This window comes from Rhizobium rosettiformans W3 (assembly GCF_004912135.1).
Classification (GTDB): domain Bacteria; phylum Pseudomonadota; class Alphaproteobacteria; order Rhizobiales; family Rhizobiaceae; genus Allorhizobium; species Allorhizobium rosettiformans.
Map to the genome: position 1 here is coordinate 112,193 of NZ_STGU01000006.1, position 56,678 is coordinate 168,870.

At 62.9% G+C, this 56,678-nt stretch carries 53 protein-coding genes (2 of these 53 running past the window's edge); 21 read left to right on the plus strand and 32 right to left on the minus strand.

Features of this window, described 5'->3' with window-relative positions:
- The 7 genes from petA to FAA86_RS12705 form a co-directional block, all read right to left on the minus strand.
- Positions 1–297, minus strand: the 5' portion of a protein-coding gene (petA, locus tag FAA86_RS12675; protein WP_136541081.1) for a ubiquinol-cytochrome c reductase iron-sulfur subunit. 282 nt of this gene lie to the left of the window's left edge; only the first 297 of its 579 coding nucleotides appear in the window; the start codon lies at positions 295–297; its stop codon lies off the left edge, out of view.
- 272 nt (positions 298–569) lie between these two features.
- Complete coding sequence (locus FAA86_RS12680; protein ID WP_136541082.1) at positions 570–2,441, minus strand: ABC transporter ATP-binding protein; 1,872 nt, start codon at positions 2,439–2,441, stop codon at positions 570–572.
- Between the two features lie 127 nt (positions 2,442–2,568).
- Entirely contained in the window at positions 2,569–2,991 is a 423-nt protein-coding gene (locus FAA86_RS12685) for a DMT family transporter (protein ID WP_136541084.1), read from the minus strand.
- 1 nt (position 2,992) lies between these two features.
- Positions 2,993–3,457 carry a DMT family transporter gene (locus tag FAA86_RS12690; protein WP_113458720.1) on the minus strand — a complete coding sequence of 155 codons (465 nt, stop codon included), beginning with the start codon at positions 3,455–3,457 and terminating at the stop codon, positions 2,993–2,995.
- Positions 3,458–3,656: 199 nt separating this feature from the next.
- Positions 3,657–5,579: a methyl-accepting chemotaxis protein gene (locus tag FAA86_RS12695; RefSeq protein WP_136541086.1), complete on the minus strand. Its 1,923-nt coding sequence runs from the start codon at positions 5,577–5,579 to the stop codon at positions 3,657–3,659.
- A gap of 190 nt (positions 5,580–5,769) precedes the next feature.
- A complete protein-coding gene (locus FAA86_RS12700; protein WP_136541088.1) occupies positions 5,770–7,692 on the minus strand; it encodes a HAMP domain-containing methyl-accepting chemotaxis protein in 1,923 nt (640 codons plus the stop codon).
- 200 nt (positions 7,693–7,892) lie between these two features.
- Positions 7,893–9,809: an ABC transporter ATP-binding protein gene (locus tag FAA86_RS12705; RefSeq protein ID WP_136541090.1), complete on the minus strand. Its 1,917-nt coding sequence runs from the start codon at positions 9,807–9,809 to the stop codon at positions 7,893–7,895.
- A 366-nt stretch (positions 9,810–10,175) separates the two neighbouring features.
- On the opposite strand from FAA86_RS12705, the gene FAA86_RS12710 reads away from it, so the two are divergent.
- Both FAA86_RS12710 and FAA86_RS12715 read left to right on the plus strand, forming a co-directional pair.
- Positions 10,176–10,634 (plus strand): tRNA (cytidine(34)-2'-O)-methyltransferase, encoded by a 459-nt coding sequence (locus FAA86_RS12710; RefSeq protein ID WP_136541092.1) that lies wholly within the window; start codon positions 10,176–10,178, stop codon positions 10,632–10,634.
- A 149-nt stretch (positions 10,635–10,783) separates the two neighbouring features.
- Positions 10,784–12,094, plus strand: a complete 1,311-nt coding sequence (locus FAA86_RS12715; RefSeq protein ID WP_136541094.1) for a cell envelope biogenesis protein OmpA — start codon at positions 10,784–10,786, stop codon at positions 12,092–12,094.
- A gap of 68 nt (positions 12,095–12,162) precedes the next feature.
- Here the strand turns inward: FAA86_RS12715 and FAA86_RS12720 are convergent, their stop codons facing one another.
- The gene (locus tag FAA86_RS12720; RefSeq protein WP_136541096.1) at positions 12,163–13,110 is read right to left on the minus strand and encodes a flagellin N-terminal helical domain-containing protein; all 948 of its coding nucleotides are present in this window, start codon (positions 13,108–13,110) and stop codon (positions 12,163–12,165) included.
- 161 nt (positions 13,111–13,271) lie between these two features.
- Positions 13,272–13,532, minus strand: a complete 261-nt coding sequence (locus FAA86_RS12725; protein WP_113458714.1) for a hypothetical protein — start codon at positions 13,530–13,532, stop codon at positions 13,272–13,274.
- Between the two features lie 152 nt (positions 13,533–13,684).
- On the opposite strand from FAA86_RS12725, the gene hemF reads away from it, so the two are divergent.
- From hemF to FAA86_RS12740, 3 genes are all read left to right on the plus strand, one after another.
- Positions 13,685–14,599: an oxygen-dependent coproporphyrinogen oxidase gene (gene hemF / locus FAA86_RS12730; protein WP_113458713.1), complete on the plus strand. Its 915-nt coding sequence runs from the start codon at positions 13,685–13,687 to the stop codon at positions 14,597–14,599.
- A 173-nt stretch (positions 14,600–14,772) separates the two neighbouring features.
- Positions 14,773–15,048 (plus strand): hypothetical protein, encoded by a 276-nt coding sequence (locus tag FAA86_RS12735; protein WP_113458712.1) that lies wholly within the window; start codon positions 14,773–14,775, stop codon positions 15,046–15,048.
- Between the two features lie 131 nt (positions 15,049–15,179).
- Complete coding sequence (locus tag FAA86_RS12740; RefSeq protein ID WP_113458711.1) at positions 15,180–15,368, plus strand: DUF1059 domain-containing protein; 189 nt, start codon at positions 15,180–15,182, stop codon at positions 15,366–15,368.
- A gap of 49 nt (positions 15,369–15,417) precedes the next feature.
- Here FAA86_RS12740 and FAA86_RS12745 read toward each other — a convergent pair whose 3' ends face one another.
- The 4 genes from FAA86_RS12745 to FAA86_RS12760 all read right to left on the minus strand — a co-directional run bounded on the left by FAA86_RS12745 (position 15,418) and on the right by FAA86_RS12760 (position 18,586).
- Positions 15,418–15,906 carry a fasciclin domain-containing protein gene (locus tag FAA86_RS12745; protein WP_136541098.1) on the minus strand — a complete coding sequence of 163 codons (489 nt, stop codon included), beginning with the start codon at positions 15,904–15,906 and terminating at the stop codon, positions 15,418–15,420.
- Between the two features lie 174 nt (positions 15,907–16,080).
- The gene (locus FAA86_RS12750; protein ID WP_136541100.1) at positions 16,081–17,337 is read right to left on the minus strand and encodes a CCA tRNA nucleotidyltransferase; all 1,257 of its coding nucleotides are present in this window, start codon (positions 17,335–17,337) and stop codon (positions 16,081–16,083) included.
- Positions 17,334–17,966, minus strand: coding sequence for a CoA pyrophosphatase (locus tag FAA86_RS12755; RefSeq protein WP_136541102.1), 633 nt, complete (start codon positions 17,964–17,966; stop codon positions 17,334–17,336). The genes FAA86_RS12750 and FAA86_RS12755 overlap by 4 nt, the downstream gene beginning before the upstream one ends.
- The gene (locus FAA86_RS12760) at positions 17,963–18,586 is read right to left on the minus strand and encodes a DUF1285 domain-containing protein (RefSeq protein WP_136541104.1); all 624 of its coding nucleotides are present in this window, start codon (positions 18,584–18,586) and stop codon (positions 17,963–17,965) included. The genes FAA86_RS12755 and FAA86_RS12760 overlap by 4 nt, the downstream gene beginning before the upstream one ends.
- A 160-nt stretch (positions 18,587–18,746) precedes the next feature.
- On the opposite strand from FAA86_RS12760, the gene FAA86_RS12765 reads away from it, so the two are divergent.
- From FAA86_RS12765 to FAA86_RS12780, 4 genes are read left to right on the plus strand one after another with little or no spacing between them, the layout of a single operon-like run.
- Positions 18,747–19,760: an AAA family ATPase gene (locus FAA86_RS12765; protein ID WP_136541106.1), complete on the plus strand. Its 1,014-nt coding sequence runs from the start codon at positions 18,747–18,749 to the stop codon at positions 19,758–19,760.
- 16 nt (positions 19,761–19,776) lie between these two features.
- Positions 19,777–20,694, plus strand: a complete 918-nt coding sequence (locus FAA86_RS12770; RefSeq protein ID WP_136541108.1) for a DUF58 domain-containing protein — start codon at positions 19,777–19,779, stop codon at positions 20,692–20,694.
- Positions 20,694–23,516, plus strand: coding sequence for a DUF4159 domain-containing protein (locus FAA86_RS12775; protein WP_136541110.1), 2,823 nt, complete (start codon positions 20,694–20,696; stop codon positions 23,514–23,516). Before FAA86_RS12770 ends, FAA86_RS12775 begins: the two co-directional genes overlap by 1 nt.
- A gap of 4 nt (positions 23,517–23,520) precedes the next feature.
- A complete protein-coding gene (locus FAA86_RS12780) occupies positions 23,521–25,590 on the plus strand; it encodes a hypothetical protein (RefSeq protein WP_136541112.1) in 2,070 nt (689 codons plus the stop codon).
- A 47-nt stretch (positions 25,591–25,637) separates the two neighbouring features.
- On the opposite strand, the gene FAA86_RS12785 is transcribed toward FAA86_RS12780, so the two are convergent.
- From FAA86_RS12785 to FAA86_RS12795, 3 genes are all read right to left on the minus strand, one after another.
- Positions 25,638–26,135 (minus strand): GNAT family N-acetyltransferase, encoded by a 498-nt coding sequence (locus FAA86_RS12785; protein ID WP_136541114.1) that lies wholly within the window; start codon positions 26,133–26,135, stop codon positions 25,638–25,640.
- Positions 26,136–26,220: 85 nt separating this feature from the next.
- A complete protein-coding gene (locus tag FAA86_RS12790; RefSeq protein WP_136541116.1) occupies positions 26,221–26,751 on the minus strand; it encodes a hypothetical protein in 531 nt (176 codons plus the stop codon).
- Positions 26,752–26,765: 14 nt separating this feature from the next.
- The gene (locus FAA86_RS12795) at positions 26,766–27,941 is read right to left on the minus strand and encodes a zinc-dependent alcohol dehydrogenase (protein WP_136541118.1); all 1,176 of its coding nucleotides are present in this window, start codon (positions 27,939–27,941) and stop codon (positions 26,766–26,768) included.
- 125 nt (positions 27,942–28,066) lie between these two features.
- Here FAA86_RS12795 and FAA86_RS12800 point away from each other — a divergent pair, with 125 nt between their 5' ends.
- Together FAA86_RS12800 and FAA86_RS12805 are read left to right on the plus strand one after the other, a co-directional pair.
- Entirely contained in the window at positions 28,067–28,486 is a 420-nt protein-coding gene (locus FAA86_RS12800) for a GNAT family N-acetyltransferase (protein ID WP_136541120.1), read from the plus strand.
- A 151-nt stretch (positions 28,487–28,637) separates the two neighbouring features.
- Positions 28,638–29,762, plus strand: coding sequence for an AI-2E family transporter (locus FAA86_RS12805; RefSeq protein ID WP_205910034.1), 1,125 nt, complete (start codon positions 28,638–28,640; stop codon positions 29,760–29,762).
- Between the two features lie 10 nt (positions 29,763–29,772).
- Here FAA86_RS12805 and FAA86_RS25115 read toward each other — a convergent pair whose 3' ends face one another.
- Positions 29,773–29,901: a small membrane protein YohP gene (locus FAA86_RS25115; protein ID WP_281281747.1), complete on the minus strand. Its 129-nt coding sequence runs from the start codon at positions 29,899–29,901 to the stop codon at positions 29,773–29,775.
- A 91-nt stretch (positions 29,902–29,992) separates the two neighbouring features.
- Positions 29,993–30,556 (minus strand): GNAT family N-acetyltransferase, encoded by a 564-nt coding sequence (locus tag FAA86_RS12815; RefSeq protein ID WP_136541122.1) that lies wholly within the window; start codon positions 30,554–30,556, stop codon positions 29,993–29,995.
- A gap of 249 nt (positions 30,557–30,805) precedes the next feature.
- Here FAA86_RS12815 and FAA86_RS12820 point away from each other — a divergent pair, with 249 nt between their 5' ends.
- Positions 30,806–31,789, plus strand: coding sequence for a glutathione S-transferase family protein (locus FAA86_RS12820; protein ID WP_136541124.1), 984 nt, complete (start codon positions 30,806–30,808; stop codon positions 31,787–31,789).
- Between the two features lie 3 nt (positions 31,790–31,792).
- Here the strand turns inward: FAA86_RS12820 and FAA86_RS12825 are convergent, their stop codons facing one another.
- On the minus strand, positions 31,793–32,191 hold the full coding sequence (locus tag FAA86_RS12825) for an NUDIX domain-containing protein (protein WP_246035071.1): 399 nt from the start codon (positions 32,189–32,191) through the stop codon (positions 31,793–31,795).
- A gap of 149 nt (positions 32,192–32,340) precedes the next feature.
- On the opposite strand from FAA86_RS12825, the gene FAA86_RS12830 reads away from it, so the two are divergent.
- The gene (locus tag FAA86_RS12830) at positions 32,341–33,267 is read left to right on the plus strand and encodes a metallophosphoesterase family protein (RefSeq protein ID WP_136541128.1); all 927 of its coding nucleotides are present in this window, start codon (positions 32,341–32,343) and stop codon (positions 33,265–33,267) included.
- On the opposite strand, the gene FAA86_RS12835 is transcribed toward FAA86_RS12830, so the two are convergent.
- The 7 genes from FAA86_RS12835 to FAA86_RS12865 form a co-directional block, all read right to left on the minus strand.
- Positions 33,255–34,031: an alpha/beta fold hydrolase gene (locus FAA86_RS12835; RefSeq protein WP_136541130.1), complete on the minus strand. Its 777-nt coding sequence runs from the start codon at positions 34,029–34,031 to the stop codon at positions 33,255–33,257. The two genes, FAA86_RS12830 and FAA86_RS12835, sit on opposite strands and share 13 nt — an antisense overlap.
- 4 nt (positions 34,032–34,035) lie before the next feature.
- The gene (gene leuA, locus FAA86_RS12840; protein WP_136541132.1) at positions 34,036–35,751 is read right to left on the minus strand and encodes a 2-isopropylmalate synthase; all 1,716 of its coding nucleotides are present in this window, start codon (positions 35,749–35,751) and stop codon (positions 34,036–34,038) included.
- Between the two features lie 327 nt (positions 35,752–36,078).
- A complete protein-coding gene (brnA, locus tag FAA86_RS12845) occupies positions 36,079–36,327 on the minus strand; it encodes a type II toxin-antitoxin system BrnA family antitoxin (RefSeq protein WP_136541134.1) in 249 nt (82 codons plus the stop codon).
- The gene (locus tag FAA86_RS12850; protein WP_136541136.1) at positions 36,308–36,577 is read right to left on the minus strand and encodes a BrnT family toxin; all 270 of its coding nucleotides are present in this window, start codon (positions 36,575–36,577) and stop codon (positions 36,308–36,310) included. Before FAA86_RS12850 ends, brnA begins: the two co-directional genes overlap by 20 nt.
- Before the next feature lie 52 nt (positions 36,578–36,629).
- The gene (locus tag FAA86_RS12855; protein ID WP_136541139.1) at positions 36,630–36,851 is read right to left on the minus strand and encodes a hypothetical protein; all 222 of its coding nucleotides are present in this window, start codon (positions 36,849–36,851) and stop codon (positions 36,630–36,632) included.
- Positions 36,851–38,032 carry a benzoate/H(+) symporter BenE family transporter gene (locus tag FAA86_RS12860; RefSeq protein WP_183954664.1) on the minus strand — a complete coding sequence of 394 codons (1,182 nt, stop codon included), beginning with the start codon at positions 38,030–38,032 and terminating at the stop codon, positions 36,851–36,853. The genes FAA86_RS12855 and FAA86_RS12860 overlap by 1 nt, the downstream gene beginning before the upstream one ends.
- A gap of 95 nt (positions 38,033–38,127) precedes the next feature.
- On the minus strand, positions 38,128–39,465 hold the full coding sequence (locus FAA86_RS12865; protein ID WP_167494967.1) for a GGDEF domain-containing protein: 1,338 nt from the start codon (positions 39,463–39,465) through the stop codon (positions 38,128–38,130).
- A gap of 151 nt (positions 39,466–39,616) precedes the next feature.
- On the opposite strand from FAA86_RS12865, the gene FAA86_RS12870 reads away from it, so the two are divergent.
- From FAA86_RS12870 to FAA86_RS12880, 3 genes are all read left to right on the plus strand, one after another.
- The gene (locus FAA86_RS12870) at positions 39,617–40,714 is read left to right on the plus strand and encodes a carboxynorspermidine decarboxylase (RefSeq protein WP_136541143.1); all 1,098 of its coding nucleotides are present in this window, start codon (positions 39,617–39,619) and stop codon (positions 40,712–40,714) included.
- 50 nt (positions 40,715–40,764) lie between these two features.
- Positions 40,765–42,003, plus strand: coding sequence for a saccharopine dehydrogenase family protein (locus tag FAA86_RS12875; RefSeq protein ID WP_113458685.1), 1,239 nt, complete (start codon positions 40,765–40,767; stop codon positions 42,001–42,003).
- Positions 42,004–42,265: 262 nt separating this feature from the next.
- A complete protein-coding gene (locus FAA86_RS12880; RefSeq protein WP_136541145.1) occupies positions 42,266–42,871 on the plus strand; it encodes a cysteine hydrolase family protein in 606 nt (201 codons plus the stop codon).
- 95 nt (positions 42,872–42,966) lie between these two features.
- Here the strand turns inward: FAA86_RS12880 and FAA86_RS12885 are convergent, their stop codons facing one another.
- Positions 42,967–46,275: an autotransporter outer membrane beta-barrel domain-containing protein gene (locus tag FAA86_RS12885; RefSeq protein ID WP_167494968.1), complete on the minus strand. Its 3,309-nt coding sequence runs from the start codon at positions 46,273–46,275 to the stop codon at positions 42,967–42,969.
- A gap of 3 nt (positions 46,276–46,278) precedes the next feature.
- Here FAA86_RS12885 and FAA86_RS24610 point away from each other — a divergent pair, with 3 nt between their 5' ends.
- A complete protein-coding gene (locus tag FAA86_RS24610) occupies positions 46,279–46,782 on the plus strand; it encodes a hypothetical protein (RefSeq protein WP_167494969.1) in 504 nt (167 codons plus the stop codon).
- An 83-nt stretch (positions 46,783–46,865) separates the two neighbouring features.
- Positions 46,866–47,198, plus strand: coding sequence for a hypothetical protein (locus FAA86_RS12890; RefSeq protein WP_246035064.1), 333 nt, complete (start codon positions 46,866–46,868; stop codon positions 47,196–47,198).
- Between the two features lie 77 nt (positions 47,199–47,275).
- On the opposite strand, the gene FAA86_RS12895 is transcribed toward FAA86_RS12890, so the two are convergent.
- Complete coding sequence (locus tag FAA86_RS12895) at positions 47,276–47,860, minus strand: ATP-dependent Clp protease proteolytic subunit (protein WP_113458061.1); 585 nt, start codon at positions 47,858–47,860, stop codon at positions 47,276–47,278.
- A gap of 184 nt (positions 47,861–48,044) precedes the next feature.
- On the opposite strand from FAA86_RS12895, the gene FAA86_RS12900 reads away from it, so the two are divergent.
- The gene (locus tag FAA86_RS12900) at positions 48,045–49,388 is read left to right on the plus strand and encodes an HD-GYP domain-containing protein (protein WP_136541149.1); all 1,344 of its coding nucleotides are present in this window, start codon (positions 48,045–48,047) and stop codon (positions 49,386–49,388) included.
- Positions 49,389–49,399: 11 nt separating this feature from the next.
- Here the strand turns inward: FAA86_RS12900 and FAA86_RS12905 are convergent, their stop codons facing one another.
- Both FAA86_RS12905 and FAA86_RS12910 read right to left on the minus strand, forming a co-directional pair.
- Entirely contained in the window at positions 49,400–49,900 is a 501-nt protein-coding gene (locus tag FAA86_RS12905) for an avidin/streptavidin family protein (RefSeq protein ID WP_113458059.1), read from the minus strand.
- 80 nt (positions 49,901–49,980) lie between these two features.
- Positions 49,981–50,412 (minus strand): Lrp/AsnC family transcriptional regulator, encoded by a 432-nt coding sequence (locus FAA86_RS12910; protein WP_136541151.1) that lies wholly within the window; start codon positions 50,410–50,412, stop codon positions 49,981–49,983.
- A gap of 149 nt (positions 50,413–50,561) precedes the next feature.
- Here FAA86_RS12910 and FAA86_RS12915 point away from each other — a divergent pair, with 149 nt between their 5' ends.
- Both FAA86_RS12915 and FAA86_RS12920 read left to right on the plus strand, forming a co-directional pair.
- Positions 50,562–51,665, plus strand: a complete 1,104-nt coding sequence (locus tag FAA86_RS12915) for a saccharopine dehydrogenase family protein (RefSeq protein WP_136541153.1) — start codon at positions 50,562–50,564, stop codon at positions 51,663–51,665.
- 271 nt (positions 51,666–51,936) lie between these two features.
- On the plus strand, positions 51,937–53,271 hold the full coding sequence (locus FAA86_RS12920) for a putative bifunctional diguanylate cyclase/phosphodiesterase (protein ID WP_167494970.1): 1,335 nt from the start codon (positions 51,937–51,939) through the stop codon (positions 53,269–53,271).
- 19 nt (positions 53,272–53,290) lie between these two features.
- Here FAA86_RS12920 and FAA86_RS12925 read toward each other — a convergent pair whose 3' ends face one another.
- Both FAA86_RS12925 and FAA86_RS12930 read right to left on the minus strand, forming a co-directional pair.
- Positions 53,291–54,730 (minus strand): coniferyl aldehyde dehydrogenase, encoded by a 1,440-nt coding sequence (locus tag FAA86_RS12925; protein WP_246035065.1) that lies wholly within the window; start codon positions 54,728–54,730, stop codon positions 53,291–53,293.
- A 649-nt stretch (positions 54,731–55,379) separates the two neighbouring features.
- Positions 55,380–56,678, minus strand: partial view of a GcvT family protein gene (locus tag FAA86_RS12930; RefSeq protein ID WP_136541157.1) — the 3' portion only. 1,263 nt of this gene lie beyond the right edge of the window; the window shows 1,299 of its 2,562 coding nt (coding positions 1,264–2,562); the start codon falls outside the window, past its right edge; its stop codon occupies positions 55,380–55,382.

A 56,678-nucleotide genomic window follows, 5' to 3' on the forward strand; every position in this document is an offset into this window, starting at 1 on the left:
CTTCAATTCAGCAAGGGCAACCGCCTTGGCCTCTTCGACTTCCTGCTCCGTACGGTTACGGATAAACACCGGCTTGCCGCGCCACTTGACGGTGAGCGACATGCCAGGCTCGAGCGCCGAGACGTCCACTTCGATCGAAGCGAGCGCGAGCGTCGATGCATCCGGACGCATCTGGTCGATGAACGGCCAAGCGAACGAAGCCGCACCAACCGCACCGGCCATACCGGTCACCATGTAGAGAAAGTCGCGGCGCGTAGGCTCGGCCGCATGTTCTGTCGTTGTCTCGTGTTCGCTCACGGTCACTTTTTCCTCTCGCAATCCTGCGACATACCGCATTTGCCCCCGCAGCGGGAATCACAGTTCGGCCACTGTCCAGCCACAGATTCCCCGCCAGATTGGCGCGTTCTAAGCCCGATAATCTATTCTGTCCAGTCTCCCGCAGGCAACGAGCCACGTTGTCGCGGATTTCCTGGATACCATCCCCAATTGCTTGATTTAACGCAAGTGTGAGAGGCAGTTCATCAAGCAATGCAGCCAGTTAAAAAGTCGTGGCGTCTGTGTCACGCGCCTCAGGCCGGAGCGAGTTCACTTCTCGTATCGAGGAAACCGCCCGACTGGCGGGCCCAGAGCTCCGAATAGAGCCCGCCCAGATCGACAAGCTCCTGATGCGTGCCCTGCTCGATGATGCGGCCCTTGTCCATGACCACGAGACGGTCGAGAGCAGCGATCGTCGAGAGCCGGTGCGCGATCGCCAGAACCGTCTTGCCCTGCATCAGGCGATCCAGATTGGACTGGATTGCCGCCTCGACTTCCGAGTCGAGCGCCGAGGTTGCTTCGTCCAGCACCAGGATCGGCGCATCCTTCAGCATGACGCGAGCAATCGCAATGCGCTGCCGCTGGCCGCCGGAAAGCTTGACCCCGCGCTCGCCGACATGCGCATCGAAACCCTTGCGGCCCCGCTGATCCTCGAGCCGCTGGATGAAGTCGAGCGCTTCCGCCCGTTCGGCGGCCTTCAGCAGCATGTCCTCGCTCGCGTCTTCGCGGCCAAAAAGGATGTTGTCCCGGATCGATCGGTGAAGAAGGGCCGTGTCCTGCGTGACCATGCCGATCTGCGAGCGCAGGCTTTCCTGCGTCACCGTCGAGATGTCCTGGCCGTCGATCAGGATCTTGCCCCCCTCCAAGTCGTAGAAACGTAGCATCAGGTTGACGAGCGTCGACTTGCCCGCTCCGGAACGCCCGACGATCCCGACTTTCTCGCCCGGCTCGACGGTCAGCGAAAGATGATCGATCGCCCCGCTCTTGCGGCCATAATGGAAGGTGACGTTTTCGAACCGGATCTCGGGTGACTTCACCTGCAGCTTGGCGGCATCGGGTTTGTCGGTGAGCCCGATCGGCTTTGCCACCAGCTCCGCCGAATTCTGGATCGTGCCGATATTGCGCATGATGCCGTTGAGCTGCGTCATCATCCGCCCGAGCAGCATGTTGAGGCGTAGCACGAGGCCGAGCGTGAAGGCCACGCCACCGGCCGTCACGGCGCCGGCGAACCACAGATCGACCGAGAGCAGCGCCACCATCAGGATCATGAAGCCGGACAGGATGGCAAGCGAGGAGCGCACGCCCGTCAGAAGACGCGCGAAAGGCCGAAGCGTATCCTGGAAGCGATCGAAACCGGCCCGGATGTAGTGATCGTTCTGGCGCTCGCGGGCAAAGAGCTTCAAGGTCTGGATATTGGAATAGCTGTCGACCAGACGGCCGTTCAGCATCGAAGCCGCCTCCGCCGTCTCCTTCGCGTGGTGACGGATCTTCGGCACGAAATAGCGTGCGAGCATCAGGAAGATTGCGACCCAAGCCCCGATGATCGCGGCCAGCCGCCAGTCGAGCTGGGCCACAAGCGCCATGGTCGAAACGGTGTAGATGACCATGAACCAGACGACCTGCAGAAGCGAGGTCAGGAGATCGCCGGTGGATTGCCCAGCCGACCAGACCTTCGTGACGATGCGGCCGGCGAAATCATTCTGGAAAAAGGAGAGCGATTGACGCGCCACATGCGCATGCGCCTGCCAGCGCACGAGATTGAAGAAGTTCAGGACGATCACCTGTTCTTCGACCAGCGCACCGATCGTCACGACGATGAAGCGCCCGATCAGCACGATCAGCGCCATGGCAAGCAGTTCGAGCCCATGGGCGGCGATCAGCCCGTCCCACCCGGCCTCCTTCGGCACCGTATCGAGAAGATCGACCAGCCGTCCAACGAACCAGAAGAGCCCCGCCTCCAGCATCGCGACAGCTCCCCCGAAGACGGCCATGAGCAAGAAGGCGAACTTGGCCTGGCTGACATAGAACCAGACGAAGGCCCAGGTCTTCTGCGGCGGACGCAGATTGTCCGTGCGGGCGAAGGGATCGAGCCAGTTTTCGAAGAGGCGGGCGACAGCTTGAAACATGGCAAGCGATATAGGCCGATTGCCGCAGACGGCAAAGCCTGAAACGCGGCGCGCGGGATTACAATTTGGTCAGGTCGCGCGGCCGAACCGCAGCCGCGTCACCTTCCGCAACGCCGCAACGGGTCCATTACCGCGTATAGCGGGTCAGGTAGATGCCCGTGAGGATCAAGGCCACGCCCGCCAGCTGACCGGGATGAAACTGCGCCGTCCCGCGTGCCAGATCGATCAGCAGGCCGGTGATCATCTGGCCGCCGATGATCAGAAGCCCCGAGCGGGCCGCTCCGATGCGCGGAAAGACATAGGAGCTGATCACCACGAAGCAGGCCCCGATGACCCCGCCGACAAAAAAGAAGAACGGCACGTCGGAAAGCAGGGGCAGACCAACCCGGTGGAAGAGCAGCACATAGACCGTCAGCAGCAGAAAGCCGATCCAGTGGTTCCAGGCGGAGGCCGTGAAGGCCCCGCGATCCATGGTGAGCCGCCCATTGATCGAGCGGCTCATGCCGACGGCGGCCCCGCCGATCAGGGCGATGAAGACGGCACCCAGCATCTTACGCCCCCTTCGAGAAGATCAGCAGCGCGCTGCCGCCGATCACGCAAAGCGTCGCCAGCAGATCGAAGCGGTTCAGGCTTCGCTTCGGCGTGCCGAACAGGCCGAACTGGTCCGAGACCAGGCCGAAAAGGATCTGTCCGACGAGAAGAAGCGACAGGCCGCCGGCGAGCGCCAGCTCGGAATTGACCGCAATCGAGCTCAACGCCACCGCAAAGGCACCCGGCGCGCCGCCGAGATAGGACCAAAGCGGCGCCTTGCCGCTCGCCGGCAGACGTCCGGCCCGCCGGGCCACCGCCCCGTTTGCAATCAGGAGGAAGAAGGCTGCGACACCACCCACGCCATGCACCACCCAGGAAGCAGTGAAGGGTGTCGTCAGCGCCGCCAGTCCGCTGTTGATGGTCACCATGACAGCGAGCAGCGCGCCGGCAAGCACCGCCCAGATCCAGTCGACATATTTCAGCATGGCACTCCTGAGCGGGCCTCGGGACCTTAGCCGGTCCGGCTCCGCGGTTTTCAAAGCGACCGCATAGCCGCCGCGCCATCAAGGCGACAAGCCAATTCGGCGAATGAACCGATCAGCGCTGTGAATGTCGGACGTTGACCGAAAGCAAAACGGGGCATCCCTGCCCCGTTTCGTCGACCTGCAAATGAGTTGGTGGAAATCAGAATTCCGACCACTCCTGCGCCACCGCCGCATTGCCCTTGAAGGCATTGGCGATCTTGCGGCCAAGCGCCCGGGCCGGAGAGGCCTGCGGCTGACTGCTGGCCTGAGCCGGGGCCACCCGCGGGGCAACCGGTCGCTCCGCCTCGGTGCCCAGGCGGAACTGACCAAGCAGCTGCATCAGCTCCGACGCCTGCTGCGCCAGGCCATGGCTTGCCGCCGTCGATTGCTCGACCATGGCTGCGTTCTTCTGCGTGCCCTGGTCCATCTGGTTGACGGCCATGTTGATTTCCGCAAGCCCCGTCGACTGCTCGCGCGCAGACGTGACGATCGCCGCCACGTTCTGGTTGATCTCCTGGACCTCCCGAACGATGGCTTCGAGAGCCTGACCGGTCTCGCCGACCAACGCCACGCCATTGCGCACCTGCTCGCCCGATGTGTTGATCAGCCCCTTGATCTCCTTGGCAGCGCTTGCCGAGCGTTGGGCGAGTTCACGGACTTCCTGGGCAACGACCGCAAAGCCCTTGCCGGCTTCACCGGCGCGCGCTGCCTCGACGCCTGCATTGAGCGCGAGGAGGTTGGTCTGGAAGGCGATTTCGTCGATGACCCCGATGATGTTGGAGATCTCGCTCGACGACTTCTCGATCGCATGCATGGCATCCACGGCACGACGCACCACTTCGCCGGACCGCTCGGCACCGACCCGTGTGCGGGAGACCAGAGCTCCGGCCTCCTCGGCGCGTACGGCGCTGTCCTTGACGGCCGTCGTCACCTCTTCAAGCGCAGCAGCGGTTTCCTCGACGGAGGCCGCCTGCTGTTCGGTGCGCTTCGAAAGATCATCCGCAGCCGCCAGCATCTCACTCGCACCGGCATCGATTGCCCGGGCGTTTTCGCCGACCGCCTGCATGGCGTCGCGCAGGCGCTCGACGGAATGATTGAAGTTGACCCGCAGCGGATCGAGATGCTCGGCAAAGCGCTCACCCAGCTCGACGGCCAGATCCCCGTCGGACAGCCTCTGCAGGCCACCAGCCAGCCGGTCGACGGCAAACTGCACATCTGCCGCCTCGCGGGCCTTCTGCTCCTCGCGCTGCAGACGTTCCGTTTCGCTGAGCGACCGGTTTTGCTCGGCCTGGCGTTCCAGAGCAACACGTTCGATCGCATTGTCGCGGAAGACGGAAACGGCCGCGGCCATGTCACCGACTTCGTCGTGACGATCGGCATGGGGGATCGCCGCATCCGTATCGCCAGCCGCAAGCCGGCGCATGGAAGCGGTGATCGCCGAGATCGGACGGGCAATGCGCGTGACCGACACGAAGGCCGCGCCGATCGCAAGCAGAGCCGCGATGATCACGGCCGCAATCGAAAGCTGCATGGCAAGCGACGAGGAGGCGCGCGCCTCTTCTCCGACGGCTTCACCGACGCGGCGGTTGATGTCGGTGATGTCGTTCAGGCTCGCATCCATGGTGTCGCCAATGGGCGCCATCTGGGCGATCGTGTCCTTGGCCTGATAGATCTTCGAGGCAAGCGCCTGCTCGACCAGGGTCTGGCCCAAAGCCTGATATTCGCTGTTGGCCGCCTTGAAGGCGTCGAAGCGCTCACGCACCTCGGCAAGCGTGATCCGACCGTCGAAACTTGTGATCGACGCATTCAGCCGCGCGCGCATGGCCGTGACCTGTTCAGCCAGTGCCTTCTTCTCCGCCGACGTCCCTGCACTGAGGATCATCAGGTTCAGCCGCCGCACCTCGCCAAGTTCGGCGGCCACGCTCGAAATCATCATCGAGCGATCGAGACGCTCGTCGAAGGCCTCCAGTTGCCCCGTCATGTCCGAGACCGAGCGCAACGCAATCGCGCCTTGGCCGAGCGAGACGATGACCATGAGGCCGAAAAGCAGCGGCAGAAGTATTCTGATTTTGAGATTTTTCACGTCTGAAATCCAGGATTGAAACGGGACGGGACTGCCGGAATATGCCGACGGTCCTCCATGCCAATCTGAATTCTAACAAAGCCTTACGCCCCGAAGGACATTTCTCGCCTCGTCCACAGCGCGCAAGGTCTTGCACAATCGAAAAAGGGGGCATCGCTGCCCCCTTCCCCATGTCTTCCCGTGCGCCGCGTCAGAATTCCGACCACTCGGCTGCGACCGCCGTGTTGCCCTTGAACGCATTGGCAATCTTGCGACCGAGCGCCCGGGCAGGCGAAGGCTGTGGCTGGGCGGCCGGCGCCGCTGGGGCCACCCGAGGCGATGCCTGGTGGCCGCCTTCGTCCGTCTTGAACTGCGCCATCAGCTGCATCAACTGGCCAGCCTGCTGCGCCAGGCCATGACTTGCCGCCGTTGACTGCTCGACCATGGCCGCATTCTTTTGCGTGCCCTGGTCCATCTGGTTGACGGCCATGCTGATCTCCTGAAGGCCCGTCGATTGTTCGCGGGTGGAGGTCACGATCGCCAGAACATTCTGGTTGATCTCCTGCACTTCGCGCACGATCGTCTCAAGGGCCCGACCGGTTTCGTCGACCAGGTTGACGCCATCGCGAACCTGCTCGCCCGACGTGGTGATCAGAGCCTTGATCTCCTTTGCCGCATTGGCCGAGCGCTGCGCCAATTCACGCACTTCCTGGGCAACGACTGCGAAGCCCTTACCCGCTTCTCCGGCGCGCGCCGCTTCCACACCGGCATTCAGCGCCAGAAGGTTGGTCTGGAAGGCGATGTCGTCGATCACGCCGATGATGTTCGAGATCTCGGAGGACGATTTCTCGATCTGCTGCATCGCGGCCACGGCCCGGCGCACCACTTCGCCCGAATGCTCGGCGCCTTCCCGTGTACGCGTGACCAGCTGGCCCGCCTCATCGGCACGAACAGCGCTGTCCTTGACGGCGGTCGTTACCTGCTCGAGCGCTGCAGCCGTTTCCTCGACGGACGCCGCCTGCTGCTCTGTCCGCTTCGACAGATCGTCGGCTGCAGCCAGCATCTCGTTGGCACCGGCATCGATCGACCGGGCGTTTTCGCTCACGGCGCGCATGGCCTCCTTCAGGCGGGAGACGGACTGGTTGAAGTTGACGCGCAGCGGATCAAGATGATCGGCAAACCGCTCGTTGATATGCACCACGAGATCACCATCCGACAGACGCTGCAGACCCGAAGCCAGTTGGTCGACGGCAAACTGAACTTCGGCCGCTTCGCGTGCCTTCTGCGCTTCGCGGGCCTGACGCTCGGTTTCGCTGAGCGACCGGGTCTCCTCGGCCTGACGCTCCAATGCAGCACGCTCGATGGCGTTGTCGCGGAAGACAGACACGGCCGCCGCCATTTCACCGATTTCGTCCTGACGACCGGCAAACGGGATTTCCGTCTGCGTGTCGCCGGCAGCCAGACCACGCATGGAGCCTGTGATCGACGAGATTGGACGGACAATTCGGGCAAAGCTGAAGAAGGCGGCACCCGCGGCAATCAGGCCACTGATGACAACGGAGAGAATGGTTGTGTAGATGGCAGAGCCAGAAACCTCGTCGGCGGTGGCAATCGCAGCATCACTGAGTGCCGTATTTGCCTGTATCGTCTCGTTCATGATCTCAACGAGCGTGCGAGCATTCTCGGCCATCGCACCGGTGAAAAGTGCCTTTGCAGCCACCTCGTCGCCCGCGCGCTTGAACTCGACCATTTGCTCGGCCAGACGGTCATATTCGGCAAGTGCCGTCTTCATGCCGTCGAAGCGGGCACGCGTATCGGGACGGGTGATCATGGGTTCGTAAGCGGCAAACGCCGCATCGCGATCGGCAAGCGCCGTCTTGGTTGCCGCATAGACGGCGTCCAGTTCGCCAGGCTCGGCGTTCAACAGCATCGCGTAATCACGACGAACCTCTGCAAAAGTTGAATTCATCCGCGCAACAGCCAGCGTTCTGGGCAGGCGCTCTCGGCCAATGACGTCGACTTGTTCTTTGACGTTTCCAATGAAATTTATCGCCAGGATGCCCTGGCCGATGCCAAAGGTCAGCACGACTGCGAAAAGCAGCGGCAGCACTACTTTAATCTTGAGATTGGACATGAATGTCTCCGGGGAGGAAAAATGCATTCCCAACCGGGCGTCGGATGTCGCCAGGGGAAAGGACAAGACATTGTCCGAATAGGTCGGGATGAAACTGTTCTAGAATGTAAACAATGAATAATTTACTTAAAAGACACGCAACCTTTGATAGCGCAAAAATAGGGGATACGCGAAATGCCTGCCGCTCAACCGGCGGCGGATTACTCCGCCGCCTCCTCTGACGACTCTTCCAGCGCCTTGGCCTCCTCTTCGGCGCGGCGCTTCTTTTCCTGTTCCTGCTCGGGATCTGTCTGGTCCGGGAGGAAACCGCCGGACTGGCGGTTCCACAGGTCGGCATAGATCCCGCCGGTCTGCACCAGTTCCTGATGCGTTCCCTCTTCCACGATCCGGCCCTTGTCGAGCACGATCAGCCGGTCCATCTGTGTCAGCGTCGAGAGCCGGTGGGCAATGGCAATCACCGTCTTGTCCTCGATCAGCTTGAACAGGCTTTCCTGGATCGCCGCCTCGACTTCCGAATCGAGCGCCGAAGTCGCCTCGTCGAGGATCAGGATCGGCGCATCCTTCAGGAAGACGCGGGCGATCGCGATGCGCTGCCGCTGGCCGCCCGAGAGCTTGACGCCGCGCTCGCCGACATGCGCGTCGAGCCCCACCCGGCCCTGCATGTCGGAGAGCCCCTGGATGAACTCCCAGGCATTCGCCCGCTTCGCCGCCTCGATGACATCGGCATCGGTGGCGTCCGGCCGGCCATAGGCGATGTTTTCGCGGATCGACCGGTGCAGCAGCGACGTGTCCTGGGTGACCACACCGACAAGCGCGCGAAGACTGTCCTGGCTGACCTGGGAGATATCCTGACCGTCGACCAGGATCTTGCCCTTCTCCAGATCGTAAAAGCGCAGGAGCAGGTTCATCAGCGTCGTCTTGCCCGCACCCGAGCGACCGACGAGACCGACCTTTTCGCCGGCCTTGATGGTGAGCGAGAAGTCCTCGATGACGCCCTTCTGCTTGCCATAGTGGAAGCGCACGCCGTCATAGACGATTTCACCCTTCGACGCGGCGAGCACCTTCGCTTCCGGCTTGTCGACGATGTCATGCGTCTTCGTCATCATGCCCATGCCGTCATAGACCGTGCCGATGTTTTCGAAGAGCGCTGCCACTTCCCACATGATCCACTGCGACATGCCGTTGATGCGCATGGAAAGACCGATCGCAACCGCAATCGCGCCGACGGTTACCGTGCCGTTCAGCCAGAACCAGATGCCGAGGGCGGCAACGAAGAACTGGACGATCGCATTGTTGATGTCGACGCAGATGTTGAGGAGCGAAATCTGCCGCATCTGCCGGTGCACGGTGCCGAGGAAGGCATCCATACCCTCCCGCGCATAGACCTCTTCGCGGCCTGCATGGGAGAAGAGTTTCACCGTCGCGATATTGGTGTAGCTGTCGACGATCCGGCCCGTCATCAGCGAGCGGGCATCCGCCTGCTCGCTCGATGACTTGCGCAGCTTCGGGATGAAGTAACGCAGGATCAGCGCATAGATGACCAGCCACAAGACCAGCGGCACGCCGAGCCGCCAGTCGACGGAGGCGACGAGCGCCAGCATCGAGACGAAGAAGGTCACGGCATAGATGAAGACGTCGATGATCTTCATCACGCTTTCACGGATGGACAGCGCGGTCTGCATCACCTTGGTCGAGACTCGGCCGGCGAACTCGTTGGCGAAGAAGGTCATCGAGTGCCTGAGCAGGAAGCGGTGCATCTGCCAGCGCGCGATCATCGGGAAATTGCCGGCCAGCACCTGATGCATGGTGATCGTATGCATCACGCCGAGCACCGGCAGACCGATCAGCAGCAGGCCTGCCATCCAGGCGAGCGTGCCGCCCTCCGTCTGCAGGAAGGTCGCGCGATCGGCGGTCGACAGCCAGTCCACGATATTGCCGAGGAACTGATAGAGAAAGACTTCGGCAATCGCGATCAGACCCGAGCAGAGGCCGAGCAGCACCAGCCACCAGCCCGCGGGTTTCGTGTAATGCCAGCAGAAGGCGACCAGGCCTTTCGGCGGCAGGGTCGGCTCACCGGCCGGATAGGGATTCAGGCGGCTTTCGAACCACGAGAACATGGATAGTCTCCAGAAATGGCGCGGGAACGGCACCGGACAAAGGTGGCGCCAGCACGCGAATATTCAATGATTGAGGCCACTTGTGGCCGCAGGATGAAACAGTTTGGAAAAAGACGCGGAGGTGACGCGCTCAGGCGGCAACAGCCATAAATCGGGACTGGCGCGAAATACCGAATAGATCCATCGATGGCCCTCCCGTCTGCGTGTTGAAGAAGAGCCTCGTTCTAACGGTCACCTGTCGAATTTTCCAGCCGGCTTTCGCGGGCGATGAGACATTGTGCCGCAACTGTTGCAGACCGACCACAGAGCGATCCTCCGGCCAGCGCTCGTCTTGAGCCCTCTCACCGGATCGCCTAAGAGGCTCGCATGTCCGACCTGCGCATCGCCCTTTACCAGCCCGATATTCCCGGCAATACCGGCACCATCCTGAGGCTTGCCGCATGCCTCGGGCTGAAGGTCGACATCATCGAACCCGCAGGCTTCGTGCTCTCCGACAAAAACCTGAAGCGGGCCGGCATGGACTATCTCGCAAGTGTCGCCATGACCCGCCATGTCAATTGGGAGCGCTTCGACGCGTGGCGCCTGTCGGAAGGTCGCCGCCTGGTGCTCGCCTCCACCAAGGCCGCCCTGCCCTACACCACCTTCGATTTCGCGGGGAACGACATTCTGCTCTTCGGCCGTGAAAGCGCGGGCGTCCCCGATCACGTCCATGACCGCGCCGATCACCGGGTGATCATTCCGATGGTTGAAGGTCAGCGCTCGATCAATGTCGCGATGTCCGCCGCCATGATCACGGGCGAAGCGCTCCGCCAGACTGGCTTCTAAAGTCGAGCATCCAACAGACAGACGTCAAGGCAATCGGTCCGCTCCTGTTCTAGGATGACGGGACCGCTTGGCGCGCCTTGATCCAACGGCAATTGCTAATTCATCCGGAACGCGATATGCTGCATTGCAGCAAAATGGGAGATGAAGTCATGTTCGAGACAGCATTCGCCCTGGGCCTCACCCAGTTCGCCCGATCCTTGAGCTTCCCCGAGCGCGTGAGGCATCGCACGATGCGCAATGCCGCTCTCGAGCCCTGGCGGCTTCGCAACACCGGCATCGATGCGCTCTATTATGACGTCAAGGCGCTGACGGCAGACGAGACCTTCTACATCAGCGACTGCATCGCCTCTCAGGGCCTGATCATGATCGTGCCACCCACCGGCGGTGGCATGCTGACGCTGTGCGACAGCGTCGAGGAATTCCGTTTGCGCGGTGGCCGCAACGTGCGCGCCATGGCCGTTGCCGGTATCGGTGGTTCGGCCATCGGCGCGGCCGCCTTCGCCCGCAATGTCGCGGATGCGATCGATGCGCCGGTGGCAGCCGTCGTCTCTGGTTACGGCCTCGGCGACATCGTCAACGAAGCGATCGGTGGCGCCTTCCTGTTCGGCTGGCTCGGCCATATCAGAAACAACCTCGAAGTGATCGACGACGTCGTCGGCCGCCCCAAGCTCGGCGCCTATGGCAAGCGGGATCAGGAGACCGACGGCGAGCGGAAGACCGGCCTCGATGCGGACACCGTCTCGACCCTTCTCTCCGACCCGACGCTCTCCTTCACCTTGATCGCCGGTCATTCACGCGGCAACCGTGTCATCGCCGATGCGCTTTACGCCCTGAAGGCCTCGGATCCAGGCCGTCTGGAAACACTTGCCAACACCGCCCGCGTGGTCACCTTCGGCGGTCGTATCAAGATGCCGGAGGCCTTCACCGAAGTCATCGACGTCGTCGGTGAACTCGACTGGTTCGGCGAACTGAACTCCAGGCCGCAAATCCCGACCGACATCAAGGTCCCCTTCTGCGGCCATTCGACCAACACAGACCTGCCGGCCTCGCTCCAGGTCACCAGGATCCTCGGCGAAATCCTGCACGGAACGGCGGCGCCCGCGGAAAGCCCCTCGGCGAACGTTGCCACAGAAGCAAAGACGCCTGAGCCTCTGACAGAAGCAGCGGCAGAAACGGCCAAGCCCGAAGCGGAACCGAGCGAACCCGTGGCGCTGCCGATGATCGTTGAAGCAGCACCCCTGCCGGCACTCGTAGAAGCCGAGCCGGAGGCCCGACCATCGCCGCCCGCGGAACCCGAAATAGCACCTATCGCCGAAGTGGAGCCTCCCCCCGTCAAGGCTGCAGCCGCCGCAAAGGCACCACCTCCTGCGACGAAAGCCGAGCCGGAACCGAAGGCATCGACGCCGATCATGGTCCCGCTGGCCCGCGGCAAGACGAAGCGCCCAAGGGCGAAGAGATAGCAGCCACCGGACGCCAAAAAGGCCCGCGCGATGCGGGCCTTTTTCGATTCTGGTTCAGCGTGTTGCGCTCAGAGCTTCAACCAGGAGGTCATCGAGACATTGGCCATGTTCAGCGAAGACGACTGCAACTGATCCTGCACCTTCTCCGCCGTCAGCCGCACGCTCTGCTCGTTGAGTTCGGTATCGACAAGCCGGCTGACGCCAAGCTCGGTAGCGCCCCGCAAGCCCTGCACCAGCACGTCGCCGCTGGTCACCTGATTGCGTGTCGCGCTCACCTCGGCGCTCGCGCCCACCATGTCGATGAGCACGCGGTTCAACGACGAGATCATGCCGTCGATCTCGTCACCGCTTGTGCTGCTGCCGATCCTGATCTCGCGCGCACCGGCTTCGTTCGGCTCGCGGGCCCCGGCGTCCATCAGGTAGTAGTTATAGGGAACGCCGCCGAGCGTCGTGCCGGCATAGGCCCGCGTCAGCATCCCGTCCTTCGCCTCATGGCGGGAGATGAGCGTCGACTTGGCGGTATCGAAATCCACCATGTTGATCGACAGGCCACCATCCTCGCCCGTCGTCACCGAGGCAAGCAGGGAGGCGACCTTCGGCCGACCGCCTGCCTCGACGGCAAGCCAGTTGTCGCCATTGAAGCTGCTCTCGGAGACGACAGCGGCGAGGTCGGTCTTCATCTCCTGGATATCGGCATTGATCGCTTCGCGATCGGCGCCCACGGCCTTGGCCAGCACCAGCTTCTGCTGGATGCGCGCAACGATGTCGGTCGCCTGTTCGAGGCCGAGTGCGGCCGTGTCCGTGACCGCGGCCGCGATCTCGTTTGCCTCCTGCACGCTGCCGGCAGAGAGACTGCCGGGCCGCATGGTGGTCGAGATGGACCAGTAACTGGAAGCATCAGCCGGCGTTTCGGCGACAGGCGCCTTGGCAGATGGCTTTGCCACCCGGTCGAGCGCAGACGCGCTCGCCATCGAAGCCGCATTGGCCAGAGACGGGTTGAGCCAGACTGAACTCATGAGAAAACCTTGTGTCGCCTATCATGTCGATCGGAAGCCGGCATCATTCCGGCTGTGTTTGCCAACACTAGCGGTGAGGTTTTGTTTTTGGCTTTCTGCGAATGTTAGAATTTTACCGAGTGGGCGCTTTCATCCGCAGATGGGTTGCGGCCACAGCCGGATCAGTCTGCAGAAGGCAGCCGCCGCATGGTGAATTCGATTTGGTCGCCATCGAGCTGGCGCCAGCTTTCCACCTCGGTCCAATAGGCAGCCTTCGGGAAGGCGTCGAACCACTCGCGTGCCTTGGCGCGCGCTTCTTCCCGCGTCAGGCAATAGGTCTCGCGCACGAATTGCCCGCCCATGCGTCCGGCAGTCCCGGCACGATGGTCGGCAATGCGCTTCTTCAGGCCGTTGAACGACGGTGGGCCAGGTATCTTCGTCATGAAATCCCTCGCATGGCCCAAGATTAATCCAGGCAAAACCGGAAGGCGAGTCGAATTTCCGGGGACACCTCCGCCCTGATATGGCCGCCCGCGGTTTCACCTGATATTCGTTTGCTCTGAAAGAGTTGCCTGACGACGTTGAGGGGGACGAGATGGAGCGACCGCTACTGCCGAAAGGCCTGCCCGAGGACATCGAGGACAAGAAGGCGGCCGCCCGTGCCTGGTTCGAAAGCCTGCGCGACACGATCTGCGCCTCCTTCGAAACCTTGGAGGACGAGGTCACCGGTCCCATGGCCGATCGCGAGCCGGGTCGCTTCACCGCCAAGGACTGGCTGCGTGAAGAGGGTCAGGGCGGCGGCGGCCGCATGTCGATGATGTATGGCCGTGTCTTCGAAAAGGTCGGCGTGCATACATCGACGGTCCATGGCGAGTTCTCTCCCGAATTCAGAAAGCAGATGCCCGGCGCTGAGGAAGATCCACGCTTCTGGGCTTCCGGCATCTCGCTGATCGCCCATCCGGTGAACCCCCATGTGCCGACGGTGCACATGAACACCCGCATGGTCGTGACCTCCAGCCAGTGGTTCGGCGGCGGCGCAGACCTCACCCCGGTGCTCGATCGCCGGCGCACGCAGGACGACCCGGACACCCGCCTCTTCCATCGGGCCATGGAAGTCACCTGCGAGCGCCATCCCGCCGTCGCAGATTACGCCGCCTACAAGAAGTGGTGCGACGAATACTTCTACCTGCCCCACCGCAACGAGGCGCGCGGCATCGGCGGCATCTTCTTCGACTGGCTGACCATCGATGAGGACAAGGGCGGCTGGGACGCCAATTTCGCCTTCGTCCAGGATGTCGGCCGTGCCTTCAACCTCGTCTATCCGAAGATCGTCCGGTCCAACTTCAACACGGCCTGGACGGATCAGGACCGAGAAGAACAGCTCGTCCGACGCGGCCGCTATGTCGAGTTCAACCTGCTCTACGACCGCGGCACGATCTTCGGCCTGAAGACCGGCGGGAATGTCGAATCAATCCTGTCTTCGCTGCCCCCGCTCGTGCGTTATCCGTAATCCACAGGGCGTTACCGCTGACATGTGGATAACCTTTTTCGTTCACGAAAAAGAATGAGCGGTGATTCCCGCCGCTTACGACATTGTGTGTCGTTAACTTGACAGTTTGCATTGCGCTCCGTGCTGACACGTCCCATTCTGCGGCCTCACGCAGTATCGAGGAGGAGATTGCGATGACCCCATCCAGCTCAGTATCCGTGTCCCGCGTCAAAGAACCGGCCGACCGCGCGCTCGAAGCACCTGCCCTCATCGACCGCCTGGCCGAGCAGATGCGTCAGTCGAGCGACGTCGACCTGCCCCATTCCTATTTCGTCGAGCAGGTTCGCCTCGGTCTGGCGGGCAAGGATCTCGCCGACCGGCTTGCCGCCAATGACATCGAGACCGGCGCGCATCGCGGCAAACGCCAGCCCGCCCGCTCCGTCTTCCATGCCTGGGCCATGCCCGACTAGTTTCTCCAATCCACCGCGTCGGTTGTCCCTTGCCCGCACTTCGGTGCGGGCATTTTTTTTGCACCTCCGGCCGAACAAAAGCCGGGAATCCGGTGTTTGCTTAGACGGTCATCACACGGGAGGAGACGATCATGAAGCGCTTCGAATGTGGAACCCTGGTCCCCGGTTGCGATTGGCACACGCGTGCCGACGAGGAGGCCGAAGTCGTCAGACGCGCTGTCGAGCATCTGCGCGTCACCCATGGCGAGGAGATTATCCGGCCCTCGATGGTCGACCACATCAAGGAACGCATCCGCGACGACAACAAGACGACGGCCTGACGAGCCCGAAGCGGAGCCTGAGCGACAGGCTCCGCATAGTCTCGGTCGATTAGCTGCTCGGCAGCATGACCTTGTCGATCACATGAATGACGCCATTGTCCGTGCGGATATCGGCGCTCACGACGTTCGCGCCGTCGACCGTGACACCCGCGCCGGATTTCGTCACCGCAAGCGTCCGGTCACCGCCGCTCTTGATGGTGCGGACATGGATTGTCCGGCCCGGAAGCATGGTCGATGTCAACTCTCGGCCCACCACGTGGTAGCTGAGGATTGCCGCAAGCTGGTCCTTGTTTTCCGGCTTCAGCAGGTTCTCGACGGTGCCGGCCGGCAACGCCGAAAATGCTTCGTCGGTGGGCGCAAAGACAGTCAGCGGTCCGCCGCCCGACAACGCGTCGACGAGACCGGCCGCTTCAGCGGCAGCAAGCAGCGTCTTGAAGCTGCCGGCCTGCTGGGCAGTCTCGACGATATTGTTGGCAGACGCCGAGGAAGCGGCGACCGTCATGCCGGCGGCAAGAAATGCAAATGCGATGCGTTTCATGGAAGTCCCTCCTCTGAAAGGCCAGACCGACATCATGTCGATCATCTGAAGCCGACAGAGATACGGGAGGCAGACGCACCTTAGATTGCGTCACTCTGGACACTCTTTGTTGAGCCGGAACGCGAGATCCAAAGCAGGTCTCGGACGTATTGGCTCATTCTGTTTTCATGAAATTCAGGACTTCGCGAGGGTCTCCAGCCGCGCCAGGAGATCCTCACGCGTCAGGTTGAACTGCGACGCGATCCAGCCCTCTTCGAGCTTGCCCAAGATTTCTCCCACCTTAGGGCCCGCGACGATTCCCGCCGCCAGCACATCGCTGCCCTTGATAGGCAGCACCGGCCGCACGAAACCCTCGGCCCGCTTGAGCAGGGCAAACAGTCGCGCACTGCGCGCCATGGCCTTCTGGTCATGCTCGGCATTGACGCGGGCCGAGGCGAGTTCGAGCTTCAGCATCGAGATCATCCCGTCCTTGCCGAAGCGATAGAGATCGCGGTCGAAGGCAACGTCGGTCACGGTCTCCTGCGGCTTCGGCGCCCGGGCAAACCGGTCGAGCGCCAGCGCTTCGGCATTGGAGAGCCTCAGCCGCTCCGAAAGCGTCACCAGCCGGGCCGCATCCTTCGGCACGATGGCGCAAAGGCGCAGCAGCGGATCCGGCGCCCAGCCCAGCGCCTGTTCGGCGGCGATCAGCCCGGGGATCGCATCGATCCCCCATTTTTCCGTCTCCGGCAGGACCTCGGTGAGCACGCCCGACTGCCGCATCCACAAAAGCGCCCGGCCCGGATCGCGCGCCGACAAGAGCTTCTTCATCTCCGCCCAGACCCGCTCGGCCGAAAGCGTCTTGAGCTGCGCCCGCGCGCGGGCCGAGGCTTTCAGGCCTTCCGCATCAGGGCGGCCACTGCCGTAATGGGCAAAGAAGCGGAAGAAGCGCAGCACACGCAAGTAATCCTCCGCGATCCGCTGCTCGGCATTGCCAATAAAGCGCACCGTCTTCGTTTCGATATCGGCCAAGCCTCCGACGAGATCGACCACCTCGCCATCGACGCCGACATAAAGCGCGTTCATTGTCAGGTCGCGCCGGTCGGCATCCTCCTGCCACGTCGCCCCGAAGGCGACCTGGGCATGCCGGCCATTGGTCTCGACATCCCGGCGAAGCGTCGTCACCTCATAACCCTTGCCATCGATGACCAGCGTCACCGTCCCATGCTCGATCCCCGTCGGCACCGCCTTGATGCCCTTGGCGGCCGCCCTGCCGCTCACCTCTTCCGGCAGAAGCGTGGTCGCCAGATCGATATCGCCGACCGGCAGTCCCATCAGACTGTTGCGCACCGCCCCGCCAACCACGCGCGTCTCCGCGCCGCCGCTGTTGAGCAGCGCCATCAGCGTCTTCAGCGCCGGATCCTGGAACCAGTCGCGGTCAGCCAGATTGGTCATGCGTAGAGCCTTTCATAGAGCGTCCGGATGATGCCGGCGGTAATGCCCCAGATATGCCGTTCCCGATAGGGCATCACATAGAAGTGTCGCACCGCCCCCTGCCACATCCGGCTGTCCTGCCGATGATTGGCCGGGTCCATCAGGAAGGAAAGCGGCACCTCGAACACGCTGTCCACCTCATGCGGGTTGAGCGTCAGCGAAAACCCGGGCTGCACGACCGAAAGCACCGGCTGGATGCGAAAGCCGGTTCCCGACAGATATTGCGGCAACCGCCCCACCGTCTCGACGAACCGGCGGTCGAGACCGATCTCTTCCTCCGCCTCGCGCAGGGCTGCCTCTTCCGGCGAGGCATCGGTCGCATCGATCCCGCCACCCGGAAAGGCGATCTGGCCGGCATGTTTGCGAAGCTTGCTCGTTCGCTGGGTCAGGATGATGCGAGCATCGTAACAGTCGTCGATGACGCCGATCAGCACGGCGGCGTCCTTCAGCTTGAGCTGCTCGTACTGGATGATGGTATCGCGGTTCAGCACATGGTCGCCGTGGTCGCGCCAGGCATGTTCGAGCGGCGCCCCCACCTGCTCCAGCGCCCGGCGACGGAAATCATCGGCAGTGAAGGTTTTAAGGCTCATCGCGACAGACGATCGAGTTCGTCGGCAGGCATCACCGGAAAGACGACGCCGCGCGAGCGCACGGCAAACATTGCCTTGCCATCGATCTCGACGATCTCCCCCCGCTCGACCAGATCATACATCACCGCCCGTGACACCAGCGCCTCAAGCCGGCCGCGCACGGCCAGATAGGGCTTGAGCTCATGGTTCTCGCCGACGATCTCGAACCGCAGCGGATGGTCCGGCCCCGCCTCGACGACGTCGCCGACATTGGTGCGGAACGTCAGCACCGACTCACCCGCCTCCCCCGTCACGCTCATCTCCACGGCGACGAAATGCGCATCCTGGACACGGATCCCGACCTTTTCCACAGGCGTGACGAGATAGGTTTTTCCGTCCTCATCCTTGCGCAGAACGGTCGAAAAGAGCCTGACAAGCGGCTCCCGACCGATGGGTGTCCCCATATAGAACCAGGTGCCGTCGGCCCGGATTTCCATGTCGAGATCGCCGCAAAAGGGTGGTTCCCAGCGGTCCACCGGCGGCAGTGATGCCTTTCCGCCCGATGTTTGCGCTGACGCGCGCGAAATCAGCGCGGCCAGCCCCGCCGCATCTGTTGTCGCCTTCAGCGTCTCACCTGCCATCTTTGCGTCCCGGTTTTGTCTTTAGCCTATAACAGTCACGAGATAGTCATTCGAAACGTCCTTGTCAGCCGTCCTCTGGCCAATAAGTTAGTTTCAGTAACATGCACCTTACGCGTCCGCTCGATTCGCAGGACACGGCCAGAACCAATTGGAGCAGACCATGGGCATGATGCCAAATCCCGATGCCGCATTGGATGAAAAGGCGATCATCGCCGAGGCCGAAAAGGCGCTGGCCGATATTGCGAACATCCGCCAGGAAGTCGCCAAGGTGATCTTCGGCCAGGAAAAGGTCGTCGAAAATACGCTTCTCGCGATCCTTTCCGGCGGCCATGCCCTGCTCGTCGGTGTGCCCGGCCTCGCCAAGACCAAGCTGGTCACAACCCTTGGCACGGTTCTCGGCCTCGACGCCAACCGCATCCAGTTCACGCCGGACCTGATGCCCTCGGACATCCTCGGCACCGAGGTCATGGACCAGGACGACACCGGCCGCCGCTCCTTCCGCTTCGTCAAGGGTCCGGTCTTCGCCCAACTCCTGATGGCCGACGAGATCAACCGCGCAAGCCCGCGCACCCAGTCGGCCCTGCTGCAGTCGATGCAGGAATATCACGTCACCATCGCCGGCCAGCCCTACCAGCTGCCCGCCCCCTTCCACGTGCTCGCGACCCAGAACCCGCTCGAGCAGGAAGGCACCTATCCGCTGCCCGAAGCCCAGCTCGACCGCTTCCTGCTGCAGGTCGACGTGCTCTATCCGGAACTGGCTGCCGAGCGGCAGATCCTGCTCGAAACCACCGGCGTCGGTGACAAGCGCGCCAATGCCGTGATCGGTGCGGAACGCCTGATGGAGATCCAGAAACTGATCCGTCAGATGCCGGTCTCGGACACCGTGGTGGACGCGATCCTCTCGCTCGTCCGCTCCGCCCGCCCTGGCCATGGCAACGACACCACCGACAAGAACGTCGCCTGGGGCCCGGGCCCGCGCGCCGGCCAGGCCCTGATGCTCTGCGCCCGCGCCCGCGCCCTCTACGAAGGCCGCCTCGCCCCCTCGATCGATGACGTGCACGCGCTCGCCGAACCGGTGCTCGAACACCGAATGGCACTGACCTTTGCGGCACGCGCCGAGGGGATGACCGTCCGCGACGTCATCGCGGGTCTCGTTTCCGACCTGCGCAAGTAAGGGAGGCCGTATCCGCGTGGCATCGATCGGCCAGATCGTCGAGCAGACAGCCGGAAGCGAGGTGCTCAAGCGCGCCCGCCAGCGCGCCGTGCTGGTGCCTGACTGCATGGTCGAGGCCAAGCGCATCGCCAACACCGTGATCGCCGGCTGGCATGGCCGCCGCAAGCGCGGCATCGGCGAAAACTTCTGGCAGTTCCGCCCCTATGCTGATGGCGAAAGCTTCTCGCGCATCGACTGGCGCCGCTCGGCCCGCGACGACCACATGTATATCCGCGACCGCGAATGGGAGGCCGCCCATACCGTCTGGCTCTGGGCGGACATGTCGCCGTCGATGATGTACAAGTCGACGCTCGCGTCGGTATCCAAGGAAAGCCGCGCCCTCGTCCTGATGCTGGCGCTCGCCGAAATCCTCGCCCGTTCCGGCGAGCGCATCGGCTGCCCCGGCATCATGGAACCCGTCTCCGCCCGCAACGCCGCCGAACGTCTGGCGGCAGCCATCATGCATGCACCGCTGACCGAAGGCCTGCCCGATACCCGCATGATCCGCGGTGCAAGCGACATCGTGTTGATTGGCGATTTCCTCGACGATGCCGACCGCGTCATGCAGCGCATCACGCCACTTGCCCGCCGCGGCCTGCGCGGCCATGTCGTTGAAGTGGCCGATCCCGCGGAAGAAACCTTTCCCTATACCGGCCGCACCGAATTCACCGATCCGGAAACCGGCGAAAAGCTGACATCCGGCCGCGCCGAGACCCTGCGCGAGGACTATCAGCAGGCCTATCTCGCCCGCCGCGACACGATGTCGGATCAACTCCGTCGCATGGGCTGGAGCTTCACCCACAACCGCACCGACAGACTGGCCTCCGAGGCCCTCGTCGCCGTCCACATGCACCTGTCGGGCATGCCGCCCGCTGCCATCAGGAGTGCGGGCTGATGTTTGGTATTCCGCTGGCCTTCGGCGCTCCCGCGATCCTCGGTGCACTCCTCGCTCTGCCGCTGATCTGGTGGCTGCTGAAGCTCACCCCGCCGCGCCCAAAGGCCGAAGTCTTCCCGCCGCTGAAAATCCTGGCCGGCGTGTTGAAGCGTGAGGAAACGCCTTCGAAAAGCCCCTGGTGGCTCACCCTTCTGCGCATGCTGATGGCCGCGATCGTCATCTTCGCGCTCGCCGACCCCGTGATGAACCCGCGCAACGCCACCCTCTCCGGCGATGGTCCACTGCTGCTCGTCGTCGACAACGGCTGGGCAACCGTCGGCGACTGGGACCGCCGCGTCGAGACCGCGACCGCCCTCATCGGCGATGCCGCCGACCGCAGCCTGCCTGTCTCGATCGTCTTCACCGCCGATCCGACCCATGACGCGATCCCTGGCACGCCAGCGGTTGCGCTGGAAAAGCTTGCCGCCGCCACACCGCGGCCCCTGCGTCCGGATCGTGCAAGAACCATCGAGGCCCTCCGCACCACGTTCTCCGCCCAGACACCGGGGACGCTCGCCTATGTCTCCGATGGCATCGCCCGCGACGCAGACGACCCCTTCCTCTCCGATCTCGCCAGCCTGTCGCCCGCCGAATTCCGCATCGTTGAAGGGGATGGCGCAGCGAGTGTGGCGATTACCGGTGCTAACAACGGCTCGGATGCGCTGACCGTCACCCTCTCGCGTCTCAATGCCTCCGAACCCCGCAGCCTGATCGTTGACGCCCAGGATCGCCAGGGCCGTGTCATCGCCTCCGGCCAAGTGGATTTTGCCGCCGGCAGCACGGAAGCCTCGGGCGAGATCGCGGCGCCCTTCGAGCTGCGCAACGATTTCGCCCGCCTCTCGGTTGCCGGCATCGCCTCGGCTGGCGCAACCCATCTGCTCGACGATGGCTTCCGCCGCCGCAAGGTCGCCCTGATCTCCGGCGACAGCGGCGACGGCTTCCAGCCGCTGCTTTCGCCGCTCTATTACATCGAACGCGCGCTCGGCCCCTATGCCGATGTGGTCAAGCCCGGCCAAACGGATCTCGCGGTCGCCATCCCCGAGATCCTCAACCAGAACCCGTCTGCGCTGGTCTTGGCCGATGTCGGGCGTCTGCCAGCCGACGTCTATGATCCGCTACAGGCCTGGATCAACCGCGGCGGCACGCTGATCCGTTTTGCCGGCCCGCGTCTCGCGGCTGCCCCGGCCGATGATCCGCTGGTCCCAGTCATCCTGCGCCAGGGCGAACGTGCACTCGGCGGCGCTCTCTCGTGGGCCGAGCCGCAGCCGCTCGCCGACTTCCCGACCTTCGGGCCCTTTGCCGGCATGCCACGCCCCGAAGGCATTCTCGTCAAGCGCCAGGTTCTCGCAGAACCGACACCAGATCTCGCCGCCCGCACCTGGGCAAGCCTTGCCGACGGCACGCCGCTGGTCACCGTCGAGGAGACCGGCGCCGGCCGCATCGTGCTTTTCCATGTCAGCGCCGAGGCCACCTGGTCGGATCTTCCGATCTCCGGCACCTTTGTCGAAATGCTCCGCCGCATCGTGCAACTCACCCGCGTCGGTGCAGCCGAAGCCCAGGCTGGCCAGGCGACGGCACCGTCGCTGCCGCCCTTCCGCCTGCTGACCGAGCGTGGCGCCCTCACGGCCGAAGCCGGCGCGGCCAAGCCGCTATCCCTCGGGCCCGATCGTCCTGAGGCAGCCACCTTCGACAATCCGCCCGGCCTCTATGGCACGGAAGACGGTTTCACGGCGCTGAACCTCTTGCCCGCGGATGCCACGCTGCGTCCACTGCCCTCGCCGGCCGGCCTCACCGTCACCCGGGACCCGATGGCCGGTACCGCCGCCACGCCGCTGAAGCCCGGCCTGCTGACCCTCGCCTTCCTGCTTCTGGTGATCGACAGCCTCATCGTGCTCTTCATGGGCGGCGCCTTCTCCCGCATGCCGAAGCGCGCACCGGCTGCGGCCGCATCCATCCTGACGCTCGCCGTCGCGCTCGCGGCTGTTGCCCCATCTGGCCAGGCGCTCGCCCAGTCGAGCGATGCCAAGCCCGGCGACGAACAGATCCTAGAGCGCCTCGACAACACCCATCTTGCCTATGTCATCACGGGCGAAGCCGAGGTCGATCGTCTGTCCGAACAGGGGCTCGCCGGCCTTACCGATTTCCTCACCTACCGGACGACGCTTGAACCCGCGCCGCCGGTTGGTGTCGACATCTCCAAGGACGAGCTTTCCTTCTACCCGATCATCTTCTGGCCGATCTCGGCCACCGCGCCCATGCCATCGGCCTCCGCCATCAGCCGCATCGACGCCTATATGCGCGCCGGCGGCACGGTGCTATTCGATACGCGCGACCAGGGCTCGATGCTCGGGACGGATACGGGAACCTCGCCGAACGGCGAACGTCTGCAGGCAATCCTCGCCAATATCGACATCCCGCCGCTCGAACCCGTCCCTTCCGATCACGTGCTGACCCGGGCCTTCTATCTGCTTCAAGGTTTTCCCGGCCGCTACAGCGGAAGCCCCCTCTGGGTCGAATCCCGCCAAGAGGCCCAGTCGAGCAACAGTGCGGTCGCTTCATCCGGCGATGGCGTTACCCCGATCATGATCACCGGTAACGACTTGATGGGCGCCTGGGCGATTGATGCCAACGGTGCAAGCGTACTGCCCGTCGTGCCCGCCGACGAGATGCAGCGCGAAATGTCCTTCCGCTCCGGCGTCAACATCATGATGTATATGCTGACCGGCAACTACAAGGCGGATCAGGTCCACGTGCCGGCTTTGCTCGAACGACTGGGGCAATGAGACCATGACGCTCGAATTCGCCCCCTTCATTCCCTGGATCGCGATCGGACTGCTGGCCGTGCTGGCCGTCGTCCTCTCCGTCCTCGGCTTCCTGCGCGGCGTACGCGGCACGGCCATCCGTCTCGCCGCCTCCATCGCCGTGCTGGCGGCGCTGGCCAACCCGCTGCTGCTGCAGGAAGAGCGCGATCCGCTGACCACCGTCGTGCCCGTGATCGTCGACCGCAGCCAGAGCCAGCAGATTGCCGGTCGCGCTGACGAAACCGATCAGGCGCTGCAGGGAATCCGCGACCGCCTCGGCCGTTTCGCCAATATCGAGCCGCGCATTGTCGAAGTGACCGACCCCGGCGACAGCGACGCCCCCTCGACCAAACTGTTCGAAGCCCTGGCCGCGGCAACGACCGACGTGCCCCCGGCCCGCGTCGGCGGTGCGATCTTTGTCACCGACGGCCAGGTGCATGACATTCCGGCTGAGAACCAGCCGCTCCCCTTCGACGCCCCGGTGCATTCTCTGATCACCGGCAAGGCGGACGAGTTCGACCGCCGCATCGAGATCTTGCGCGCCCCGCGTTTCGGCATTGTTGACGAGGAACAGGAGCTGACCTTCCGCGTCTTCGACGACGGCGAGGCCTCCAACCAGCCGGCCGATGTCTCGGTGAAGATGAACGGCGAAGATCTCGGCATCGTCCCCGCCGTGCCCGGCGCCGAGACGTCCTTTGCATTCCGCGTTCCCCGTGGCGGCAACAATGTGCTCGAATTTTCCGTCGCCGCCACACCGGGTGAAGTGACCGATGTCAACAACCGCGCCATCCACCTGATCGAGGGCATCCGCCAGAACCTGCGCGTGCTGCTCGTCTCGGGCGAGCCGCATGCCGGCGAACGCGCCTGGCGCAACCTCTTGAAATCGGACGCCTCTGTCGACCTCGTGCATTTCACCATCCTGCGCCCGCCGGAAAAACAGGACGGCACGCCGATCAACGAACTGTCGCTGATCGCCTTCCCCACCCGCGAGTTGTTCGTCGAGAAGATCAATGATTTCGATCTGATCATCTTCGACCGCTACCAGCATCGCGGCGTGCTGCCGATCCTCTACTACGACTACATCGCCGAATATGTGAGAAACGGCGGCGCGCTGCTGATTGCCGCCGGCCCCGAACATGCCGGCCAGGATTCGATCGCGCTCACCCCGCTCTCTTCCGTGCTTCCGGCAACGCCGACCGGCGACGTGCACCAGGCCGGCTTCTATCCGCGCCTCTCGGACCAGGGCAAACGCCATCCCGTCACCCGTGGCCTCGATGGCTCGGCCGTCGAACCGCCGCAATGGGGTCGCTGGTTCCGCAGCGTCGATGTCGGCCGTACCGACGGCGAGACGGTCATGACCGGCGACGGCGACCGCCCGCTGCTCGTCTTGAACCGCGCCAATGAAGGCCGCGTCGCCATGCTGCTCTCCGACCAGGGCTGGCTCTGGGCGCGCGGTTTCGAAGGCGGCGGCCCGCATGTCTCGCTCTATCGCCGCATCGCCCACTGGCTGATGAAGGAGCCCGAACTCGAGGAAGAGGCGCTGAAGGCCCGCGCCACCGGCCGTACGCTGGAAGTCACCCGACAGACCATCGGCGACGCCCCTGGCCCCGCAACGATCACCACGCCCTCGGGCGAAACGATTGCGCTGAACCTCAACGAGATCCAGCCCGGCCTCTATCGCGGCGAACGCCGCATGACGGAAACCGGCCTCTTCACCGTGACCAATGGCGACTTCTCGACCCTCGTCCATGTCGGCGCGGTCGACGCCCCGGAATTCCGCGCGATGATCTCGACGACAGACACGCTGTCGCCGATCAGCGAGGAAACCCGCGGCCTAACCACCCGTCTCGACGATGGCGACGCCTCCGTCCGCATCCCCGACATCCTCCCGGTGCGCGGCGAAGTCCGCGTTGCCGACGATCGCCGGATGCTGATTAAGCTGACCGACGAAACCGTGCTCAAGGGCGTCAATACGCTGCCGCTGTTTGCAGGATTTGCCGGCTTGGGGATCTTGCTGCTGGCCGTCTCGGCCATGTGGTGGCGCGAGGGACGCTGAAGCCACGCCGTCGCCTTCGCCATTGCACCGATCAGCAGACCGGTTGCTCAATAGTGACGGTAAACCAGATCGCCCGGTGACGGCCGCTCGGCCTTCGGGTCCAGCTCGGCGCCGAGCCGCAAGGCAAGCCCCGCCGATCGCGCGTTGGCGGGATCGACATAGCTGACAAGGCTCGGCAACTGCCGAACCTCTTTCGCCCAGCTGAGCATCGCTTCCGCAGCCTCACGGGCATAGCCTCTGCCCTCGAATTCCGGATACACGAACCATCCCAGTTCGAACTCGGGAAACAGCGGTCCAGCATTGATCCCCACCTGCCCCACGCAGGCACCGGTCACGGTCTCGTCGATCATCAGAGCGCTGCAGCCGAACAGGTCCCACTGCGCATGGTCGCTGCAGAACATGCCCCAGGCAGCGGCATCGGAAAATGGACCACCCATGTACTGGGCGCGCTCCGAACCCATCAGCCAGCGATAGGCGGCCCAGTCCTCGGAGCGCATGGGACGCAGGGTGAGACGTGCGGTGGTCAGGGTTGGAACGGAAAACATGTTTGTCCTGAGGCGATGGTCTCCAGCGTCTCTCTTTAACAATGAAACCGTAGCACTAGCCAGCCTCTCCGTAACAGCGAGCCACTCACCCCATCAGCGCCTTCGCCTTTTCCTTCGCCAGCCCGCGAGAGGCCGACACCCCCTTCGGGAAGCCGCTCCTGTCGCCGAAGTCCTTGACCTCGCCGCGGCGCATGTGTCGGCCGGTGGCAGCACCCGCGGCGATGAAGTCGAGCAGCGTCACACCCGCCACCATGAAAAGCGCGATCGCCACATTGTCCTGCTTCGGATTGTCGGGATGCATGGCCGATCCCAGCGCGACGATGTCGAGGCCGTCGCCGGCGATGCGGCTGGCAAGCCCCACCTCCTTGTCGACCGAAAGCGTCATCATGCCCGAGCCGATCTCGCGAAGCCCATAGGATCGGACCATGACTTCCTGCCCCTCCATGCCGAGCGCGCGGGTGATGCGGTGCGCGCCGAACAGTTCGACGAGGCCGAGCCCGATGCTGAACCAGCCGAGATTGCGGGCAAGCCGGTCCGAAGAGGAAAAGGAGCTCGGCCCCTTCTCGAGAACCTTCGGATCACTCTTGGAACGTTTGAGTGTGCTGAGCAAATTCATGGCGATACCTCCGGTTACGGCTTCAGGACGACTTTGATGCAGCTGTCCTGCTTGTCGCGGAACACCTTGTACATCTCGGGCCCCTCTTCGAGGCCGACGGTGTGGGTGATGACGAAGGACGGGTCGATCTGCCCCTCCTCGATCCGGCGCACCAGATCGTCCGTCCAGCGCTTCACATGCGTCTGCCCCATGCGGAAGGTCAGCCCCTTGTTCATCGCCATGCCCATCGGCACCTTGTCGATGAGGCCGCTATAGACGCCCGGAATGGAGATGATGCCGCCCGGCCGGCAGACGTAGATCATTTCACGCAGCACATGCGGCCGATCGTTTTCCATCAGCATCATCTGCTTGGCGCGGTCCATCAGCGTGTCGGGATGGCTCATCGAGACATGGCTTTCCATGCCGACGGCATCGATACACTTCTCCGGCCCCTTGCCCTTGGTCAGTTCATCGAGCCGCTCGATGACGCTCTCTTCCTTGAAGTTGATGGTAATTGCGCCGCCGGCCTCGGCCATGGAGAGACGCTCGGGAAGGTAATCGATCGCTACGACCTGCGCCGCACCGAGCAGCACGGCACTGCGGATCGCCATCTGCCCGACGGGACCACAGCCCCAGACGACGACGGTGTCGCTCGGCTCGATCTCGCATTGGACTGCCGCCTGCCAGCCGGTCGGCAGGATATCGCTCAAGAACAGCGCCTGCTCGTCGCTCATACTGTCGGGCACCTTGATATGCGTGCTGTCGGCATAGGGCACCCGCAGATACTCCGCCTGCCCGCCCGGATAGCCGCCCGTCAAATGGGTGTAGCCGAAGAGACCGCCGGTCGTATGACCGAAGACCTTCTCGGACAGTTCCTTCTTGCGGTTGGTCGTCTCGCAGACGGAGTAGTTGCCGCGGCGGCACTGCTCGCATTCACCGCAGGTGATCGTGAAGGGAATGACGACCCGGTCACCTTTCTTCAGTGTGCCGTTCAGACCGGAACCGGTCTCGACGACCTCGCCCATGGTTTCGTGGCCCATGATGTCGCCCGGCATCATCGCCGGCACGAAATTGTGGAAGAGATGCAGGTCCGAGCCGCAGATCGCGCAGCTCGTCACCTTGATGATCGCATCCCGTGGATCCTCGATCTCCGGATCCGATACCCGATCACATCGAATATCCTCCTTGCCGTGCCATACCAATGCGCGCATCCGGGTCTCCTCGCTGTCTTCCCTGTTCAGGTTGATACCTGCCCAACAAGAACTGCGCCGAACGGTTCCGACAAAGTTTGAGAGCCACCCTCGACAGGGCCACGCCGAGCAGCGAAACTGCAGGCATGACGACACCGCTCACCCTGACAGACACTGTTCCCGAAGCCGCCCGCGAGAAGATCCTCGCCGGCATCCGCGCGCACAACGACACCCTGCTCGGCCCGACAGACCGCAGGGAGCTCTTCATCCCGATCACGGCGGAGAACGGGAGCGTCGATGGTGGCCTGATCGGCTATACCGGTCGAGGTTGGCTATACGTGGAACTGCTTTTCGTCCCCGAACGTCTGCGCGGAGAGGGCATGGCCGGCAAACTTCTGGCGCTCGCCGAAGAGGAAGCGCGGGCGCGCGGCTGCATCGGTGCCAATATCGACACGATCAATCCGGTGGCACGTCGCGCTTACGAACGCGCCGGATACAGCGTCTTCGGCCGCATCGAGAATTTTGCGCAGGGCCACGATATCTGCTGGCTGCTCAAGCGGTTCTGAAGTTTTTCTCGCGCAGCCTTGCATTTCCGTTGCTCCGCCTCGCTGCAAAGCCAAATCGTCCAATCGCGGAACATCACGCCAGCGCAGTTGTTCCACTTGTGCGACCACGGCGGCCGACCGCCGGCCATCGACGCGAACAAGGGGCGATCAAATGACACGACAGGACATGGCACCGCACCAGCGTGTGGAGCGGGAAAGAGGCTGGTCGAGACCTTCGATCTCGCTTGTGGTGCTGGCAGCGGCGTTGATCCTGTTCCTCGTCCTGCTGCCGGGAACCGTGCTGATGATCTTTGCCGGCATGCTGCTCGCGGTCTTCTTCCGCGCTGGCGGCGTCTGGCTCGCCCGTCACCTTTCGCTGCGCCCTGTCTGGGGTGTTGCTCTGTTTCTGCTGGCGATCCTGCTCGGCCTCGCGCTCGCCGGCACCGCGGCCGCGCCGGCCATTTCGACGCAGTTCGATGAACTGTGGCGCCAGATCCCGGACGCGGCCGAGAGCCTCACCTCCCGCCTCGAGCAATACGCCTGGGGTCGAGAAATCCTCGATCGCATGGGGGAAGCCGACATCTGGTCGGGTGCCTTCGGCGGGGCGGCAACCCAGGCGCTCGGCTCCGCCTTCGGCTATCTCGGCAACACCGTGCTTCTGCTGTTCATCGCCCTTTACGGCGCCTTCGACCCGGGCACCTATCGCCGTGGCTTCATCAAGCTCTTCGCGCCCTCGCTGCGCCCCGAAGCAGGCGAAGTGCTGAACGAGAGTGTTGCGACGCTGCAGAGCTGGCTCTCCGCACAGCTGATCTCGATGTCGGTCGTCGGGATCCTCACCGGCCTGGGCCTCTGGCTCATCGGCATTCCGCTTGCTCTGGTGCTGGGACTGATCGCCGGCCTGCTCGCCTTCATCCCGAATGTCGGGCCGATCCTCGCCGCAATACCCGGCCTCCTGCTCGCCGTTCCCGACGGCACGAACGCGGTGCTGATGGTGCTCGCCGTCTATCTCTCCGTGCAGACGCTGGAGAGTTACGTGGTCACACCTCTTGTACAGAAGGAAAAGGTCTCGCTGCCGCCCGTCCTGGTCATCTCTTCGCAGCTGATCTTCGGAACGCTCTTCGGGCTGATCGGCCTTGCAATGGCAACCCCGCTCACGGCGCTCGGAATGCAGCTGATCTACCGCGTCTATGTCGGGGCATGGCTGGAACGGGAGCGTCCGTCGTCGGAAATCATCACGGAGGCTTCAGCGAATACGAAGCCGGAGACGAGCGGCAAGGCCGCCCGCCTAAGCTCCTAGACATCAGGTCTTAGAAAATCAGCATCAGGAACAGGATCACCACGATCAGCCCGATGAGAAAGATGGCTCCGACTGTTCCACCGATGAACTTAAGCATGTCAGCGTCTCCTCTCTGGTTCAGCGCATGATCGACCGACAAGTGGCCGATATCTGCGGGGACAAGACAGGGGAACAGCTCAGTTCAGCCTTGGTTCCACTTGAGGCACCGGAACACCGGGAATGGTGGAGGATCAGCCTGCCGCGTAGACCTTGGCGGATGTGAAGGCGCCCAGGGCTTCCACCTGAAAAGCTTCAGGATCGTGCCACGCGATCACGCCCTTCAGCCGCGCATGCACATCATCCGCCAAGGGCACGACCAGCACGCGGTTCGGATCGACCGGCCCCGGGAACTCCAGCGCCTTGTAGGCGACCTTCTCGAAACCGAGCGGCATGTAATAGGGCGGGTCCCCGATCAGGATGACGCCTTCCGAGCCCTTGCGCCGGGCCGCTTCGATGGCGATCCGCACCAATTCGCGACCAATGCCCCGGTTCTTGTGGGATGGCCGCACGGCAAGCGGCCCGAGCAGATGTCCCTTCACGCCACCGGCGAGAACCGGCGTCATGCGCACGGAGGCAATCGTCTCGCCATTGTCGGCACAGATGAAGGAGAGCGACCGGTCATGCGGCCCCTGCTCGCGAATGCGCGCGGCAGCACGCGTGTGCCGACCGGGACCAAAGGCTTCTTCGTTGATGACTTCAATAACCGCGTCGTGCGACGCATCCTCGGTGAGGTAGACAAGGCCGGAGTGAAACATGGATGACCGAAACCAGTAGACAGACAGCAATTAGGTTCAATCGCACGGGGCTCGTGCGTTCGAGAGCTTCAGCGTCGTCGTGGGTTCCGTGCGATGGTCATAGGGGCCTTCTAGGTTTTGAGTTTGGTTCCGATAGCAGCAAAATTTATTCCCGTCCAACGGAAAACGCAGTGTTCAACCCATCGCCCCTCGCAATCGCGGCCAACCGCCGTATCTTCCGGGTCAAGTTGAAACGACAAGGAACCGATCATGGGCAGGCTGGTAGATGGCGTCTGGCAGGACGTCTGGTACGACACGAAATCGACATCCGGGCATTTCAAGCGCGCCGATTCGAGCTTCCGCAACTGGGTGACGGCGGATGGTTCGGCCGGTCCCTCCGGTGAAGGCGGCTTCAAGGCAGAGGCCGGGCGCTATCACCTCTATGTCTCCTATGCCTGTCCCTGGGCCCACCGGACGCTGATCTTCCGCAAGCTGAAGGGTCTCGAAGACCTGATCTCGGTCTCGGTCGTCGATCCCCTGATGCTGGAAAACGGTTGGGAATTTCATGAGCGCGACGGCGCGACTGCCGACCAACTCTTCGGCTCCGACTATCTCTGGCAGGTCTATGTCAAGGCCGACCCGAATTTCTCGGGCCGCGTGACCGTCCCCGTCCTCTGGGACAAGCAGAAAGGTACGATCGTCTCCAACGAGTCGGCCGAAATCATCCGCATGTTCAATTCGGCCTTCGACCACCTGACGGGCTCGACCCTCGACATGCATCCTGAGGCTCTGCATGCCGAAATCGACGAAGTGAACAAACGCGTCTACGACACCGTCAACAACGGCGTCTACAAGGCCGGTTTCGCCACGACCCAGGAAGCTTATGAAAGTGCGGTCTTCCCGCTCTTCGAAACGCTCGATTGGCTGGAAGATCGCCTGAAGACCCAGCGCTATCTCTTCGATAACAGCATGACGGAGGCCGACTGGCGGCTCTTCACCACGCTCGTGCGTTTCGACCCCGTCTATGTCGGCCACTTCAAGTGCAATATCCGCCGTATCGCGGATTACCCGGCACTATCCGCCTATCTGCGCGATCTCTACCAGACGCCGGGTGTGGCCGAGACGGTCGAGATGCGCCACATCAAGCATCACTATTACCGCAGCCACACCATGATCAACCCGACCGGCGTCGTTCCCGTTGGCCCGGACGAGGAACTGACCGCCCCGCACGGCCGTGAGACGCTTGGCGCCTGATCTTCACCAGTAATGCGCGGGGGAGGTTTCCCCGCGCAGCTCCGCGATGCGAAGCCGCGTTGCCTCGGTCGTGCCTTCCGGCAGGGCGTCGAGCGGGAAGAAGCCGGCTTCCGCGATCTCCCGGTCGGCAGGTCGCTCGGCCGTCTGCCGCACGTCGACGCGGTAGAGAAGAACATGGTCACGCCCGCTGATCCGCGCGTTGAAATAGACGTGGAAGAGCGCCGGGACGCTGATCGCCTCCAGATTGCCCTCCTCCCGCATCTCCTTGATCAGCGCATCCATCGCCGTCTCGCCGCGCTCCACGCCGCCACCCGGCAGATGCCAGCCGGGAACATAGGTATGGCGCACGAGAAAGATCCGGCCGGCCTCGTCGAAACAGGCGGCCCGTACGCCGAGCGTCATGCCGCGGCTCAGCGCGAAATAGACATGCAGCACGCGAACAAGGAACCTCTTCGGCCATCCGAGCCTTTCGCTATCGGAGCCGGTTCCGGCACCACCTGCTGGCCTCATTTTCCTTGCCCCTCGGTGTCAGCGCCGTTAAGAGAAGCGCCATGTTCAAGCTCGCCCACATCTCCGACGTGCATCTCGGCCCGCTGCCGAACCTGACGATCCGGGAATTGGCGTCGAAGCGAATTACCGGCTATGTGAACTGGCATCGCAACCGCCGCAAGCATCTTTTCCCCAATGCACTGGAAATGGTCCTCGACGCCCTGCGCGCCGAAAACCCCGACCACCTCGCCATCACCGGCGACCTCGTCAACCTCGCCTCCAAGCTCGAGGTCAAGCTCGTCTCGGAATGGCTGAAGGAAGCGGGCGCCCCGCTCGACACCTCCGTCGTGCCGGGCAATCACGACGCCTATGTACCCGGCGCCCATGAACGCGTGGTCCAGGCCTGGTACGACTACATGCGCGGCGACGACGATCCGTTGATCTTCCAGGACGACCACAAGCTCTTCCCCTATATCCGACGCCGCGGGCCCGTCGCCCTGGTTGGCTGTTCCACCTCGATCGCCACGCCACCCTTTTCCGCGCAGGGTTATTTCAGCGGCCGCCAGGCGCGAGAGACCGCAGCCCTGCTTAAGGCCGCCGGCGAAGAGGGCCTGTTCCGCGTGGTGATGATCCACCATCCGCCGATCCGCGGTGCCGCCCCTCAGCACAAGCGCATGCTCGGCATCCGTCGCTTTGCCGCGGCCATCCGCAAGGGCGGCGCCGAACTCGTGCTGCATGGCCATACGCATCTGAACACGCTCTATTGGCTGGCAGATCGCGAGAAGAAGGTGCCCGTCGTCGGCATCGCTTCAGCAAGCCAAGGCCCCGGCGCCAAGAAGCCGGCCGCCGGCTACAATCTCTTCTCGATTACCGGTGAAGCGGGCAATTGGCAGCTCGACTGGCAGCGCTACAAGATCGAAAGCGAAGACGCGCCACTCAAGCTCGACCACAGCGAGCGCCTGATGGGGGAAGCGGTTCAGTCCGCCTGAACCGCTGCCGCAATCGCTGATGCCACCGCCTCCGGCGCCTCCTCGATCAACATATGCCCCACACCGTCGATGAGCCTCACCTCAGCACTTGGCCAGACATGACCGGCTTGCGCGACTGGAAGGATCGGATCTTCCGTCCCCCACAAGAGCCGCGTCGGGATGCCAAGCGCCTCGAAGCGAGCAAGTGGCAAGGTCCCCTGCCCGATCCGGCCGCCTAGCTCCACGAGAAAGGAGTGCAAGATCTCCATCAGGCGCTCGGTCGCGCCGGGAAGCCGACGCGCATCCGCGAGCTGATCGATGCCTGAGGCATCCGGCCGGACATCCGGCGCGAACATCGCGGCCAACCCAGCCGCCAGCGCATCATGCGCCACGGCTGAGCCATAGCGCCGCAACGCATCATGATTGATCTCGAAGCCGAAGCCACCCGGCGAGAGCAGCGTCAGTGATCGGACGCGATCCGTAGCCTTCAGCGCGATCAGCGCGGCAATCGCCCCGCCCATGGAATGGCCGCAGAGATGGAAGGAGGACAGGCCTCGCCGGTCGAGATCCTCGAGAATGGCCCTGGCCATCACGCCGGCATGCCCGACGCCCTCTGCATCGAGCGAGGCCCCATGCCCGGGAAGGTCGTAGATGACAAGCGGCAGATCCGGATCGAGCCGCGCGACAACCGGCGCCCAGAGCGCGCCGATCCCGCCAAATCCGTGCAGCAGCACAAGCGGGACCTTCGCCGAGGACGCATGTCGGACCTCGGCGAAGAGTGTCATGACATCAGGCCTTCTTCTGCTCGTCCAGCACTCGGTTGGCGGCCGAGACGATGGCTTCCAGAGAGGCCGTCACGATATTGGTGTTGATGCCAGCCCCGAACAGCTTGCCGCCGGCATGCGCCATCTCGACATAGGCGATCGCAGCCGCATTCGAGCCATGCTGCAGCGAATGCTCGGAGTAATCCTGCACGGTGAGCTCAATCCCGAGGTAGGTCGAGAGCGCGTTGACGAACCCGTCGATCGGCCCCGTGCCCTTGCCCTCGATCCGCCTCGTCTCGCCGTTATCGGTGATCTCGGCAGCCACGACACGGATCCCCTTCTGGTCGGAGCCGGCCGGATAGGTGTGGTGATCGACGAACTTGATGCGGGCGCCGGTCTGGTCGACATAGCGCTCGATGAAGCGTTCGTAGATCGCCTTCGACGGCAGTTCCTTGCCACCCTCGTCGGTGATCCGCTGGATATCCTCGCGGAACTCGATCTGCAGGTTGCGCGGCAGGTTGATGCCGTAATCCTCCTGCAGGATATAGGCGATGCCACCCTTGCCCGACTGCGAATTGATGCGGATGATCGCCTCGTAGGTGCGGCCCACATCCTGCGGGTCGATCGGCAGGTAAGGCACCTCCCAGACTGGCGAATTCGCCTGGCGGATCGCCTTCATGCCCTTGTTGATCGCATCCTGGTGCGAGCCCGAGAAGGCTGTGTAGACCAGTTCGCCGACATAGGGGTGACGCTCCGGAATGACCATCTCGTTGGAATATTCGTAGACCGCCTTGATCCGCTCGATGTCGGAGCAGTCGAGCTCCGGGTCCACGCCCTGGGTATACATGTTGAGCGCCAGCGTGACGATGTCGACATTGCCGGTGCGCTCGCCATTGCCAAACAGCGTGCCCTCGACGCGATCGGCACCGGCCATCAGACCGAGTTCGGTTGCCGCGATCCCGGTGCCGCGGTCGTTATGCGGATGCAGCGAGATCAGCACGTTTTCGCGGTTGTCGATGTTGCGGCACATCCATTCGATCTGGTCGGCATATATATTCGGCGTGGACATCTCCACGGTCGACGGCAGGTTCAGGATCAGCTTGTTCTCCGCCGTCGGCTTCACCTCGGCGATCACGGCATTGCAGATCTCCAGCGCGACTTCCAGCTCGGTGCCGGTAAAGCTTTCCGGCGAGTATTCGAAACGATAGCCGCCGCCGGCCTTGGCCGCCATGTCCATGATCATCTTGGCGGCATCGACAGCGATCTGCTTGATGCCGGCGACATCCTTGCCGAACACCACGCGGCGCTGCAGCTCGGAGGTCGAATTGTAGAAGTGGATGATCGGCTTGGTCGCGCCTTCCAGCGCCTCGAAGGTGCGCGTGATGAGTTCAGGCCGGCACTGCACCAGAACCTGGAGCGAGACATCGGCCGGAACGCCGCCCTCTTCCACGCACCAGCGGGCAAAGTCGAAATCGGTCTGCGAGGCCGACGGGAAGCCGATCTCGATTTCCTTGAAGCCCATGTCGAGCAGGAGCTGGAACATGCGGGCCTTGCGGTCATGGCCCATCGGGTTGACCAGCGACTGGTTACCGTCGCGCAGGTCCACCGAGCACCAGATCGGCGCCTTGTCGATCACCTTGGACGGCCAGGTGCGGTCTGAAATGTCGATTTGCGGATAGGGGCGATACTTCTGCGAAGCGTCCGGCATGCCCTGCTTGACGGTATGGGTCTTCAAAATCATCGTCTTCGTCTCTTCTCGTCCTCGTCGGCGTGAGCAGCTGATAGCAAATCAGTCTGGCTTTGACACGTCCGGACAGGCCCTTTTCAAGGGATGGATTGCATTACAAAGGGGGATTTCGAGGAGCAATCGCCAAACGGCTGACCCGGCCGCCGGGCGCTCCTCAATGGACCCGGCAACCGCGGATAAGGCCGAGAAGAAGAAGCGAGTTTGGCACCGACGCGACGAAGCCGGCCGCAGAGCGGGCCGTCATGTCAGTCGCAGAAATGGTCGTGCCGTTGATCTTCATGGGATGAGGAATACCGCGACGAATTGAATCGCGCAAGAGTGTTATTCGGCTGCTGATGGTCGCGCCGCGTCCAGTTTCTCGCGCAGCCACTCTTCAAGTAGGGAATCGACGGAGACACCGAGCTGCTTCGCCTGACGCTCAAGCCTGAGCTTCGTTCCGCGCATGATGGTAACTGTCAGCTCAACCGGTTCGAGATTGGGACGTGTCGCCGTGCTCCAGTCGACGTATTCGCTGATATCTTCGCCAGCATCGAACTTGCGGTCGAACTCTTCAGCGCTGATTGTCTTCATAGCCACGCCTCTCCTGAATTCTTGCTCGGCGGACCGATATGATCCGAACGCGCCCGTTCCGCAGAACATACACACCCGTCCATAAAACGCCGGAGATCCGACCTACACGAATCCGCCTCGGTTCCTCTGTATGTCCGGCATCCGCATCGACAGCGTAGAGATCATACCACAACTCCTGCGCTGCGACGAAATCGATTCCGTGCTTCACCGTGGTTGCTTCGCTCTTGGCAGGATCGAACTCGAACTCCATGCCTAAAACCTAGCGCAACCATAACGATTGCGCCAGATGAGGCACACGCCGATCAGCGCCGCCCGAATTGAGCGATGAGAGCCGCCGCCGCGAAGCCGAGTGCAACCACGCCCCAGACCATTCCGCCATCGGTGACATTGCTGCCGTCGGGCGTCAGGCAGCTCGATTGCGAGGCCGCGATGCAGTCTCGCCAGATCCAGTAGCGCGTGTAGAAGACGTAGCCGAAGAAGCCGGCTGCAAGTGCAAAGACGATCGCCCGAATGCGAAGCCTCATCAGCCCCGGGCTCTCGCAAGTTTCACCAGACCCAGCATTGCCACGCCCGCAATCAGCCCCCAGAACGCCCCGGAGATCCCGAGGATCGAAATCCCGGACGCCGTCACCAGGAATGTCACGGCCGCCGCTTCGCGCGTCTCCGGCGCCTGAAAGGCCGCGACAGAGGATCCGGAAAAAGCGCTGATCAATGCCAGCCCTGCGACGGACTGGATCAGGATCGGCGGCGCGAGCGACACGAACCCGGTCACGGCACCGGCCGCAAGCCCCAGCAGCACATAGCCGATCCCGGCAATGATCGCCGCCCAGTACCGCCTGCCCGGATCGGCATGCGCATCCTCGCCCGCGCACATCGCCGCCGTGATCGCCGCGAGATTGACGGCGTGGCCGCCAAAGGGCGCAGAGAGCGCCGAGAACAGGCCGGTCACGGCAAACATCGGTCCCGGGTTCGGCTCGTATTTGTTGACCTTGAGGATCGCGATGCCGGGAATATTCTGCGACGCCATGGTGACGATGAAGAGCGGCAGCGCGATCGAAACGAGGGCCGGCAACGTGAAGACCGGCATCACGAATTCCACCGGCGGCGCAAGCGACGCCGCCCAGCTCGCCATGGCACCTTGCGGCAGGTCGACGCCGAAGACGAGCACCACCACAAAGGCGACAAGGGCCGCCGGCACCGCATAAAGTCGCTTGAAGGCCGCCACCACGGCCCAGACGACGAGGATCGGCAGACCGAGTGCCGCATCGAAGGCCACCGCCTTGAACGGCGCAAAACAGAGATTGAGGATCACGCCCGCCAGCATGGCATTGGCGATCGGTGCAGGGATTGCGGCCACCGCCCGCCCGAACGGCCGGATCAGCCCGGCGAGCACAATGAACGCCGCACAGACAAGAAAGGCGCCGACGGCCGCCGAAAAGCCGCCAAGCGGAATGCCCGCGGTCGCCATCAATGCCGCTCCCGGCGTCGACCAGGCGACCGAGACAGGCAGCTTCGTCCACACGCTCAAGACGATGCCGCAGATGCCCATGGCGACCGATAGCGCCATCAGCCCCGATGCCGCCTCGTAATCCGTGGCGCCGACGCCCTTCAGCCCCTGCAGCACGACGGCAAAGGAACTGGCGAAACCGACAAAGGCAACGAGCAGGCCCATGAAGGCGGCCTGAGGGGAAAAGTCTTTCAGCATGATGGACTCGCCAGAGAAAGAGGAATGACGCAAGGCCAATCAAATTCTGCCGGTGCTGGCAAGCCGCAGGCCGGGCCCAAAGGTTCCGCCCGGGCTCAAGCGAAGCTCTCGGTCAGCATAATCCGGTCGAACGCGGCAGCGCCTTCAACGGCCGCGGCATCGAGACGCGCCTCGACCACCCGGTTGCGCCCGCTACGCTTGGCGGCATAAAGCGCCTCGTCGGCCCGCGCGATCAACTGCGTCACGGACATCGGCAGCGGCGCTGTCGCGACACCCGCACTCAGTGTCACCGGGATCGTCGTGCCCTCATGTGCGATGCTGAGGCTCGCAATCCTTGTTCGCAAATGCTCGGCGGCTTGGAGGGCGGACACCTCCGACGTATCCGGCAGATAAAGACCGAACTCCTCGCCCCCCATGCGGGCCAGGATCGCCTCTTCGCCGAGCAGGTCCGTCATCGCCTGCGCCACCGCGGTGAGCACCGCATCCCCGGCCAGATGCCCGTATTGGTCGTTCACCTGCTTGAAGTGATCGATGTCGATGATGACATATGCGCTGCCGGAGGCCGCCTGGCGCGGCAGGCGATCCATCATCCAGTGACGATTGCGGATTCCGGTCAGGCTGTCGGTTTCGGTGAGCGCGATGAGCCGCTGCTCGGCCCGCTCCTGGACCAGGATCAGCACGAACATGGCAATCGCGAACTGACAGAGGATGAGAACGAGAAACGCACCCGCAGGCGTCACCTGAAACACGTCGGGCCTGAGCAGGGCACCGAATGTCGCCATGGCGGTCAGCGCCTTGAAGCCGAAGGCGGCGGCAAGCCCGTAGCGGCTCGTCAGCGTCTGGCATTTCGGATCCGCCAGCACGAGCGCGCCACACGCTGCCGAGAAGCCCCCCATGCAGGTGAGAAACACCGCCCCGCGATACTCCCGTACCAGCGGAAACTCGGTTAGGAACGCCGCAATCGTGATGAGCGCCGGCACGGCCAGCAGCCACCAGACCCGCCCTGCCCGATCTTCCGTCACCACATTGGTGAGCCCCGCCAGCATCAGCACATAGGCGATCGGCGTGACGATCGATGTCGTATAGGTCCAGGTCGCATAGGCGAGCACCCCCTGCTCCGATGCTCCCGCAAGCACGGAGGCTGCCGCCAGCACCAGAGACGCGATCGCCATCTTGCCAAGCCCGCGGCTGCGGCGCGAGCGAAAGCGCAGATAGAGGAAGCACAGCGCACCGACTGTCAGCGACAACGGATGCAGGATGAGAATGGTGGCGAGGTCGAGATGCATGAGGCGTCCAGGCGGTACCGATACAACCAGGCTTAGCAACGCAAAGATTGCCGATTGCTGAACGCAGCCAGCCGCCCCGTGCATGGCTGCATCCCCCTCAACGCAGAGCGGCAACACGAAGCGCCACCATCCGCCCGTCATCGGCATTTCACTCTCGTCCGGCAAACAGGATGAGGACGTGGAATCCCCGACCTTCCGCTTGCCTTTTGACCCCCTTTTGCCTATGGGACCCCCCGACGCATTCGGGGCGTCCCGTTCACTTCCGCCAGACATGGCTGGGTTCACGAAGGATAGAGCCTTGATCCAGACTCCCTATTACCTGATCGATAAATCCAAGCTGCTCCAGAACATGGAAAAGATCGCGACCTTACGCGAACTCTCCGGCGCAAAGGCGCTTCTGGCGCTGAAATGCTTCGCCACCTGGTCGGTCTTCGATTTCATGCGCGACTACATGGACGGCACGACCTCGTCGTCGCTCAATGAAGTCCGCCTCGGCCATGAGCGTTTCGGCAAGGAAACCCATGCCTATTCGGTCGCTTACGCCGATTACGAGATCGACGAAGTCGTCAGCCATGCCGACAAGATCATCTTCAACTCGATCGGCCAGCTGACCCGCTTCGAGAAGCAATCCTCCGGCATCATCCGCGGCCTGCGGCTGAACCCCGGCATCTCCTCCTCGAGCTTCGATCTGGCGGACCCCGCCCGCCCCTTTTCGCGGCTGGGCGAATGGGACCTGAAAAAGGTCGAGCCGGTCATGGACCTGATCTCCGGCTTCATGATCCACAACAACTGCGAGAACGGCGATTTCGACCTCTTCGACCGCATGCTCGGCGACATCGAACAGAAGTTCGGCCCGCTCCTGAAGAAGGCCGACTGGGTTTCGCTCGGTGGTGGCATCCATTTCACCGGCGAGGATTATCCGCTCGAAAAATTCGCAGAGCGCCTCAAGCGCTTTTCCGGCGAATTCGGCGTCCAGGTCTATCTGGAACCCGGCGAAGCCTCGATCACCAAGTCGACCACGCTCGAAGTCACCGTGCTCGACAAGCTTTACAACGGCAAGGATCTTGTCGTGGTGGATTCCTCCATCGAAGCGCATCTCCTCGATCTCCTGATCTACCGGGAAAGCGCGAAGGTCCACCCCAACCAGGGACCGCACCGGTACCAGGTCTGCGGCAAGTCCTGCCTCGCGGGCGATATCTTCGGCGAGTTCAATTTCGAACAGGAATTGAACATCGGCGACCGCATCTCGCTGCAGGACACCGCCGGCTACACGATGGTCAAGAAAAACTGGTTTAACGGCGTGCAAATGCCGGCAATCGCCATCCGCGAACTGGATGGCAGCCTCAGGACGGTCCGTGAGTTCGACTACACGGACTACGAAACAAGCCTGTCCTGAACTCCCTCAGGAACAGGTTCTGACGATTGGACATAGGAGTTGGTCCCATTATGAAGAAGAACGTGCTCATCATCGGCGCCGGCGGCGTCGCCCAGGTGGTCGCCCACAAGTGTGCGCAGAACAATGACGTGCTCGGCGACATCCATATCGCCTCGCGCACCAAGGCGAAGTGCGACGCCATCATCGCTTCCGTGCACGAGAAGAAGGCGATGAAGCAGGAAGGCGTTCTCGAAGCCCATGCGCTCGACGCTCTCGACATCGAAGCCACCAAGGCGCTGATCAAGAAGCTCGGCACCGAGATCGTCATCAATGTCGGCACCGCCTTCCTCAACATGTCGGTGCTGCGCGCCTGCATGGACACCGGCGTCGCCTATATCGACACCGCGATCCATGAAGAGCCGAACAAGATCTGCGAAACCCCGCCGTGGTACGGAAACTACGAGTGGAAGCGTGCCGCCGAATGCGAGGAAAAGGGCATCACCGCCATCCTCGGCGCCGGCTTCGATCCGGGCGTGGTCAACGCCTATGCGCGTCTCGCCAAGGACGAATATCTCGACAAGGTGACCGACGTCGACATCGTCGACATCAATGCCGGCAGCCATGGAAAATACTTCGCCACCAACTTCGACCCGGAAATCAATTTCCGCGAATTCACCGGCGTCGTCTATTCCTGGCAGGGCGGCGAATGGAAGGTCAACAAGATGTTCGAGATCGGCAAGGACTACGACCTGCCGGTCGTCGGCACCCGCCGCGCCTATCTCTGCGGCCATGACGAAGTACATTCGCTGGCCAAGAACATGGACGGCGCCGACGTGCGCTTCTGGATGGGCTTTGGCGATCACTACATCAACGTCTTCACCGTATTGAAGTCGATCGGCCTCCTCTCCGAACAGCCGGTCAAGCTCGCCGACGGTTCGGAAGTCGTGCCGCTCAAGGTCGTCAAGGCCTGCCTGCCCGACCCGGCATCGCTTGCCCCCAACTACGAAGGCAAGACCTGCATCGGCGACTACGTGAAGGGCTTCAAGGACGGCAAGGAAAAGACCGTCTTCCTCTACAACGTCGCCGACCACAAGGAAGCCTATAACGAAGTGGGAAGCCAGGGCATCTCCTACACCGCCGGCGTCCCCCCGGTCGCAGCCGCGATGCTGGTCGCGACAGGCGAATGGGACGTCAAGAAGATGGCCAACGTCGAAGAACTGCCGCCCAAGCCGTTTATCAATCTGCTGAACAAGATCGGTTTGCCGACTCGCATTCAGGACGAGGATGGCGATCGGGCTGTCGAGTTCTAAGAGCGCGGGCAAGCGCTTGAGGAGTAAGGGAATACGGACCCCGCCGGAGAAATTCGGCGGGGTTTTTCGTTGACCCCAAAGCCTCAACGGGCGTCATCCTCGGGCGAAGTCCCGAGGATCTACTGCCGCCAGCGGCAGACGGCACGGTCGAGAGTGCGGACGCCGCGGCAGATGCTCGGCACAAGGCCGAGCATGACGACTGCACCCTTGGCACCCCACTCCGTCACATGTCTGTCGTGCCAAGCCCATAACGATCAGCGACATGAAACCGTGCCTCCTGATCATCGACCTCCAGAACGACTTCCTCGCGTCGCTGGATACCAGCGTCGTCACCTCCCTGGTCGCGAACACGAACCACCTCGTCCGCACCTTTCGCGCAGAGACTCTGCCCATTGTCTGGATACGGCAGGAATTCCGCGCCGACCTGAGCGACGCCTTTCTGGAAATGCGGGACAAGAACATTGCCGGCGTGATCGAGGGAACAGAGGGCGCACAACTTCATCCAGACCTCGAAGCCTCTGAAAACGACGTGACCATCATCAAGAAGCGCTACAGCGCCTTCTTCGGCACCACGCTCGATCAGTACCTGCAGGAGCAGAAGGTCGATCATCTCGTCCTCTGCGGTATCAACACCCACGCCTGCATTCGAACCGCCGCCATCGACGCCTATCAACGAGACTACCGCGTTCTGCTGCCGAGGGAATGCATCGGTTCTTATGATGACGAACACGCGCGCGTGACCCTGCTTTATCTGGATCGGAAGATCGGGCGCGTTGTGGTTGTCGAGGATGTGGTGGAGATGGTTCGGGACAATGAGTGCCCAACCCGATTTCAGGAAGTGGACCTTGATCGGGCCATGGAGCTCTGAGAGCGCGGTTTAGCGTGTGAGGATTGAGGGAGACCAGGACCCCGCCGGACAGATCTGGCGGGGTCTTCTATTGGGTTACACAGACTGTTTATGCCTCAGAAGGCGACCCGCAGACCCGCCTTCACCGAATGCAGGCTGTCGCCCTCACCGAGCCTTGCGTCGTAGCTGAGGCTGAAATCCGCACCGGCGGCGATCTCGGTGGATATGCCGAACTTCAGCACGCCGGCATTTTGCGCGGCCCCCTTGCCCTCCACCCGGAAGTTGTCGCTCCCGTCGAACGCAAGTACGGCCGCCGAACGATCCCCATAGAGAAGATGCTGCATGCCAAGTTGGCCATGCAGGCGGACCTTTCGCTCGCCAAGCATCAACTCGTGCCGCAGACGAAGCCCGACCATGCCGTAGGCGCTGAACTGGTCCTCGGCCGCGCCGGAAAGAGCGGCTGCGCCACCCGTCTCGGAAAACTCAGACTGTCGGCCATAAACCAGCGCCCCTCCCAGATAGGGCTCGAGCACGGTCTCGCCTATCTCTACCGCATAACTCGCTTCGGCAAACCCCTGCACGGTCGAGCCGCGATAGTCCGCTGTCAATCTTTCGTCGAGACTGGAAAAGTCGACATCACGCTCACTGTCGATGGCATGCCATGAATAGAGACCGCCGAAGCGCAGCGCTGTCGGGCCATAATCCAAAAGCCCATAAGTGCCGAGGCTGACGCTGTCGACAGACGCCTCGGATTGCCGGTCGGGGAGTGTCATGCCGAGATGGTCGTAGCCGGCCATGATGCCGAGCGCCAAGCCCTCGCCGTAAAGGATATCACCGCCAAACAGGACACCACCGCCCGACATACGGCCCTCGCTCGAGACAGTGTCGGCCTCGAAATGGCTGTGTAGACCCTGTGCAATGCTCCAGTAGCGACCGCGTTGAGGTGCCGCGAGCTCGGAGAGGATCCCATTACGAAGCACGCCCACAGAATCCACCAGCCCCTGGCCAATCGAGGCATGGATCTCGCCCGAAAGGTCCCGCAACGCATCGGCACGCTCATCGTCCGTTACCCCGAGCAGCGCATCCGTCACCGGCCCGCTCGGCAGGCTGTCGATCGCCTCACCCACGGCCCCCTCATTGTCATTGCCCGGGTCGGTGGGGAAGGAGAGCCTGGTCAGCGTCAGGTAGATATTATTGGCATCGTAGGAGAGTGAGGAATCGAGAAAGGCGAAGCTGTCGGCAACTGACCCAAAGGTTCCGCTTACACCACCCGCGGCTGTCGCAATCGTGTAGGTGAGCGGCGAGGCATAATCGATGCCGGTATCGGTGCCGTTTTCCGGTCCGACACTCACCGTGGCATCGCTCGATACGGTGAGCACACCGCCGACATCGATCAAGTCTGCATTGCCAAGCCCATCGACCTCGACATCATACACGGAGCCGGCGGCAAAATCCGCATCGCCGGCCACGGTGAGCGTGCCAATGGAATTGCCAGGCGCGATGGTCGCGCCCGACAGCGCATCGAAGGCACCAACCGTTCCGGAGCCACCGAGCGCCGCCCCGTCATCGACCGTCACCAATCCGGAGAGGTTTCCGTTAACGGAGAGGAGCCCCTCCTCCACCTCGGTCCCGCCGGAGAATGTGCCTGTTCCAGTCCAGTTGAGGCTGCCGGCACCGGTTTTGACCAGCGCCCCCGTTCCAGACATGGTCGAGGCATAGGTGCCGGCGGAAAGTTCGTCGAATGTAACCGTGGCATTGTTGACGACATCGCCCTGAAGCCCGAGCCCATTGGTCAGCAAACCTCCGCCAAACACTTCAAATGTGCCGGAAAGCGTGTTGCTACCGGAAAGCGTCAGGATGCCTGTGCCGAGTTTGGTAAAGGTTCCGCTGCCGGAGAGTGCACCACCATAGGTGTCGTCGGCCGCCCCCAGATCGAAGACAACTGACGCATTGTTCTCGATGTCCCCCGCCGCATCCAATGTCGCGATGACGAGGGAACCCTCATCAACCCGGACATCCGCGTCGAGGCTTGAGGTTTGCCCAAGCGTGAGCGTTCCGGCCCCGGTCTTGACAAGCCGGCTTCTATTGGAACCCTCGATAAAACCATCAAATTGGCTGCTTGCACCGCCGACCCCGACGATCAGGTCTACGGCAGCACGTATGTGCCCATCACCGGTGATCGCGCCGAGGCTCCAGTCGCCAAACGTGGCCAAGACGCCGTTGATCTCCACTGGGATGCCGTCGCCCGTCATAGGAATATTGCCCCCAAAAGTCAGGCTTGCGCCATCCTCCACAATGACACTGCGTGCCGAAATGAAGTTACCGAGCCACCGGGATGTGCCTGTAAAGATTACGTCTTGTGCACTCTCTAAGGTGCCGTCGAACGAGCCTCCATTGATCGTCAGGTCTCCAATTCCTCGTACCACTCCGAGTCCCGAAAGATTGTTGAGCGTCAGATCGAAGAGCCCGAATTGCAGCTGGCTACCGTCTCCGACAGAAACGGAGGAGAGATTCCCGACCGCCTCCGCAATCGTGTTGACCACACCGGACTGGTTCAGTGTGAGGATCGACCCGTCCGCGACGGCCAGCCGATTGACATTGACCAGTGTCCCTTCGAGCGATCCGCCACCGGCAGTTAGGGTGTCGACATTCCTGATTTCGCCGAAGAAATTGGGCTCGATCAGGTATAGATCGTCTCCGGATGCATCCAAGCGCCCCGATCCCTTGAGCCGATATACGTCACTTGGGCCATCCAGGACCAGAGTGGCACCCTCGTCCACGGTCGTCCCGCCTGCCATCGCGACCACGAAGCGGGCATTGTCGAACACAACGGCCGTTCCACCTGCAACACGAAAACTATTCGCTCCCGAGAGCCCACCACCCCCCACACGAGTAATTTCGACGGTACCAGTATCCACGACCGAACCGAGGGTAAGCTCGTGACCGGCAGCGAAAACCGATATCTGAAAAGTCAGGGTCGACGAATCCGTGGCGGAAATCGTACTCGACGCGTTCGCAACCAGGTTGATGGGCGAAGTCAAGGTGGCGGATGTTCCGACCGTACCGTAGCGGAGACGACTGCTGAGATCGATGACCGCGCCGCCGTATTCGTCTCCCGTATAGATAGTCGTAGGCGTCGTGATGTCGACGGCCCGAACTGCATGGCACGGCAAGAATGTCGCGCAGGCGAACGCAGCCAGAGACAACTTGGAAGCCATGATCTGAAATTTCCGATTGTAGTTTGCGGGCGAACTCGAAGTTACAGCTGCAACCGAGATAGAGCATGTCCAAAAGCTGCAGACATATGACTCGGCCAGCGGCGAGTGTGACGCTGCGCACTTGGGATGCGCATCGCCTTCACCCCCATATCCACCCCGCTCCCACCATGCTACGAGGCCGCACCACACACACGTCGAGACATTCAATTGATGCCCCCTGCCCTCCACACCGACCTCACCGCCGCCCTCCGCCCCCTGCTTGCCGAACTCCACCAGTCCCCCGAGCTCTTCCAGACCTGGAACGCCCATCTGGAGCTTGTCGCGGCCGGCGGGCTCGTGGTGGTGAAGTCGAAGCGTGCGAAGGGGCTGGTCGACAGCCTGTTTTGGGGCCGCGCGCCGGGATCGTCCGAGAACAAGCAGCTGCCCGAGGCGACCGCCTTTGCCGCCATCGACCGTTTCCTCGGCCTCGGCGCCCATCTCGCCCTGTCGGATGCTTTGCCCGAAGGGGCGGTGCTGGACGAAGCCTTTCCGCATTGCGCGGTGAAGCTTGTCTATCGCAAGAAGGGCGCGCCGAAGGCGAAGGTCCTGTCGATGATCTTCATCGGCTTCAACGACGAGGCGGATGCGATCGCCTATGCGGAGCGCGCAGAGGGCAAGTTGCCGCTGGTCATGACCCGGCCTCTGATGGCTGACCGGCTGCACGAGTGGCGCTGAAACCATTCTCATCTGCCTGAGACGACGGAACTTTCGGGCTTCCTGCGGCTTCTTCCGCCACGACAGTCAAGGAGACCCCGATCATGTCCGCCAAATTGTTGCGTGCAGCCCTCGTCACCACGCTTGCCTTTGTCAGCGTTCCGCTGGCCGCCCCGTTCGCCGCGCCGGCCTCCGCCCAGGATGTCGAGCTGCGCATCGGCCCCGATGGCGTTCGCCCGATTATCCGCGATCGCGATCGCGACCGCCGCGACCGTGGCTGCAGCCCGCGTGAAGCCCAGCGCGCCGCGCGCGAGGAAGGCCTGCGCCGCGCCGAAGTCGCTCGCGTCACCGACCGCAGCGTGACCGTGCGCGGCTTCACCCGCCGCGGCCCCGAACAGCTGCGTTTCGCCAATCGCCGCGGTTGCCCGCTCATCTGATCGGCAAAGACCGCAAGCCATGAAAAAAGCCGCCGGATCGCTCCGGCGGCTTTTCTGTATCGTCATGCAAGAAGCAATCAGCCGATGTCGGCGTGGCTCTCGATGATCCGGCCGACGAGACCGTAGGAAACGGCGTCTTCGGCAGACAGCCAGTAGTCGCGGTCGATATCCTTGGCGATCTTCTCTTCCGACTGGCCGGTGGCCTTGGCGTAGATCTTGATCAGGCGCTGGTTCATCTTGATGATTTCGCGCGCCTGGATCTCGATGTCGGAGGCCATGCCGCGGGTGCCGCCGGACGGCTGGTGCATCAGGAAGCGGGTGTTCGGCAGCGCCAGGCGGCGCTCCTTCGGCACGGACACGAAGATCAGCGAACCCGCAGACGCGGCCCAGCCGGTCGCGATGATCCACACCTTCGGCTTGATGAAACGGATCATGTCATGGATCGCGTCACCGGCCTCGACATGGCCGCCCGGCGAGCAGACGAACACGCGGATGTCTTCGTCCGATGCGGCAGCGAGCGCGACGAGCTGCGTGCAGACCTTCTGCGCCAGCTCCATGGTGATCCCGCCATAGATGAAGATCGAACGCGACTTGAAGAGGTTCGCTTCCGTTTCCTTGCCGATCGGCAGTTCCTTGCTCTTGTCGTCTTCGTCTTCGTTCATCACAGGGGACAGTCCTCGTTGGTTTGGCTTATCCGCACATAGTGCGTCTCATGGCTTAAGACAATGCGGGAAAAAGACAAGCACGGAAGCGATGAACAGGAGGTTGACGCGAGCGCTATGGCAAGCTCCGTCCAATACGGCTTCTTAAGACAAAGCTTCTAAGCTCCCGTCTGAAGGAGCGTCCATGACCCAGACCATCAGGCTTGCCGAACTGATCGAAGCGCTCAGCCACGCGCTGGACATGACGGAGGGTCAGCCGCCCGGCCATTGCGTCCGCTGCTGCTTCATCGGCACGCGCATCGGCCAGGCGCTTGGCCTTGGCGAAGAGGAATTGCGCGATCTCTATTACACGTTGCTCCTCAAGGATCTCGGCTGCTCGTCGAATGCCGCACGCATTTGCGAGCTCTATCTCGCCGACGACTTGAAGTTCAAACACGACTTCAAGCTGGTCGATGGCTCCTTCCCGCAGATCCTCAAATTCGTGCTCTCCCATACCGGCATGCAAGCAGGCCTCGCCGAGCGCTTCCGCGGCATCCTCAATGTCTTCAAGAATGGCGGAGAGTTCACCACGAGCCTCATCCAGACCCGCTGCCAGCGCGGCGCCGAGATCGCCCGCCAGATGCGCTTTTCCGAGGAGGTCGCCCGCGGCATTCTCGATCTCGACGAACATGTCGATGGCGGCGGCCAGCCGCAGGGACTGAAGGGAACGGAGATCCATCTTTTCGCCCGCATCGCCCTGATGGCCCAGGTCATTGATGTCTTCTTCGTCCATCAGGGCTCGCAGGCAGCCCTGGCGGAGGTGAGAAAGCGGGCCGGCAGCTGGTTTGATCCCACGCTCGTCCAGGTCTTCGAACAACTCGCCACCCCCGTCTTCTTCGCCGAACTCGGCGCGGACAATCTGGAAGCCTATGTGCTGGCGCTCGAACCCGGCCGCCAGGCAGTCATGGCCGACGAGGATTATCTCGACGACATCGCGGCAGGCTTTGCCCGCGTCATCGATGCCAAGAGCCCCTACACGTCAGGCCACAGCGACCGCGTCGCCCTCTTCACCGACATGATCGCCGAAGAGCTCGGCATGCCCTTGGCCGAGCGCCGCCGCCTGAAGCGTGCCGCCCTGTTGCACGATATCGGCAAGCTCGGCGTCTCCAACAGCGTGCTCGACAAGCCGGGCCGCCTTGAAGGCGAGGAATGGGAGCAGATGAAACGGCATTCGGAATTTTCCGAAACAATTCTCTCGCGCATCGCCGCCTTTTCCGACCTCGCCCTGATCGGCGGCGCGCATCACGAAAAGCTCGATGGCTCCGGCTATCCGCGCGGCCTGAAAGGGGACGAGATCTCCTTCGAGACCCGGATCGTTGCAACCGCCGATGTCTTCGATGCCCTGACCGCCGACCGCCCCTACCGCGCCGCCATGCCGGTCGCCAAGGCGCTCTCGATCCTCTGGGAAGGTGCCGGTCGCCATCACGACGAGATCTGCATTGCAGCCTTGGAGCGGGCGCTCGACAAGGCGGAGCTCGCCGCAGCCTGAGTGTAGTTCGCTTAGGGAATTACCGATATGCCTGGCGCCACTCTTTCAGGCAGCAGTTCATTGCCCATCTGCAGGGTAAAGATGTCGGTGCCCTTTTCCGGCTCCTCGCTGCTCAGCCCGATTGCGACGATGGTGGAAAACTGCTCCCACGCCGCATGGATTTCGAGGCGCCCCTCGTCGGTGGGCCGGATCTCACCGCGCCACTCCGTCTGCCTCGGACAGTCGGCCACCCCGTTTCGCCAGGTGACGTGGAAGGCGATCATGCCATCGACAATGCGACCGTCGAGGGCATAGGGAATGCCGCGGCATCCCTTGCCCGGGGCATTGTTGACGAAATAGCCCTGCAACAGCCCATCCTGCCCGCGGTCCAGAACCAGCACGGATCCGTTGCGGTTGATCCAGGTCGAAGTCCCCGGCGCAATCTCGAGCGCTACGCCTTTCTCGACGGCAGGCGTCGCAAGAAGCCCCGTCGGCCAGAGTACCGATGCAAGCAGAAGTGCAACCACTCTCATCCCAACCCCCAGAACGATTTGGCGCACAATAACAACATATGGTTGATTAAGGGTTTACAGATACACGAGCTCTCGAGCGATCACCGCGCAATGCGGGTCGAGAGAATGATGGAGGACAAGGTTCTCTCCACGCCCGATAATTCGCCGATCCGGTCGATCAGCCGATCGAGCTCGGAAATGGACGGCGCAGCCACGATGGCGATCAGATCATACGGCCCATTGACCGAATAAAGGGCTGATACCTCGCGGATCGCGTTCAATTCTCCCGTCACCGCCGACAGCGCCTTCGGTGCGATCGTGATCATCACATGCGCCCGGATCAGCCCGCTCTGATAGGCGTCCGACAGCCGCACCTGATAGCCGGCAATCACGCCCTGCGCTTCCAGCCGTTCGAGCCTCGCCTGGACGGTGGTGCGGGAAAGAGCGAGCTTGCGGGCAAGCTCCGCCACAGGCAATCGCGCGTTCTCCGAGAGAAGCGCCAGCAGCTCCCTGTCCTTGTCCGTCAGCTGCATATCGCCCATCCTCTTCGTCGATTTGCCAAGAACAATACCGCAAACCGCACAGATCGTCACTTGGAATCGGCATGCATCACCGCCACACTGGTTCGATCACAGACAACGAACCCGGGCAGCCGGGCGACATGCATATGAGGGGCAATGCCATGAAAAACGTCACCATTATCGGAGCCGGAAAGATCGGCGGCGCCATCGCCCGCATGCTGGCCGAAACCGGCGAGTACCATGTTACCGTGGCCGACCGCAGCGCCGAGCAACTGGCAAAGCTCGATAGCCACCCCGCCGTGAAGACCCTTGAACTCGACATCACGGATGCGGCAGCCCTCGACGCGGCGCTTTCCGGCCAGTTCGCCGTGCTCTCGGCAGCCCCCTTCCACCTCACAGGCGCCATCGCCGAAAGCGCCGCCCGCACCGCGACCCATTATCTCGACCTGACGGAAGATGTCGCTACAACCCGCAAGGTCGAAGAACTTGCCCGCGGCGCCCGTTCCGCCTTCATCCCCCAATGCGGCCTCGCCCCCGGCTTCATCTCGATTGTAGCCAACGACCTGACCAAGCATTTCGACACGCTGGACACGGTCCGCATGCGCGTCGGGGCGCTTCCGCAATATCCGTCGAATGCGCTGAACTATAATCTCACCTGGTCGACCGACGGCCTGATCAACGAATATATCGAGCCCTGCGAAGCCATCGTCGAAGGCAAGCTGACGGTGGTGCCGGCCATGGAAGAGCGCGAGGAATTCTCGCTCGACGGCGTCACCTACGAGGCCTTCAACACGTCGGGCGGTCTCGGCACGCTGGCCAAGACGCTCGAAGGCCGGGTGCGCACGATGAACTATCGCACGATCCGCTATCCCGGCCACCAGGCGATCATCAAGGCGCTGCTCAACGACTTCAACCTGAAGAACCGCCGCGATGTGCTGAAGGATCTCTTCGAAAACGCCCTGCCCGCCACCATGCAGGATGTCGTCGTGATCTTCGTCACCGTCTGCGGCTGGAAGGACGGGCGCTATCTGCAGGAAACCTATGCCAACAAGGTCTATGCCGGCGTGGTTGCTGCTAAGAAGATGAGCGCCATCCAGATCACCACGGCCGCCGGCATCTGCACCGTGCTCGACCTGCTCGCCGACGGCACGCTGCCGCAGGCCGGTTTCGTGCGCCAGGAAGAAATTGGTCTCGACGCCTTCCTTGCCAATCGCTTCGGTCGGGTTTACGACCCTGAAGTCATGAAGGTCGCGAAGGCCGGCTGAGAGTTCTCCGGGGGGAGGAAGGACCAGAAGGTCCGGAGGGGCGGTTCGCCACTGGCAGAACCGCCCCAACCCCGCCGAGAAGCGTTGATCTGCAGCGCCCGATCGTTGCAAATGCAATTATCACGATACACCGTTTCTTTAGCCTCCTAAGTTAGAGTATCCTGATCTGAGCCTCCCGCATGTCTGCCGGGAATGCACCATCCGTGGCCCTGAGGGGAAGATCGGGCAGGATATGATCGGCAAGGGCAGTGAAGAGCACAAAGCGGCTCGCATGATCCGCATTTATCAGGCCGTGTCGCTGACGGTGGCAGCCTTCGCCCTGTTGTGGACGGTCGTCTTCTTCGTCGACGGCCAGTACCTGATGGCGGCCGCCGAATTCTTCCCCGTCATCGCCGGTCTCGTCTGCTTTGCGCTCGTCACCAAGGGGCGGCTCGATCTCTTCCTGCTGGTCGCGCAGATGAGCTTCCTGATTTTCATCATCGGCTTTTCGCTGATGTTCGACGTGCCGCAAAATGGTGCGCCGCGCGTCACGCATCTCTTCCTGCCGGTCCTCGGCATGCTCGCCTACCTCAATTATCTCCGGCGCCCCGCCCGGCTGCAGCTCGCCATCATCGCGGCCAGCCTCGTGACCTTCGTCGTCCTGCATGCAGCAGACCTGCGCCTCCCCTTTGCCCAGCCGGTCCCGCCGGAGCTCCATGCCATCGGTGTCTGGCTCAATCCGACCATGGCGGCCCTGGTCTTCTGCGGCACGATCTATGCCCTGCAGCAGCGCCTTTCCGCCCCGCGCGGCATTGCGCGTGATCTCCTGGCTGCTCTGCGTCAGGGCCAGCTCTCGCTCGCCTATCAGCCGCAGACCGACCGAGATGGCCGCGTGCTCGGCGCCGAAGCGCTCCTGCGCTGGAACCACCCAACCCGTGGGCCGATCCCGCCTTCGAGCTTCATTCCCGCCGCCGAGGAAATGGGCCTGATGCCCATCGTCGGCGGTTTCGTGCTGGAAGAGGCGCTCACGACCCTCGTCCGCTGGAAAGAGGATCCGCGCCTCTCGGCGCTCACGCTTTCGGTCAATGTCAGCGCCAGCCAGTTCAACGAAGGCGATTTCGAGACGACGCTGCGCCAATTGCTCGAACGCCACCCGATCGACCCGACCCGGCTGCGCCTCGAACTCACCGAAAGCGTTCTGATTGCCGGGCTCGAGCCCGTGGCGAACAAGATGACCGCGCTGAAGCGGCTGGGCCTCACCTTCTCGCTCGACGATTTCGGCACCGGGTTCTCCTCGCTCGCCTATCTGCGCCGCCTGCCGGTGAGCGAGCTGAAGATCGATCGCAGCTTTGTCGTCGCGGCCGCCGAGCACGATCGCGATGCCGCAATCCTCCGCTCGATCAGGGCGATCGCCACCGATCTCGGCGTCGAAACCGTCGCCGAGGGGGTCGAAACACCAGCGCAGCTCGCCTTCCTCGAGACGACCGGCTGCCGGATCTTCCAGGGCTATCTCTTCGGCCGACCCATGCCGCTTGCCGATTTCGAGCTGTCCGTCATCGCACCCCAGCCGAGGGCGATGCCTGCAGCGCCTGAGCTGCGCCCGGCACCCCGCATGGCCGCCGGCTGACCGGCGACGCGCCTTGCAGTCATCCGAAGCGGCCAAGGAGTTTGAGCATCCAGTCGGAGAAGCGCCCATAGGGAGGATAGAGCAGCTTGACCGCCGACAGGCGAGACTGCTTCAGCACCGGCTTTTCCTTGGAAAGCGCGAGGAACCCCGCTTCACCGTGATAGGCGCCGTAGCCGGAGGCTCCGACACCGCCGAAGGGCAGATCGTCCTGGGCGAGATGCAGGATCGTATCGTTGACGGTGACGCCGCCGGCGATCGTGCCCGACAGCACCCGCTCCTGCGCGCCCTTGTCCTCGCCGAACCAGTAGAGCGCCAGCGGGCGGTCGCGATGGTTGATATAGGCAATCGCCTCCTCCAGCATGTCATAGGGCACAATCGGGAGGATCGGCCCAAAAATCTCTTCCGACATCACGGCGGTCTCATCGGGAGCACCGATGACTGCCACCGGCGAAAAGACGCGGGCGTCGGGATCATGCGGACCGGCCAGCTCGACCACCTCGGCGCCCGTCTCACGCGCTTCCTCGACAAGCCGGGTGAGCCGAGAGAAATGCCTGGGGCTGATGATCGAGGTGTAATCGGGGTTGGCCGGCAGGCCGGGATATTGCCTGTCCACCTCGGCCTTAACCGCGGCGAGGAAGTCCTGGACCCGATCGCGCGGTACCAGCGCATAATCGGGCGCCACGCAGGTCTGGCCGGAATTCAGGAGCTTGCCCCAGACGAGGCGCGGCACGGCCTTGTCGAACTGCACGGAGGCGTCGAGGATGGCAGGCGACTTGCCGCCGAGTTCGAGTGTGACAGGCGTGAGATTCTTCGCCGCCGCTTCCGCCACCTTGCGGCCAACGGCGGTCGAGCCGGTGAAGATCAGATGGTCGAAGGGAGCGGATGTAAAGGCGGTCGCCACCTCGGGCCCGCCGGTCACGACGGCGACTTCGTCCTCGGTAAAGGTCTCGGCCACGGCTTTCGCCAGGGCTTCGGAAAAGGCGGGCGCCAGCTCGGAGGGTTTCAGCATCGCCCTGTTGCCGGCAGCAAGGGCGCCTGTCAGCGGTGACAGCATCAGGTTGAGCGGATAATTCCAGGGCGCGACAATCCCGACCACGCCGAGCGGCTGGCGCAGGATGACGGCCGAAGCCGGCTGCCCGGTCCAGGCAAGCGACACGCGCCGCGGCCGCATCCAGCGTTTGAGATGCCTGCGCGCATGGCGGATTGCGGCGCGCAGCGGCACGATATCGGTCAGCGTCGTGACAACGGCCGGCCGATTGCCGAAATCCTCCGAAATCGCGGCGCAGAACCGCTCCTGCCAGTCCACGACCATCCGGTCGAGCCGCTTGAGGCGATCGTCACGGGTGGCATGATCAGGCGTCACGTCCTTCGCCCAGCCGGCCTTCTGCGCGTCGAGCAGGGACGCGATCCGCGCGCCGGGATCGGCCATGTCCACTTTCGGCAACACCTGTCCATCCACGCCTTTATCCTCCGGCTTCTTCTCCCTCAAGATGGGCAGTTTACGCCCATTTGTTCAAGGGAGAACAAATGATTTTTGGTGGGGGCCATCTTCCCCCTTGCGGGAGAGAACGGAAAATCGAAGGCTTGAGGTCGAGCCTGTGGCTTTGCCCCTCACCCTACCCTCTCCCCGCAGGCGGGGAGAGGGGGCACGCGCGGTGGCCGTTTCGGCCTTCTCCCCGCTTGCGGGGAGAAGGTGCCCGCCCTTCGACAGGCTCAGGGGGCGGATGAGGGGCTGAGGTGATTGGGACGAGGGCGGTCGGTCTTGCGCGGCGCTCATCTCCCCCTTGGTGGGGGAGACTTCGGAGCGATGGCCGAAGGCCAGAAATCGATCCAGTGAATCGATTTCAGCGAACGGAGGCCTGAGCGCGACGCCGCGCGCAGGCTGCGAGAGGAATTAAGCGAGCGTAAGCCGCCTAAACATCAGAAATCGCAAGTGAGGGGGCCCGTTCGTCGTGCCACCATCACAGATCCCCTCACCAACAAAATCTGAGGTTTAGCCCTGATCGGGCTAAGCCTTCGATTTTGCAACCTCTCCCACAAGGGGGAGAGGTAAAAAAACCCGCCGGCCTCTCGACCGACGGGTCCATAACTCGGTGTGCGAACCGCCCTCAGCTGCGCGGCTTCAAGTTCTCTGGGTCATACAGCGGTTTATACCCCACCGCTGCAACCTCGACCGGGAAGCTTTCGGCGAAGTATTCCACGTTCAGCTTGCGACCCACCTCACAATACTCCGCCGGCAGATAGGCGAGCGCGATGTTCTTGCCGATGGTCGGGCCGAAGGCGACCGACGTCGTGTAGGAGCGGCGGCCGAGGCTGTCGATCAGGACGTCGCCTGACGCGGGGTCGACGACCGGCATGGAGCCGACGGGGTAGCGCGCGACGCCCTTACTGTCGACATTGTCGGTCATGACGAGCGTGCAGAGCATGGCCGGCTGCTTGTCACGCGCCTTGTATTCGAGATGCTTGGCCTTGCCGCGGAAATCGGCTTCCTTGACCTTCGGGCGGGCAAGATCGGCCTCGATCAGGTTGTACTGGGTCAAGAGATCGGCGTTCTGCAGGCGCAGGCTCTTTTCCATGCGGCGCGAGTTGGCATAGGTCTCGACGCCGAAGGCCATCACACCCGTTGCGCGCAGCGCATCCCAGACGGCGAGGCCGTCTTCGTATTTCATGTGCAGTTCCCAGCCCTGCTCGCCGACATAGGAAATGCGGAAGGCGGTGACATGCTTGCCGGCAATCTCGATCGGCTTGATCGCGGCGAAGGGGAAATTGTCAGGATCGAGACCGGCGGGATCGGCCACGGCCTTTTTCAGCGTGGCGCGGGCATTCGGGCCCCAGATGCCGATGGTGATATACTTCTCCGAGGTGTCGGTGATGGTGACGTTGAGGCCACGATCTTCCGCCACGCGCTTCATATAATAGAGGTCGCGCGGGCCGGCATCGGCGCCGTTCACCAGGCGGCAGCGGTCGGCCATGCGGAAGACGGTGAAGTCGGCGCGCACCATGCCCTCGTCGTCGAGGAAGTGGGTATAGATGCCCTTGCCGATATTCGCGTCGCCGCCGATTTTGGCGGCGCAGAGCCATTCGAGCAGTTCGACATGGTCAGGACCTTCGATGTCGACCATGTGGAAGTGGCTGAGGTTGACGATGCCGCAATCCTCGCTCATCGCCAGATGTTCGGCATTGGAAACGCGCCAGAAGTGTCTGTTATCCCATTCGTTTTCACGAACCGGAACGCGATCGCCATACTTTTCCAGCAGGTGCTCGTTGGCGGCGTAACCATGCGCACGCTCCCAGCCGCCGAGTTCCATGAAATAGCCGCCGAGCTCGACTTCGCGCTCATACATCGGCGAGCGCTTGACATTGCGGCCCGAGGCATAGGGCTCGCGGGTGTGCACGGCCGGGAAATA

Bases quoted from the DNA above. Each gene is read 5' to 3' on its own strand.
- FAA86_RS12710 (WP_136541092.1), top strand. From the start codon at position 10,176: ATGTCCGACCTGCGCATCGCCCTTTACCAGCCCGATATTCCCGGCAAT.
- FAA86_RS12805 (WP_205910034.1), top strand. From the start codon at position 28,638: ATGACACGACAGGACATGGCACCGCACCAGCGTGTGGAGCGGGAAAGA.
- FAA86_RS12915 (WP_136541153.1), top strand. From the start codon at position 50,562: ATGAAAAACGTCACCATTATCGGAGCCGGAAAGATCGGCGGCGCCATC.
- FAA86_RS12690 (WP_113458720.1), bottom strand. From the start codon at position 3,457: ATGCTGAAATATGTCGACTGGATCTGGGCGGTGCTTGCCGGCGCGCTG.
- hemF (WP_113458713.1), top strand. From the start codon at position 13,685: ATGGAGCGACCGCTACTGCCGAAAGGCCTGCCCGAGGACATCGAGGAC.
- leuA (WP_136541132.1), bottom strand. From the start codon at position 35,751: ATGATTTTGAAGACCCATACCGTCAAGCAGGGCATGCCGGACGCTTCG.
- FAA86_RS12860 (WP_183954664.1), bottom strand. From the start codon at position 38,032: ATGCTGAAAGACTTTTCCCCTCAGGCCGCCTTCATGGGCCTGCTCGTT.
- FAA86_RS12895 (WP_113458061.1), bottom strand. From the start codon at position 47,860: ATGAACGAAGACGAAGACGACAAGAGCAAGGAACTGCCGATCGGCAAG.
- FAA86_RS12720 (WP_136541096.1), bottom strand. From the start codon at position 13,110: ATGAGTTCAGTCTGGCTCAACCCGTCTCTGGCCAATGCGGCTTCGATG.
- FAA86_RS12880 (WP_136541145.1), top strand. From the start codon at position 42,266: ATGAAACCGTGCCTCCTGATCATCGACCTCCAGAACGACTTCCTCGCG.
- FAA86_RS12890 (WP_246035064.1), top strand. From the start codon at position 46,866: ATGTCCGCCAAATTGTTGCGTGCAGCCCTCGTCACCACGCTTGCCTTT.
- FAA86_RS12750 (WP_136541100.1), bottom strand. From the start codon at position 17,337: ATGACCAATCTGGCTGACCGCGACTGGTTCCAGGATCCGGCGCTGAAG.
- FAA86_RS12700 (WP_136541088.1), bottom strand. From the start codon at position 7,692: ATGTCCAATCTCAAGATTAAAGTAGTGCTGCCGCTGCTTTTCGCAGTC.
- FAA86_RS12795 (WP_136541118.1), bottom strand. From the start codon at position 27,941: ATGCGCGCATTGGTATGGCACGGCAAGGAGGATATTCGATGTGATCGG.
- FAA86_RS12705 (WP_136541090.1), bottom strand. From the start codon at position 9,809: ATGTTCTCGTGGTTCGAAAGCCGCCTGAATCCCTATCCGGCCGGTGAG.
- FAA86_RS12680 (WP_136541082.1), bottom strand. From the start codon at position 2,441: ATGTTTCAAGCTGTCGCCCGCCTCTTCGAAAACTGGCTCGATCCCTTC.
- FAA86_RS12775 (WP_136541110.1), top strand. From the start codon at position 20,694: ATGTTTGGTATTCCGCTGGCCTTCGGCGCTCCCGCGATCCTCGGTGCA.
- FAA86_RS12735 (WP_113458712.1), top strand. From the start codon at position 14,773: ATGACCCCATCCAGCTCAGTATCCGTGTCCCGCGTCAAAGAACCGGCC.
- FAA86_RS12830 (WP_136541128.1), top strand. From the start codon at position 32,341: ATGTTCAAGCTCGCCCACATCTCCGACGTGCATCTCGGCCCGCTGCCG.
- FAA86_RS12910 (WP_136541151.1), bottom strand. From the start codon at position 50,412: ATGCAGCTGACGGACAAGGACAGGGAGCTGCTGGCGCTTCTCTCGGAG.
- FAA86_RS12765 (WP_136541106.1), top strand. From the start codon at position 18,747: ATGGGCATGATGCCAAATCCCGATGCCGCATTGGATGAAAAGGCGATC.
- FAA86_RS12825 (WP_246035071.1), bottom strand. From the start codon at position 32,191: ATGACGCTCGGCGTACGGGCCGCCTGTTTCGACGAGGCCGGCCGGATC.
- FAA86_RS24610 (WP_167494969.1), top strand. From the start codon at position 46,279: ATGCCCCCTGCCCTCCACACCGACCTCACCGCCGCCCTCCGCCCCCTG.
- FAA86_RS12790 (WP_136541116.1), bottom strand. From the start codon at position 26,751: ATGAATTTGCTCAGCACACTCAAACGTTCCAAGAGTGATCCGAAGGTT.
- FAA86_RS12920 (WP_167494970.1), top strand. From the start codon at position 51,937: ATGATCCGCATTTATCAGGCCGTGTCGCTGACGGTGGCAGCCTTCGCC.
- FAA86_RS12900 (WP_136541149.1), top strand. From the start codon at position 48,045: ATGACCCAGACCATCAGGCTTGCCGAACTGATCGAAGCGCTCAGCCAC.
- FAA86_RS12785 (WP_136541114.1), bottom strand. From the start codon at position 26,135: ATGTTTTCCGTTCCAACCCTGACCACCGCACGTCTCACCCTGCGTCCC.
- FAA86_RS12865 (WP_167494967.1), bottom strand. From the start codon at position 39,465: ATGCCGATGACGGGCGGATGGTGGCGCTTCGTGTTGCCGCTCTGCGTT.
- FAA86_RS12755 (WP_136541102.1), bottom strand. From the start codon at position 17,966: ATGAGCCTTAAAACCTTCACTGCCGATGATTTCCGTCGCCGGGCGCTG.
- FAA86_RS12760 (WP_136541104.1), bottom strand. From the start codon at position 18,586: ATGGCAGGTGAGACGCTGAAGGCGACAACAGATGCGGCGGGGCTGGCC.
- FAA86_RS12725 (WP_113458714.1), bottom strand. From the start codon at position 13,532: ATGACGAAGATACCTGGCCCACCGTCGTTCAACGGCCTGAAGAAGCGC.
- FAA86_RS12855 (WP_136541139.1), bottom strand. From the start codon at position 36,851: ATGAGGCTTCGCATTCGGGCGATCGTCTTTGCACTTGCAGCCGGCTTC.
- FAA86_RS12815 (WP_136541122.1), bottom strand. From the start codon at position 30,556: ATGTTTCACTCCGGCCTTGTCTACCTCACCGAGGATGCGTCGCACGAC.
- FAA86_RS12745 (WP_136541098.1), bottom strand. From the start codon at position 15,906: ATGAAACGCATCGCATTTGCATTTCTTGCCGCCGGCATGACGGTCGCC.
- FAA86_RS12820 (WP_136541124.1), top strand. From the start codon at position 30,806: ATGGGCAGGCTGGTAGATGGCGTCTGGCAGGACGTCTGGTACGACACG.
- FAA86_RS12875 (WP_113458685.1), top strand. From the start codon at position 40,765: ATGAAGAAGAACGTGCTCATCATCGGCGCCGGCGGCGTCGCCCAGGTG.
- FAA86_RS12850 (WP_136541136.1), bottom strand. From the start codon at position 36,577: ATGGAGTTCGAGTTCGATCCTGCCAAGAGCGAAGCAACCACGGTGAAG.
- FAA86_RS12715 (WP_136541094.1), top strand. From the start codon at position 10,784: ATGTTCGAGACAGCATTCGCCCTGGGCCTCACCCAGTTCGCCCGATCC.
- brnA (WP_136541134.1), bottom strand. From the start codon at position 36,327: ATGAAGACAATCAGCGCTGAAGAGTTCGACCGCAAGTTCGATGCTGGC.
- FAA86_RS12835 (WP_136541130.1), bottom strand. From the start codon at position 34,031: ATGACACTCTTCGCCGAGGTCCGACATGCGTCCTCGGCGAAGGTCCCG.
- FAA86_RS12905 (WP_113458059.1), bottom strand. From the start codon at position 49,900: ATGAGAGTGGTTGCACTTCTGCTTGCATCGGTACTCTGGCCGACGGGG.
- FAA86_RS12740 (WP_113458711.1), top strand. From the start codon at position 15,180: ATGAAGCGCTTCGAATGTGGAACCCTGGTCCCCGGTTGCGATTGGCAC.
- FAA86_RS12800 (WP_136541120.1), top strand. From the start codon at position 28,067: ATGACGACACCGCTCACCCTGACAGACACTGTTCCCGAAGCCGCCCGC.
- FAA86_RS12780 (WP_136541112.1), top strand. From the start codon at position 23,521: ATGACGCTCGAATTCGCCCCCTTCATTCCCTGGATCGCGATCGGACTG.
- FAA86_RS12685 (WP_136541084.1), bottom strand. From the start codon at position 2,991: ATGCTGGGTGCCGTCTTCATCGCCCTGATCGGCGGGGCCGCCGTCGGC.